This window comes from Amycolatopsis sp. CA-128772, assembly GCF_002904295.1.
Taxonomy (GTDB): Bacteria; Actinomycetota; Actinomycetes; order Mycobacteriales; family Pseudonocardiaceae; genus Amycolatopsis.
This window is the reverse complement of the sequence record NZ_PPHG01000096.1, coordinates 55,403-110,504: the sequence shown is the minus strand read 5'-3', so window position 1 is coordinate 110,504 and position 55,102 is coordinate 55,403. Positions and strand designations below refer to the sequence as shown.

Here is a 55,102-nt window from a genome sequence, read left to right as displayed (position 1 = left end):
CCGACGCGGCCGCGAAGATCGCGAAGGAGGGCGCGGACCCGGTGGCCCAGACCAAGACGGCGGTCGAGGTGGCTCGCGCCGAGCTGAAGCGCCTTTTCGGATGAAACGGCGCGATGCGCGCGCGTTCTGGCTGTTCGTCGGGCCGTTCCTGATCGGGCTGGCGATCTTCGCGTACCTGCCGATCGGCTGGAGCGCGTACCTGTCGTTCTTCGACGCGCGCAACACGGTGACGCCGACCGAGTTCGTCGGGCTGGACAACTACGCGCACATGCTCACCGACGAGCCGTTCCTGTCGAGCCTGGGCACGTTCAGCGTGTTCGCGCTGTTCATCGTGCCGCTGACGTTCGTGCTGTCGCTGGCCCTGGCCCTCGGCGTCCACCAGCTGCGGTTCGCGCGGGCGTTCTTCCGGTCGGTGTTCTTCCTGCCGTTCGCGTGCTCGTACGTCGTGGCGTCGCTGGTCTGGAAGACGTCCCTGTTCTCGGGTGTCCGGTACGGCCTGGCGAACACCGTGCTGGGGTTGTTCGGCGCCGACCCGGTGGCCTGGACCGGAACCGTCGAGCCGCCGCTGTACTGGGTGGTCCTGGTGACCGCGCGGCTGTGGCTGCAGCTGGGGTTCTACATGATCCTGTTCATCGCGGCGCTGCAGCGGATCCCGGCCCAGCTGTACGAAGCGGCGTGGCTCGACGGCGCGAAGCCGGGCTGGCAGGTGTTCCGGTACATCACGCTGCCGCAGCTGCGCGCGACGGCCGTGGCGGTGCTGCTGCTGAACCTGATCAACGCATACCAGGCGTTCGACGAGTTCTACAACATCATGGGCGACGCACGCGGCTACCCGCCGTTCGCGCGGCCGCCGCTGGTGTACCTGTACTACACCTCGCTGGGTTCGGGTGGCCAGGACCTGGGCCGCGGCAGCGCGGGTGCGGTGATCCTGGCGTTGCTCATCGCGCTGGTGACTTTGCTGCAGGGCCGGGTGTTCCGCTTCGGACGTCCGTCGTGAAGGCGGTCCTGCGGTGGACGTGCCTGGTGGTGGCGGCGGTGGTGTTCCTGCTGCCGTTTTACCTGCTCGTGCGCAACGGCCTGGCGTCGCGGGCGGACATCACGTCTCCGGAGTGGACGTTCTTCCCGGCCACGCTGCACTGGGAGAACTTCTCGCGGCTGTTCTCCCTTTCGGACGTGCCGTTCGCGCGCAGCCTGCTGAACTCACTGGTGGTTTCGACGTTGCAGACTTCCGGGTTGCTGGTGGTCTGCTCGCTGGCCGGCTACGGCCTGGCCCGGATCCCGTACCGGCACTCGCGGTTCGTGTTCTACGCCGTGCTGGCGACGCTGATGATCCCGACGTCGGTGACGTTCGTGCCGAGTTTCGTGGTGGTCTCGTCGCTGGGCTGGCTGTCCGATTTTCGCGGGCTGGTGATCCCGGGGTTGTTCAGCGCGTTCAGCGTGTTCCTGTTCCGGCAGTACTTCCTCGACTTCCCGCGCGAGCTGGAGGAGGCCGGGCGGGTGGACGGGCTCGGCCGCTGGGGCGTGTTCTGGCGGATCGTGGTGCCGAACTCCCGCGGGTTCTTCGCGGCGATCGCGGTCATCACGGTGATCGGCAGCTGGAACGCGTTCCTGTGGCCGCTGATCATCGCGCAGTCCCCGGATTCGTGGACGGTCCAGGTGGCGCTGTCGGGGTTGCTGACGGCGCAGAACCCGCAGCTGAACCTGCTGTTCCTGGCGGCGGCGGTGTCGATCCTGCCGATCGTGCTGCTGTTCGCGTTCCTGCAGCGGTACCTGGTGCGCGGGGTGGCGGAGTCCGGGCTGAAGGGCTGAACCGCCACCAGAGCAGGGCGAGCGTGAGCACCAGTGCCCCGCCGTCGGTGATCACGGACGGCAGCAGGCCGGCCCAGCCGTACAGGTCCAGCGTGGCGCGCCAGACCGAGGACGGGATCGCGACCACGCCCGCCGCCTGGGTGGCGTTCACCGCCAGGACCAGCCAGACCACCCACGCCCGGCCGGTCAGCGCCAGCAGCCCCAGCAGGTTGCCGGCCAGGTAGACGTCGCCGACCAGGCGCAGGCCGGTCAGGAAGCCGCCGGACGCCGGCGTCCCGGCCAACGCGGCCGCGTGGGCGACCAGTTCGGCGTCGATCACCACGAAGTTCTGCAGTGCCGTGCCGATCGCGAAGACCAGCGAGCACCCCGCAATCCACCAGCGCATCCTCGCTCCCCCTATCAGTGATAGAGACCACTCTATCACTGATAGGGACGATCTCTCTATCACCGATAGAGGGCACCTCTCTATCAGCGATAGGGAAGCGCCTCTATCGCTGATAGAGTCCGCCGCGTGCCTCTCGATCGCCGTCAGATCACCGAAGCCGCCCTCGCGCTCCTCGACGAGGTCGGGCTCGCCGAGCTGAGCACCCGACGGCTCGCCGCGCGGCTCGGCGTCAGCTCGCCGACGCTCTACTGGCACGTCAAGGACAAGGCGCAGCTCCTCGACCTGCTCGCCGAAGCCGTCTGCGAAGACGCGTTCGAGATCGACGAGACCCAGGACTGGCGGCACCAGCTCGAACAGGGCCTGCACCAGTTCCGCGCCCTCCTGCTGAAGCACCGCGACGCCGCGACCCTGCTGCGGGAGCGCCCGCCCGGGCCGAACCGGCTCGCCCACATCGAGCGGACCGCGCGGATCCTGCTGGAAGCCGGCTTCACCCCGGAGGACACCGCAGGCATCGCCCGGCTGCTCGCCGCGCACGTCCTCGCGTCGGTCGAACGACCGGAGAAGCCGGACCCCGAAGCCGCGAAAGCCTTTTTGGAAAACCTGAAGGACTACCCGAACGCGCGCACCCTCGGGTTCACCGGGCTCTCCGCCGACGACCTCTTCGCCCTCGGCACCGAGGTGATCCTCGACGGCCTCTCGCAGCGGAGGAAATGACCACAACCTTCGGCGGTACACCCCACCCCGACCCCTGTGACAGGGTGAACTCAACTGTCACGGTGAATGTTTTTCACGTTCACCCCGCGTCCACCCGAAGCCGGCACTGTGCCGATCAGCCGAGAAGACTGGGGAGCGAACAACCATGGCCGAACTCACCCGGCGCGCCTTCACCACCGCGGGCGCCGCCGGTCTCGGGCTCCTGCTCTGCACGCCCGCCGCGAACGCCCTCGACCGCGCCCTGCGGCTCACGAGCACCCGCTCGCTCACCACGTCCGGCACCACCCTCGAACAGGTCGCCACCGGCGGCGGCACCGCGACCTACTCGCGCCTGTCCGCCGGCCCCGGGTGGCCGCTCGTCGTGCGCAGCGACCTCGCCACCCCGAAGAGCGGCCGCGACGACCGGCGCCGCGCGCTGAGCTCCTTCGTCCAGTTCACCGACCTGCACATCACCGACACCGAAAGCCCGGCGCGGTTCGAGTACCTGCACCCCTTCATCGGCTCGGCGCACCGGCCGCAGGAGGCGCTGGGCACCGTCGCGACCAGCGCACTCGTCGAACGCGTCAACAGCGTCCGGCAGGGTCCGTTCACCGGGCGGCCGTTCGACCTGATGGTCACCACCGGCGACAACACCGACAACCACGAGCTGATCGAGCTCGACTGGTTCCTCAAGGTCCTCAACGGCGGCAGCGTCACCCCCAACTCGGGCGACGCCGGCGCGTACGAAGGCGTCCAGAGCTCGGGCAACGACGAGTACTGGAACCCGTCGATCCCCGGCGTGGGCGACAAGTACTCGGCGAAGGGCTTTCCGCAGCTTCCCGGCCTGCTCGAAGCGGCCTTGAAGCCGTTCACCGCGCCCGGCCTGGACGTCCCGTGGTTCTGCACCTTCGGCAACCACGACGACAGCATCGTCGGCTCGCTGCCGGCGCAGATCCCGGGCATCGACGCCTGGTACACCGGGAAGTACAAGGTCATCGGCAAGGACGAGACCACGTCGAAGAAGCTCGCCGACGCGATCAAGAGCGGCTCCGGCGTCCCGGTCGCGGAACTGTTCGGCGGCAGCGGCACCATCCGCGAGGTCACGCCGGACGCGCGGCGCCGCCCGTTCAGCACCGGCGAGTTCGTCCGCGCCCACCTCGACGCCGCCAACACCGGCCCCGGCCCGGCCGGCCACGGCTTCACCAGCGCCAACGCCGACGGCCAGAACGTCTACTACACGTTCCGCATCGCCCCCGGCGTCACCGGCATCAGCCTCGACACGACCACCGACGCCGGCTTCGCCGACGGCTCGATCGGGCTGGCGCAGTACTCCTGGGTCGAGTCGACCCTGAAGCGCAACAGCTCGACGTACTACGACTTCTTCGGCCGCAAGGTCACCCACGCCGTCACCGACGAGCTGTTCATCCTGTTCAGCCACCACACCAGCGGCACGATGACCAACCTGCTGCCGGACTCCCGCCACCTGCTGGACCCCCGGCTGAACGGCGACGCGTTCGTCGCGCTGCTCAAGCGCTTCCCGAACGTCCTGGCCTGGGTCAACGGCCACACGCACCTCAACAAGATCACCCCGCACGCGGGCAACACGCCCCAGCAGGGCTTCTGGGAGATCAACACGGCGTCCCACGTCGACTTCCCCCAGCACGCCAGGATCGTCGAGGTAGCGGACAACGCCGACGGCACGTTGTCGCTGTTCACAACGTTGATCGAAGCCGAAGCCCCCTACGCGGCGGACTACGACAGCCGGACACCGCAAGCGCTTGCGTCGCTGTACCGGGAACTGTCCTACAACGACATCCACACCAACCTGGGCCGCGTCGGCGCGGCGGAGGACCACAACACCGAGCTGCTGCTGGTGAACCCGCTGAGCTGACCGCCTTCGCGGAGTGGTGGGCCGGCCCGAGCGGCCCGCCACTCCCGGTCCACTCGAACAACTGGGCAAAATGGTGCCTTGAAGTGGACACAAAGGCACCCGTTACGTTTCTTCTGCACACCGCAGGCTCCCTTCGCTAGATCGCCGGTGCGCGCAGGCTCACGAAGTTATCGAAATGATCAGGAGTGTCGTGCCACCGTCCACCAGGCCGTGGACTTCTTCCACCAGATGCCGGCCGCCTCGATCGTCGATGCCCTCTATGAAGAACGGTTTGCCGCGCGCGCCACGGATCAGCGGAACGAGGACATCGCCCACATCCTGTACGCCGGCCGAGCCCCGGATCACGAAGCGATTCCGCAAGACTCCCTGGCGGTGTACGTCCTTCGGCTTGCGGTGGCCAAGCGCCTGGCCGACTGCGACGTCCACATCCTCACCACCAACTACGACGACGTGCTCGAGCAGATCGCCAACCACGACGTGACGTTCAGCGATCTGCAACGGAACGGCATCGAGGTCTACACCAACTGGGACTCGGATGACGACGGTTTGGCGTCCGGGATACCCATATCCCACCTTCACGGGTTCATCCCGCGAACCGGATCCGCTCGGTCCGTGGTCTTTTCCGAGCGCGAGTACATCAAGTGGGACAGGGAAAGTCTCTGGCGGGACTACCTGACCTAACGAGTGACCGGAGGCGGGTTGACGCTCTTCGTCGGAGCGTCGTTGCGGGACTACAACATCGCCGCGATGATCCGCCGGTTCAGCAAGGGTGAGGTCTACGCCCTCCTGCCCGTGGAAGACGAGGTCGCGGACGCCCAATCGACAGGAAAGCAGTGGTCGTCCCGCAGCGCGCGGTACGCCGCGCTTCGTGGCCTCCACCTCGGCGTCAAGGTCCTGCGGCCGGACTTCTACCGGTCAGGTCTGCCAGTTCCTCGGCGAGGCGGCCATTCCGGCGGATGCCCGGATATTCGCCGCGCGCCAGGCCACCGAAGGCACGGTCGCGTACCGGACCGACGGCCGGTGGACCCACTTCCTGGCGGTGCCTGTCATCCTGCCCCGAGGCGCCGTATTACGAACTCCCGGTCGGAGTGGTGATCCTGCTCCTGCACGCACCGGACGTTCAGGACGACGTCTACTTCGGCGAAGCCGACAGTGACCTCTCGGTGCGGATGAAGACGCTGGGCCAGGAGTTCCTGCGACCGGTTACTTCGCCCTGACTCCGTACCGCTCCTTCAGCACCTCGCGAAGCCCGTCGGTGCCCACCCGAGGTGTTGCCACCTTGACGACCCGGACTCCGGGCCGCTCCTGGCTCCGCATGCGCACCCGGCTACCGGTCTCCGCCGACAGCACCGGGCGGTACTCGTATTCCTCGGCAGGTGCAGCGGCGTCGTCCATTCCGTTCACGCTCCATCCCGCAGCCGGTCCAAAACAGAAACTATCGACTCTACCGTACGGCAGCGCGTGACGAAACCATGGAGCCACGGCCGCACTCCATCGGCGTACTTCAACGGTGAACCCGCTGAGCTGACGTCCCTACCCCGGAGGTAATCGCCCGGCGGCGAGGCGTCGGGCAAGCTGCCGGGTATGACCGATCCCGAGGGTACGCAGCTGTTCCACCGTTCCATGCCGTTCTCCGAGCGGCTCGGCGTCGAGGTGCTGGCCCACGGGCGCGAGCTCGTCCGTAGCCGGCTCAAGTGGGATGAAAGCCTCTGCACGCTCGGTGGTGCGCTGCACGGGGGTGCGCTCATGGCGCTGGCCGACTCGACCGGTGCCGTGTGCGCGTTCCTCAACCTGCCCGAGGGCGGGCAGGGCACCACGACCGTCGAGTCGAAGACGAACTTCCTGCGTGCGGTGCGTTCGGGCTACGCCGTTGCGTCGTCCAGACCACTGCACGCGGGGCGCAAGTTCGTCGTGGTGGAGACCGAGATCCACGACGACGACGGCAGGTTGGTCGCGAAAGTGACACAGACGCAGGCCGTGCTCTAGGCAGGAGTTTACAGGTCCGCCCGGAAGAGCGAAAATCCCTGGCTACTGGGTGGGTCTATCAGGGAGCCGCGATGCGCGTACGCAAGTTGTTCACCTTATTGTCAGTGGTTGTGTTGTCCGTGGTCACCGTGCAGGTCGCCGAGGCCGGGCCCGTCCGGCCGCGCGACGACGAGGCGATCGACTACCACGAATGGACCGGCGGCCGCTTCCACGAAGGCAGCTTCGCGGGGGTCGGCCTGAGCCGGGACGGGCTGCGCATCACGCACCCGGCCGGCACGGTCCAGCACACCGAACCCGAGCTGGGCACGACGAGAACCTACGAATACGGCCAGTGGACGTCCCCTTCGTACCGGCAGGGCTTCGGCGCGACGCAGCTGGTCGCGTCGTGGAACGCGAAGACGCCCGCGAAGACCTGGCTGCAGGTCGAGGCGCAGGGCCGGACGTCGGCGGGCGCCGAAACCGCGTGGTACGTGATGGGCCGCTGGGCCAGCGGTGACGCCGACATCCTGCGGACCAGCGTCGACGGCCAGGACGACGCGAACGCGCTGGTGGACGTCGACACCCTGGTGATGAAGACCGGCGTCACGCTGAAGTCGTACAAGCTGCGGGTCAGCCTCTACCGCGAGGCCGGCTCGGGCGCGACGCCGTCGGTCAGCCTGCTCGGCGCGATGACGTCGGCCGTCCCGGACCGCTTCGACGTCCAGCCGACGAAGCCCGGGCGCGCCAGCGGGATCGAGCTGAAGGTGCCCGCGTACGCGCAGAACCTCCACAAGGGACAGTTCCCGCAGTACGGCGGGGGCGGGGAAGCCTGGTGCAGCCCGACGTCGACCGAGATGGTCGCCGAGTACTGGGGCAAGAAGCCGTCCGCCGAAGAGATGTCGTGGATCCCGGCGGGCTACGTCGACCCGCAGGTGGCGTTCGCGGCGCGGTACACCTACGACCACGCGTACGACGGCACTGGCAACTGGCCGTTCAACACCGCGTACGCGGCCTCGCGCGGGCTGCGCGGCCACATCACGCGGCTGCATTCGCTGAACGAGCTCGAGGAGTACATCGCGCGCGGCATCCCGGTGATCACGTCGCAGTCGTTCCTGTCGTCGGAGCTCGACGGCGCCGGCTACGGGACGGCGGGGCACATCATGGTCGTCGTCGGCTTCACGAAGGACGGCGACGTGATCGCGAACGACCCGGCGTCCAGCAGCAACGACCGGGTGCGGAACGTCTACCAGCGCGACCAGTTCGAGAAGATCTGGCAGCGGACCAAGCGCTACCGCGCGGACGGCACCGTGGCCGGCGGCCCCGGCGGCATCGCGTACATCATCACCCCGGCCTGACCGGGATCGGCGGGGCGCCGCGGCCGGCGCCCCGCCGCACTCACCAGGTCTTGCCGGCCTGCTCCCGGATCGCGCGGTTGATCCGGTTGAAGAAGCCGGTGAGCGCGATGTGCAGGACGATCGCCGAGAGCTGCGCCTCGTCGAAGTGCGCGGCGGCGGCCGCCCAGACCTCGTCGGTCACGCCCGGCTGGCCGTCCTGGATCCGCGTGGCGGCCTCGGTCAGCTCCAGCGCGGCCCGCTCGGGCTCGGTGAAGAACGGCGTCTCGCGCCAGGCGACGACGCTGTGCAGCCGGTCGTCGGTCTCGCCCTGCCGCTTCGCGGACTGGACGCCCGCGTAGGTGCACGGGGCGCAGCCGTTGATCTGGCTGGCCCGCAGGTGGACCAGCTCCAGCAGCAGCGGGTCGACGCCGGCGGCGTGCACCGCCTTGAACAGCTGCTGGACCGCTCCGGTCACCTCGGGGCTGCTGGTGCTCTTCAGCCGTGGTTCCATCGTTCCTCCATCGGTTACCTGTGCCCCTCCGGGCTCGTCACCACCACGACGGAGCAGGATCGAGGAAGGTAACGACATGACCGACACCGTGGCCGAGGCGTTCGAAGCCCGGCGCGACCGGTTGCGCGGGGTGGCGCACCGCCTGCTGGGCTCGCACGCGGACGCCGAAGACGTGGTCCAGGAGGCGTGGCTGCGCCTGGCCCGCCAGGACACGGCGGCGATCGAGAACCTGGACGGCTGGCTGACCACGGTGGTCGGCCGGATCAGCCTGGACGTCCTGCGTGCCCGCAAGTCCCGCCCCGAAGCGCCTTACGACGAGATCGTGGTGGCGGTCGACGACGGCCCGGAGGCGGACGCGGAGCTCGCCGACTCGGTGGGGCTGGCGCTGCTCGTGGTCCTGGAGTCGCTCGGCCCGGGCGAGCGGCTGGCGTTCGTGCTGCACGACCTGTTCGGGGTGCCGTTCGAGGAGATCGGCCGGATCCTGGGCAAATCGACGGCGGCGGCCAAGATGCTCGCCAGCCGCGCCCGCCGCAAGGTCCGCACCCCGGCGGCACCGGTGGCGGCGGGCCGGGAGCAGCGGGAGGTGGTCCAGGCTTTCCTGACGGCAGCCCGCGACGGCGACTTCGAGCAGCTCCTGCGCCTGCTCGACCCGGAGGTCCGCCTGACGGTCGACACCCCGGACGGCGTGGTGGTGGTCCTGGGCGCGACGAACGTCGCGGCGGGCGCCCGGATCGGCGCGGCGGCCGGCGGCAGCGCGGTGACCGTCGGCGGCCTGCCGGGCGTGGTGGCGTGGCGCGCGGACGGGACGCCGATGTCGGTGGTGGCGTTCACCGTGGCGGGCGGCCGGATCGTGGGCATCGCGTCGGTGGCGGACCCGGCGAAACTGGCGTCGATGGAGCTGCCGGAGCCACCGGAGACTGTCGGTGGGTCCCGGTAGCGTGGAATTCGGGGGCGGCTCAGTTGCGGAGAGCGCAACCTGTTGCGCACAATCACTCATGCGGATGTCGCCATGTCCGCGTGATCCGTGATTAGCTGCGGGCAGGACCAGCAGAGCCGGAAGGTGGATTCGCATGCCGTACGAGGTGCCGGGGGTCGTTTCGCGGGGTAAGGGCGAGCCCGTCTCGCTGGAGACCGTCCTCGTGCCCGATCCCGGTCCCGGTGAGGCCGTCGTGAACGTGCAGGCCTGCGGGGTCTGCCACACCGACCTGCACTACCGCGAAGGCGGGATCAACGACGACTTCCCGTTCCTGCTCGGCCACGAGGCCGCCGGCGTCGTCGAAGCCGTCGGCGAGGGCGTCACCGACCTGGCGCCGGGTGACTACGTCATCCTCAACTGGCGGGCCGTCTGCGGCACCTGCCGGGCCTGCCGGCGGGGCAAGCCGTGGTACTGCTTCTCGACCTTCAACGCCGCCCAGCCGATGACGCTGCAGGACGGCACCAAGCTCTCGCCCGCGCTCGGCATCGGTGCCTTCCTCGAGAAGACCCTTGTCCACAGCGGACAGTGCACGAAGGTGAACCGCGAGGCCGAACCCGCGGTCGCCGGGCTGCTCGGCTGCGGTGTGATGGCCGGGCTCGGTGCGGCCATCAACACCGGCGCCGTCACGCGCGGCGACTCCGTCGCGGTGATCGGCTGCGGTGGCGTCGGTGACGCCGCCATCGCCGGGGCGCAGCTGGCCGGCGCGACCACGATCGTCGCGATCGACACGGACGACCGGAAACTCGAGTGGGCCAAGGGCTTCGGCGCGACGCACACCGTCAACAGCAAGGGCCTCAGCGAAGCGCAGGTCGTCGAGGCCATGCAGGACGCCACCAGCGGGTTCGGCCCCGACGTCGTCATCGACGCCGTCGGCCGCCCCGAGACCTGGCGGCAGGCGTTCTACGGGCGGGACCTGGCCGGCACCGTCGTGCTGGTCGGCGTCCCGACGCCGGACATGCGGCTGAACGACCTGCCGCTGATCGACTTCTTCTCGCGCGGCGGCTCGCTGAAGTCGTCGTGGTACGGCGACTGCCTGCCCAGCCGGGACTTCCCCATGCTCGTCGACCTCTACCTGCAGGGCCGGCTGCCGCTCGACAAGTTCGTCACCGAACGGATCGGTGTCGACGGCGTCGAGCAGGCCTTCGAGCGCATGCACCACGGTGACGTGCTGCGCAGCGTGGTGACCTTCTGACTCTCTTCACTGACGACGAGTACCCGGCCGAGCCCTACCCCGGCACCCGGCCGGGCTACTCGTTCGTGCACGTCGACGGCGTTGGGCACCCGCTCGGCACCGCGCCCGGCGGCTGGCGCGACCGGATGGCCGTGCTCGCCTACGGCTCGAACGCGAACCCGTCGAAGATCACCTGGCTGCGGGCGCGGCTCGGGCTGGCGGGACCGGTCGTGGTGGCGCACGCGCGCTGCGCCGGGCTCGCCGCGGTGTGGGCCGCCGGTTTCCGCGTGGTCGACGACCAGCGACCGGCCACCCTCACCGCCATGGCCGGCGTCGAGGACCACGCCATCTGGTTCGTGACGCCGGACCAGCTGGCGGTCCTGGACCGCTGCGAAGGCCGCGGCACCCGCTACCACCTGGCCCGGCTCACCGATCCTGACGTCACGCTCGAAGACGGCACGCGGCTGACCGAGGTCCACACCTACGTCGGCGCCGCGCCGATCCGCTACCCGCTGCTGGTCGGCGGCGCTCCCGTGCGGACCGCCGACGTCCCCCAGGCCGAGGCGGCGAAGCTCGACGGCGTCGCCGCCGACGGCCACGGCGTGCCCTGCGAAGTTGTCACACCAGCTTTCCCGGGTTGAGGATCCCGGTCGGGTCCACCGCGGACTTGGCCGCCCGCAACACTTCCACGCCCAGCGAGCCGATTTCCGCGCTCAGATAGGGCGCGTGGTCGACGCCGACGGCGTGGTGGTGCGAAATCGTGCCCAGTCCCGTGATGGCCTCGGATGCTGCCGCCTTCGCGCGCTGCCACTGGCCGACCGGATCGTCCGCATCGCGGGCCGTCAACACCGTGAAGTACAGCGAGGCACCCGTTTCGTACGCGTGGGAGACGTGGCACATGACGATCGCCCGGCCCAGCGCGGCCGTCAACGCCGCCCGGACGTCGTCACGCAATTCATCCACATTGGACCAGTAGGCCGCCGTTTCGAGCGTCTCCACGCAGACCCCCTGGTCCAGCAGGACGTCCCGCTGCCGGGGTCCGGCGAACCGGCCGTGCCGCCACGATTCGCCGAGCGCCTTACCGACGCGCACGGCGCCCGCCGCCTTGAGCCGTCGCGTCGTCTCACGGCGGCGGCGCACCACGTCGTGCGCGGTGCCTTCCCAGCCGACGATGAGGAAACACGGCCGCCGGACGCCCCGCGCGGCCAGGTAGCGGCGCAGCGCCGCGGTCTTCACGCCGGCGTTCAACGCCAGCGAGACCTCGGTCTCGTCCACATCGGACAGCCGGGTGACATCGGCGAGCGCGTGGTGCTGTGCGAGGTCCCGCACCGCTCCGGCGCCGGCCGCCCAGCCCGGCAGCGCGTAGCCCTCGTACCGCCGGACCTCCGGCACCGGCCGCACCCGCAGCGAAACTTCGGTGATCACGCCGAGCGTGCCCTCGCTGCCGACGGCGAGCTGGCGCAGGTCCGGCCCGGCCGCCGACGCCGGCGCGACGCCGAGCTTCCACTCGCCGCGCGGGGTGGCCAGCCGCACGCCGGCCACCATGTCCTCGAACCGCCCGTAACCCGACGACGCCTGGCCCGCCGAGCGCGTCGCCGCGAAGCCGCCGATCGTGGCGCGCTCGAACGACTGCGGTACGTGCCCGAGCGTCAGGCCGTGCGCGGCGAGGAGCTCTTCCGCCGCGGGCCCGCGGACCCCGGCCTGCAGGACGGCGATGCGCGACTCGGCGTCCACCGACACCAGCGCGTCGAGCTTGACCAGGTCCAGCGCGATCACCGACGGCTTTTCGCCGCGCAGCGCCGCCACCCCGCCGACCACGGACGTCCCGCCGCCGAACGGCACCACGCCGACGTCGTGCTGGACGCAGACGTCGAGCACCGCCTGGACCTCGTCGGGATCGGCGGGGAGCACCACCGCGTCGGGCACCGGGAAGCCCGCCGACGGCGAACGGCGCCGCAGCAGGTCGAGGTAGGACAGGCCGGTCGCCCGCGCGAGCCGCGCCGGGTCGTCGACCAGCACGTTTTCCGCGCCGACCACCTTCGCCAGCGCGTCCTCAGCAGACTTCGCCAGTTTCGGTGACGGTATTTCCACCGGCAGATCGCGCGCTGGGGCGGCACCGGGGGCGACCGGACCGATACGCTGGTCGAGCCACTTGGCCGCCCGCGCGGGCAGCGGGGCGGCGTCGGCGGCTTCGTCGGTCCAGGACCGGCGGAGGCGGTGGTCAATGAGCGGGTTCACGACTACAGTGTGACATATGGACGTGAAACGTCACACCACCCAGACCGCGGGTTCGTCTGCGCTCGCGGACACCCGCAACCGCCAGACGGCGACGCGCGTGGCCGATGACGTGCTGCTCGACGCCGCACGTTCGTGCGTGCTGGCCGTCGGTGTGCGCCGCACCACACTCGCCGAGATCGCCCGCACCGCGCGCGTCAGCCGGATGACGGTCTACCGCCGGTTCCCCGACGTCCGCAGCGTGCTCGCGGCCCTGATGACCCGCGAGTTCAGCGGGCTGCTGCGCACGGCGAGCGAACGCGGCGCCGACGCGGCGCACAGCCGCGACCGGCTCGTGCTCATCGCGGCGGCCGGCGTCCGCGCGCTGTCGAGCGATCCACTGTTCCGCACCCTGCTCGACGTCGATCCCGAGCTCGTCCTCCCGTACATCGTGGAGCGGCTCGGCGCGACGCAGAAGTTCGCCGAACAGGCGTTGCACCAGCTGCTGGAAGCCGGCCACCAGGACGGCTCGATCCGGCGGGCACCGGTCGCCGTGCAGTCCCGGTCGGTGCTGCTGGTGGTCCAGTCGTTCGCGTTCTCGCTGCGGCCGGCCACGGCGGACCTGCCCGAGGCGGCGTTGATGACGGAGTTCACCCACGTGCTCGACGCGGCGCTGAAGCCGTGACGTCCGGCTCGCTCAACGCGCGGCGCCGCGAACGTGAGCTCGCGGAGCTGGCGGCGGGTGAGCGCGTCGACGTCGCCGTGGTCGGCGGCGGCGTCACCGGCACGGGCATCGCGCTGGACGCGGCTTCCCGTGGCCTGTCGGTGGCGCTGGTCGAGGCGTACGACCTCGCGTTCGGGACGTCGCGCTGGTCGTCGAAGCTGGTGCACGGCGGCCTGCGCTACCTGGCCCACGGCGAACTCGGGCTGGCGCACGAGAGCGCGGTCGAGCGCGGGATCATGATGACCCGCACGGCACCGCACCTCACGCGCGCGATGCCGCAGCTGTTCCCGTGGTACCCCAGCACTTCCCGCGTACAGGAGCGGATGGTGACGGCCGGTGTGCTCGCCGGGGACCTGCTGCGGCGGGCGGCGCGCACGCCGTCGTCGGTGCTGCCGCGGCCGCGCTCGATCCCCCCGGCGCTCGCCTTGGCCCTGGCGCCCGGGCTTTCGGCCGGCTCGCTGCGCGGCGCCTTGCTGGCCTACGACGGCGCTTTGGTCGACGACGCGCGGCTGGTGGTCACCCTCGCCCGCACGGCGGCATCGTTCGGCGCCCGGATCCTCACGCGCTTGTCCGCTTCGTCGCTGACCGCGGACCGGATCACGGCCGTAGACGGCGTTTCGGGCGACACAGTGGACATCCACGCGCGTCAGGTGATCAACGCGACGGGCGTGTGGGCGGGCACGCTGACGGGCGCGGTGCGGCTGCGCCCGTCGCTCGGCTCGCACCTGGTGCTGGCGCCCGGGACGGTCCTGATGGGGACGACGTCGGTGAACATCGGCGTGCCCGGGGAGACCAACCGGTTCGTGTTCCTGCTCCCCCAGCCGGACGGTCGTGTCTACCTGGGACTGACGGACGAGCCGGTGTCCGGCCCGATCCCGCCGGTGCCGGCGGTGCCGGCGTCCGATGCGGACTTCCTGTTGTCGCTGGCCTCGTCGGTGCTGGCCCGGCCGCTGACCCGGGCGGACGTCGCCGGCTCGTACGCGGGCTTGCGGCCGCTGGTGGAGGGCGGCGGCCGGTCGGCGGACCTGTCGCGCAGGCACGCGGTCCTGGCGGGCTCGGACGGCTTGCTGACGGTGGTGGGCGGCAAGCTGACGACGTACCGCCGGATGGCCGAAGACGCGGTCGACGCGGCGGTCCGCTTGGCGGGGTTCACGGTCGCCCCGTCCCGGACGGCGCGGTTGCCGTTGCTGGGGGCGGCTCCGCGGGCCGAGTTGTCCCTTGTGGACGCGCCGCCGCGGCTGGTGGGCCGGTACGGCACGGAGGCGCCTCGGGTGGCGGCGTTGGGCGAGCTGGACGCGGAGTTCGCCGCACCGGTCGCGCCGGGAACGGAGATCACGGCGGCGGAGGTCGTGTGGGCGGTCCGGAACGAGGGCGCGCTGGACGTTTCGGACGTACTCGAACGCCGGACGCGGTTGTCGTTGATCCCCTCGGACGCCGAGGCCGCGGCGGCGCGGGTGGCGGAGCTTGTCGACAAGTCGCTGGCCGGCCTCGGCTGAACCGGGTGCGTCAACCGGACTTGATGTTCTCTTGATTTGACGTGTCGTTGGGTTTTTGCAACAGTTGGCCCCATGAGCCCGGTCAGACGCGGCAAAGAGCTGCCGATCTACAACCGGCTTGCCGTGCTCCGGGCCGAGCGCGGCATGAGCCGGGCCGCGCTCGCGACCGCCGTCGAGGTCAACCCGCAGACCATCGGGGCGCTCGAGCGCGGCGACCACTATCCGAGCCTGGACCTGGCCTTCCGGATCTGCGCCGTGTTCGACCTGCCGGTCGAAGCCGTGTTCGGGCGGGAACCGTTCGCGCCACTGTCCACCCAGGTCTACCGCGAGGGGGGAGCATGACCGAACCACCAGGCCGGCTCGCGGCCTACTGGGATCGTCAGCTCGACAAGCTGGACGAAAAAGAACGCCTGCGCGCCCACCAGCTGCCCGGGTGGCGCAACCGGCGGCACCGGCGGCCCCTGGTGGCCGTGCTGGCGGTCGCCGACCTGGCGCTGATCGCCGGCGCCGCCACCTTCGCCGTCGGGCACAAGTGGGTCTTCCCCACGCTGTGGCTGAGCGGGCTGGTCGCCGGCGGGTTCGCCTTCGTGCTGCTGCGGATCCTGACCGGGCGGATGAGCGGCGGGTTCTCCCGCCTGCTCGACGAACGCGAGCGCGAGTGGCGCCACCGCGTCACCTACACCGGGTACCAGATCCTCAGCTACCTGATGGTGATCGCGCTGCTGTACAGCCTGCTCATCGCCCCCACCGAGGAGGGTGGCGCGCGCGGCGCGATGATGCTGTCCGCGCTGCTCGTCACCGGGACCACCGTCCCGTCGATGCTCCTCGGCTGGGCGCTGCCGGACGACGACCCCGAGGATTTCGAGGAGGGGATGGGGAATGCCTGAGGGGACACTGGAGATCGACCGGATCTCCAAGCGCTACGGCGCCAAGGTCGCGCTGGACGGCGTCTCGTTCGACGTCCGCGCCGGCGAGCTGTTCGGCTTCGTCGGCAGCAACGGCGCCGGCAAGACCACCACCATGCGGATCGCGCTGGGTGTGCTGGCCGCCGACGGCGGTGAGGTGCGGTTCGGCGGGGAAAAGGTCACCCACGAGACCCGCACGCACATCGGCTACATGCCGGAGGAACGCGGGCTGTACCCGAAGATGAAGGTGGTCGACCAGCTCGTCTACCTGGCCGAGCTGCACGGGCTGAACGCGAACGAAGCCCACCGCAACGCGGAGAACTGGATCACCCGGCTCGGGCTGGCCGACCGCCGCAAGGACGAGGTGCAGAAGCTCAGCCTCGGCAACCAGCAACGCGTCCAGCTCGCCGCGGCGCTGGTGCACGACCCCGCGGTGCTCGTGCTCGACGAACCGTTCTCCGGCCTCGACCCGCTCGCCGTCGACGTGATGAGCGGCGTCCTGCGGGAAAAGGCCGCGGCGGGGGTGCCGGTCGTGTTCTCCAGCCACCAGCTCGACCTGGTCGAGCGGCTGTGCGACCGGGTCGGGATCATCCGCGGCGGCCGGATGGTCGCGGTCGGGACGGTCGCCGAACTGACCGCGGGCGCACGCAGCAAGCTGGTCGTGACGGCGCCGGCCGCGCACCCCGGCTGGGCCGCGGGCCTGCCCGGCGTGCGGGTGCTGGAGCAGCAGGGCCCGACCACGGTGCTCGACCTCGAACCGAGCGCGGACGACCAAGCCGTGCTCGCCGCGGCGCTGGCGACCGGGCCGGTCACCGAGTTCAGCCGCCGTCGCCGCTCGCTGACCGAGCTCTTCCGCGACGCCGTCTCCGACGGCGCCGGGTCCCCAGGGGAGGAACCACGATGAGGACGCTGAGTGGCCGCCGGGCGGTCTGGCTCGTGCTGAAGCGCGAACTGAACACGCGGCTGCGCACGCGGTCGTTCGTGGTCGGCACCGCGGTGCTGCTCCTGCTGCTGCTGGGTTACGTCGTCTTCCAGACGTCGCTGGCCGGTTCGTCGGGCAAGAGCACGGTCGGGCTGACCGGCCAGGCGACCGGGATCGCCCGCCAGCTGGAGACCGAAGCCGCGCTTTCGGGCCGGGACATCACCACCGTCGTCGTCACCGATCCGGCGGAGGGCAGGCAGAAGGTCGGGAACGGCGACTTCGACGCGCTCGTCTCGGGCAGCGCGGCGCAGCTGACCGCCACCTACAAGTCCTTTTTGGACGATCAGCTGCGCCGCGTGCTCGACCAGGTCGCGCAGCAGCAGGTGCTCGACGGCGTGCTGTCGTCGGCGCAGCTCGAGCCGGGCGAGGTGATGGCCAGGGTCAACGGCACCCACGTGCGGGACGACGCCCTCTCGCCGCAGCCCGCGGACCACGACCAGCGGCTGGTCGTCGGCCTGGTCGTGGCGTTCCTGCTGTACATGAGCATCATCACCTACGGAATGATGGTCGCCCAGGGCGTCGTCGAGGAGAAGTCGAGCCGGGTGGTGGAGATCCTGCTCGCCAGCGTGCGGCCGTGGCAGCTGCTGCTGGGCAAGGTGATCGGCCTCGGCCTGGTCGGCCTGACGCAGCTGGTGATCCTCGCCGTGGTCGGCCTCGGCGCGGCGACGGTGACCGGCGTGTTCACCCTGTCGGGCTTCGCGGCGGGCGCGGTGCTGTGGGGGCTGCTCTGGTACCTGCTCGGCTTCCTGTTGTACGCCACGATCTACGGCGCGCTGGGGTCGCTGGTGTCGCGCCAGGAGGACACGCAGTCGGTGGTCGGGCCGCTCAACATCATCCTGGTGGTCGGGTTCATCGCCGGGTTCAACCTGCTGGTCCAGAACCCCGCCGGCTCGGCGACGAAGATCGTTTCCCTGATCCCCCTGCTGTCCCCGATCCTCATGCCGGCCCGCATCGCCACGGGCGCGGCGGCGGGCTGGGAGATCGGGCTGTCGCTCACGCTGACCGTGCTGTTCGTCGCGCTGCTGACCTGGCTGGGCGGGAAGATCTACGGCAACAGCGTGCTGCGCATCGGCAGCCGGATCAAGCTGTCCGAGGCCCTGCGTGGCTGAGGTGCGGCGGTGCTGATCAGCGGGACGTGATCTTCCCGTACCGCTCCAGGGACACCTGCCGCTCGTGGGCGTGGTCGACCATCGGTTCCGGGTACTCCTCCGGGCGGTCCTTCAGCTGGTGGACCGCCTTGCCCGGGACCGAGCGCAGCTCCGGTACGTACTTCCGCACGTAAGCGCCGTCCGGGTCGAACTTCTCGCCCTGGGTGGTCGGGTTGAAGACGCGGAAGTACGGGGCCGCGTCCGTGCCGCAGCCCGCCACCCACTGCCAGTTCAGCTGGTTGGACGCGAGGTCGCCGTCCACCAGGTGCCGCATGAAGTGGCGGGCGCCCAGCCACCACGGCAGGTGCAGGTCCTTCACCAGGAAGCTCGCGACCACCATCCGCACCCGGTTGTGCATCCAGCCCTCGGCCAGCAGCTGCCGCATGCCGGCGTCCACGATCGGGTAGCCCGTCGTGCCCGCGCACCACCGCTCGAACGCCTCGCGGTCGTCGTCGTGCTCCATGCCGTCGAAGCGCTTGTCGTAGTTCTTGCGGGCCGTTTCCGGGCGGTGCCACAGGACGTCCGCGTGGAACTCGCGCCAGCAGATCTCGCTGCGCAGCGACTTCGCGCCGGCGCGGTCGTCGCCGTCCAGGTCGGCCAGGATGGTCCGCGGGTGGATGTTCCCCCAGCGCAGGTACGGCGAAAGCCGGGTCGTGCCGTCGCGGTCCGGGCGGTCGCGGTCGACGTCGTAGGTGTCGATGCCGCCGGCGAGGAACGCGTGCCAGACATCGAGCGCGGCCTGCTCGCCCGGCTCGGGCAGCGTCGCGGAAACCTTGGGCGGACGCGGCACCTTCAGCGACTTCGGCGGCTCGACCCAGTCCACAAGAGACGGTCCGGTGTCGGCCGGCGAGTGCCAGCCGTGGGCGGTCCAGGCGCGGTAGAACGGCGTGAAGACGCGGTACGGCTCGCCGTCCGGCTTGGTGACGCGCCCGGGCGTCACCGCGTACGGCGAACCCGTCTCGACCCAGTCGATGTTGTTCTCCGCCAACGCTTTCGCGACCTCGGCGTCCCGGCGGCGGCCGTACGGGCCGGTGTCGGCGCTGACGTGCACCGCGGCCGCGCCGATCGCGCGGGCCACGCGGACCACCTCGGCCGCCGGTTCGCCGCGCACCAGCATGAGCCGCCCGCCGAGCTGCTCGTTCAGCTTCTCCAGGCAGCCGTACATGAAGGCTTCGCGCGGGGCACCGCCGGGGGCCAGCAGGTGCTCGTCGAGGACGTAGAGCGCGAGCACGTGCTTGCTGTGCTTCGACGCCTCCAGCAGCGCGGCGTGGTCACCCAGCCGCAGGTCACGGCGGAACCACAGGACAACCGGCGCTTCTTTGGTCACGACGGACAACGATAAACGCCCCGCCGTGCGGGTGCACGACGGGGCGTTTCCGGCGGAAAACTCAGCGCTCGGTGATCGGGGTGTAGTCCCGCGACGCGTGGCCGGTGTAGATCTGCCGCGGGCGGCCGATCTTGGTGGCCGGGTCGTTGATCATCTCGCGCCAGTGCGCGATCCAGCCCGGGAGCCGGCCCAGCGCGAACAGCACCGTGAAGAACTTCGTCGGGAAGCCCAGCGCCCGATAGATCAGACCGGTGTAGAAGTCCACGTTCGGGTACAGCTTCCGCTCGATGAAGTAATCGTCGGAAAGCGCCGTCTCTTCGAGCTTCTTGGCGATGTCGAGCAGCTGGTCGCCGCCCTTCAGCTTGCCGAGGATCTCGTCCGCGGTGCTCTTGATGATCTTCGCGCGCGGGTCGTAGTTCTTGTAGACCCGGTGCCCGAAGCCCATCAGCTTCACACCCTTTTCCTTGTTCTTCACCCGCTCGACGAACTTGGCGACGTCGCCGCCGTCGGCCTGGATGCCCTCGAGCATGTCCAGGACCGCCGCGTTCGCGCCGCCGTGCAGCGGGCCGAAGAGGGCGTTGATGCCGGCCGAAATCGACGCGAACAGGTTCGCCTCGGACGAGCCGACCAGGCGCACGGTCGAGGTCGAGCAGTTCTGCTCGTGGTCGGCGTGCAGGATGAACAGCAGGTCGAGCGCCTTGACGACGTCCGGGTCGACGTCGTAGGGCTCGGCCGGGAAGCCGAACGTCATCCGCAGGAAGTTCTCGACCAGGCCGAGCGAGTTGTCCGGGTACAGCAGCGGCTGGCCCACGGACTTCTTGTACGCGTACGCAGCCAGGGTCGGGACCTTGGCCAGCAGGCGGATGGTCGACAGCTCCACGTTCGGCTCGTCGAACGGGTCGAGCGAGTCCTGGTAGAAGGTCGACAGGGCCGAGACCGCGCTGGACAGCACCGGCATCGGGTGCGCGTCGCGCGGGAAGCCGCTGAAGAACGCCTTCAGGTCCTCGTGCAGCAGGGTGTGGCGCTGGATCTTCTCGGTGAAGTCGGCCAGCTGGGTCTCGGTCGGCAGTTCGCCGTAGATCAGCAGGTAGGAGACCTCGACGAAGGTCGACTTCTCCGCCAGCTGCTCGATCGGGTAACCGCGGTAGCGGAGGATGCCGGCGTCACCGTCGATGTAGGCGATGGCGGACGACGCGGCGCCGGTGTTGACGAAACCGGGGTCGTAGGTGATGTACCCCGTCTGCGCCAGCAGCTTCCCCAGTTCGATCCCGGGCGCGCCCTCGACCGGGTGCACGAGCTTGAACTCGTGCTCGCCATTCGGCAGGGTCAGCTTCGCGGTTCCGCCGGACTGCCCCGCAGTCGTCGCGTCGGACATGCAAGTCCCTCTCACGTTCGGGCACGGGCCGGCGGCGCCTGTACGTTTCACAGGTAGCCACGTGTTCACGCGAGGAAACGCTGGCGCCTCGCTGCACACCGCCCCGCTGGGGTATGAAGAATGCCCCACCACGCTAGTCGAGAAACCCGCTTTCGCGCAGCGGTGACGTTGCTCCTGGGCCCCCCTTTGGGACCAGGTTCACACGGCGGACGCCAGATCGGCCGAAGTCGGCGGCTCCGCGCCGCTGCGGGACACCGTGATCGACGCCGCTTTCGCGGCGAACGCCAGCGCCTCGCGCCACGCGTCCGCGTCGAGGGAGGCCAGGTCCGCGGCCTGATGGGTGTGCAGCCAGGCCAGTAGCGCCCCCTGGACGGTGTCGCCCGCGCCGATCGTGTCGACGACGGTGACCTTCCGCGAGGGCACGTGGGCCAGCTCACCTGCGGCGGTGATCACCGAGAGCCCGTCGGCGCCCCGGGTGAGCACGACGGCGTCCACACCGGACTCGACCCACGTCTTCGCGGCGGCGACCGGGTCGGCGCCGCCGGTGAGCCACGCGGTGTCGTCGTCGGAGATCTTGAGCAGCCGGACGTCCGGCAGCCAGGACGCGAACCGCGCCCGGTAGGCGGCCGGGTCGGTGATCAGCGCCTCGCGGATGTTGGGGTCGAGGGCGGTCAGGACGCCGCGGGCCGCCTCGCGCCGCAGCATCGCCTCGTAGGCCGACGCGCCGGGCTCGAGGACCATGCCGAGGGTGCCGAGGGAGAGCGCGGTCACGTTCTCCGGCAGCGGACCCGGGTCGGCGACGAGCCGGTCGGCGGTGCCTTCGACGTAGAAGGAGTACCGGGCGGCGCCCTTCGCGTCGAGCGCCACGACGGCGAGCGTCGTCGGTTCGTCGCCGCGCTGCAGCAGCGAGGTGTCGACGGCGGAGGCGTGCAGCCGCTCGACCATCGCTTCGCCGAAACGGTCGGTGGAGACGCGCGACAGGAACGCCGCCGGCACGCCGAGCCGGCCGGCGGCCAGCGCGACGTTGTACGGGCCGCCGCCGAGCCGCGGCAGCAGCGCGCGCAGCCCTCCGTCCACAGTGGAATCCAGGGGGTCGCCGGGAACCAGGTCGACCAGAGCTTCTCCGCCTACGACGATCACGCGGGCAGTTTAATTGACCCGGGGCTGACAATTCCTGTCCGCTATTTGTCGAGCCCTCCGAGCAGCAGTTCCCCCAAAGCGGTGAACGCGTCGGCGTCGGAGACGTCGGTCCGGCGGCCGAGCACGCCGGTCTGGATGCCTTCGATGATCAGCCCGGTCATCTCGGCGACCAGCCGGGCGTGGACGTCCCGGAAGACGCCTTCGGCGACGCCCTGGTCGATGAACTGCCGGAGCCGTTTCGCGGCGAACCGGCTGTTCAGCTGGTAGGCGTCGCGCGTGGGCCCGAACCCGGCGAGGTCGCGCATGAAGGCGGCGGACGCCCGGTTGAGGTGCTCGGAGACGCCGGCCAGGTACTCGGCGATGAGCTTGCGGGCGTCGTCGATGCCGGCGACGCGCTCCTCGATCCGCTCGGCGGCGCCCCGGAAGAACTGGGTGACGACCTTGACGGCGAGCTGCTCCTTGCTGGGCGCGAGCGCGTAGAGCGTCGACTTCGAGCAGCGGAGGCGGCCGGCGAGGTCGTCGAGGGTGAAGTCCGCGAAGCCCTCGGCCAGGAAGAGCGCCTCCAGGTCGGCGAGCAGAGCGCGCTGCCGAGCGGTCGGCCGGCGGCGGGGTTCGGGGCGCATCGGCTCACTATCTCCTACGTCTTCCGGCCACCCCAGTCCCGTCGTACTGTACTCTGATCGAGCCCACAGTACTGTTTTCAGTACCGCTTTGGAGGACAACGATGCCCGCCGAACGCCTGCTGCCCTCTCCGGAGGCTGAGGACCTGGTCGCCTTGACCAGGGAAATCGCGCGCGACGAACTCGCCCCGCGGGCGGCAGCGGCGGAGGAAGCCGAGCAGTTCCCCCGCGAGCAGTTCCGGCTGCTGGGCAAGTCCGGCCTGCTGGGCCTGCCGTACGCCGAGCGCTGGGGTGGCGGGGCGGTGCCGTACGAGGTGTACCTGCAGGTCCTGGAGGAGATCGCGGCGGCGTGGATGACGGTCGGCGTCGGCCTGTCGGTGCACACGATGTCCTGCTACGCGCTGTCGGAGTACGGCACCGACGAGCAGCGCGACCAGTGGCTGCCGGACATGCTCGAAGGCTCGCTGCTGGGTGCGTACGCGCTGTCGGAGACGCAGGCGGGCTCGGACGCGGCGGCGCTCTCGACCCGCGCGCGCCTGGACGGCCCGGACTACGTCGTCAACGGCACGAAGGCGTGGATCACCCACGCGGGGGTGGCGGACTTCTACACGACGATGGTCCGCACGGGCGATGCGGAGATCTCGACCCTGCTGGTGCCGGGCGCGACCGAAGGCCTCTCGGCGGCCCCGCGCGAACGGAAGATGGGGCTCACCGGGTCCCCGACCGCCCAGATGATCTTCTCCGACGCCCGGGTCCCGGCCTCGCGGCGGCTGGGAGAACCGGGCGCCGGGCTCCGCATCGCGCTGGCGTCCCTGAGCTCGGGCCGGCTCGGGATCGCGGCGTGCGCGGTGGGCCTGGCGCAGGCGGCCCTGGACGAAGCGGTGGCGTACGCGAAGGGCCGCACGCAGTTCGGCCGCCCGATCGCGGACTTCCAGGGGGTCGAGTTCCTCCTGGCGGACATGGCGGCGACGGTGGAGTCATCCCGCGCGATGTACCTCGACGCGGCCCGCCGCCGCGACCGCGGCCTGCCGTTCCAGCGGCAGGCATCGATCGCGAAACTGGTGGCCACGGACGGCGCGATGAAGGTGACGACGGACGCGGTCCAGGTGCTCGGCGGGGCCGGCTACACGCGGGACTTCCCGGTGGAGCGGTACATGCGCGAGGCGAAGGTGCCGCAGATCTTCGAGGGGACGAACCAGATCCAGCGGGTGGTCATCGCGCGGGAACTGAAGAAGGCTTAGCCGGTCGAGGGAACGGTGTCACACGCTCGGTACAGATACGGTTACTCGTGATTGCACCTGAGCCCCCTGCTCATCGTCGAGAGAGCGGGGATTGCCCGGATTCGTCGGGACGGCGCCATGCTTCGAGCCGAGGAAGTCGCCGTCGTCATCGAGGTCGCCTCCCCCGGCTCGAAGCGCACCGACTACCAGGTCAAGCACGACGAATACGCCGACGCCGGCATCCCGCACCACTGGATCGTCGACACGAGCGAGGCCATCTCGCTGCTCGCGTGTCACCACGCGGGCGAGTTCGGGTACCTGGACGCTTCCGCGGTCACCGGCACCTTCACCACCGACGTCCCGTTCCCGGTCAAGCTCGACCTCGACGCCCTTCTCGACTGATCGGGCGGCACGCCGGAACCGCCCGGTTACCGGCGTGCCGCCCGAAACTCAGCGAGGCTCGCGGTAGCGGCGGTCCTTCGACACGCCCTCGCCCAGCGACTCGTCGAAGTGGTACACCTCGTCGCCGCGGACGAACACGCGCAGGGCGCGGTTCATCACGTCCAGCGGGTCGCCCGACCACAGCACCACGTCCGCGTCCAGGCCCGGCTTGAGCGAGCCGATCTGCCCGTCCAGGCCCAGCATCGACGCCGGGTTGATCGTCAGCGACCGCAGGGCCGTGGCCGGGTCGAGGCCGTCCTTCACAGCCAGGGCCGCCTGGTACACCAGGAAGTTGATCGGGATCACCGGGTGGTCCGTCGTGATCGCGATCTTCACCCCCGCCCGCGCCAGGATGCCCGCCGAGCGCAGCGTGCGGTTGCGCAGTTCGACCTTGGACTTCGTCGTGAACAGCGGCCCGAGGATGACCGGCACGTCCCGCGAAGCCAGCAGGTCCGCGATCAGGTGGCCCTCGGTGCCGTGGTTGATCACCAGCTTGTAGCCGAATTCGTCCGCCAGGCGCAGCGCCGTCACGATGTCGTCCGCGCGGTGGACGTGCTGGTCCCAGTACAGCTCGCCGTCGAGGACCTTCGACAGCGTCTCCAGCGTCAGGTCGACCTCGTGCGGCTTGCCCTCGGACTCCGCGTGCGCGCGCTTGGCCTGGTAGTTGCGGGCCTTGGTGAACGCCTCGCGCAGGATCGCCGCGACACCCAGCCGCGTCGACGGCGTCTGCTTCTTGTCGCCGTACACCCGCTTCGGGTTCTCGCCGAGCGCGCTCTTCACGCTGACGTGCTCCGCGAACGTCATGTCCAGGATGCTGCGGCCCCACGTCTTGACGCCGATCGTCTGGCCGCCGATCGGGTTGCCCGAGCCGGGCTTGATGACGACGCTGGTCACGCCGCCCGCCAGCGCGTCGTCGAAGCCGGGCTCGTACGGGTCGATGCCGTCGACGGCGCGGAAGCGGGCGCCGTTCGGGTCGGTCATCTCGTTCGTGTCGTTGCCCGCCCAGCCCTCGCCGTCCTCGTGCACGCCGAGGTGGGCGTGGGCGTCGAAGAAGCCGGGCAGCACCCAGGTGCCGGCCGCGTCGACCAGTTCGGCGTCCTCCGGGATGTCGACTTCGGCCTCGGTGCCGACCGCGACGATCCGGCCGCCGTCGATCAGGACCGTGCCGCCCTCGATGGGATCACCGTCGATGGGGACGACATAGCCCCCGACAATTGCCTTCGCCATAGTTCGCCACGCTAACGAACTCACCCCGGTGCGCGCACGCGGGCCTTCTCCAAGTGCACCAGTTCGTGGTTGTGTTCGGGCGTCCGGTGCGTCTCCCGGTAGCCGTGCTTGGCGTACAGGTGCCGCGGCCCGGTGCTCTCCGAGCCCGTGAACAGCCGGAACAGCGTCACCTCCGGCGGCGCCGCCGACTCCGCGAACCGCAGCAGCCCGCCACCCAGCCCGGCCCCCTGCCGATCCGGCGCCACGACCAAGCGGCCGATCACGCCGACCGCACCCGACACCGTCAGCCGCACCGACGCCACCAGGCGGCCCGACTCGCGGATCCCCCAGGACAGGCCGGACAGGGCCACCCGCGTCTCGTCGAGCGTCTCCAGCAGGGGCGGCAGGTCGAGGTCGCCGTGCGCGCGGGCCTCGGTGACGTACGCGGCGCGTTGCAGCGTCAGCACTTCGCCCGCGTCGGCGACGCTCAGGCGAAGCGGCTTCACGGGACCCGGATGCCCCAGCTGCCCGACCACGACGCCGCCGGTTCCAGCTCGATCAGGTCGGTGCCCGTGTTGAGCGCGTCGGCCGGGCAGGTCATCGGCTCGATGGCGACCGCGCGGCCGCGGCCGACCAGGTCGTCCGGGGTGAACACCTGCGCCCAGCGGAAGTCGGGGCCGGTCCAGACCAGCAGCTGCTGCTCGTCGTGGGCCAGGACGATGTGGTGCCGGCCGTCCTCGGCGGCGCTCAGCCCGCCGAACGCCGTGTCCAGGTCGACGCCCGCCAGGAGCCGGCCGCCGCGGAAGTCGTAGTCCGTGCCCTCGACGTCCTGCTCCTCGGCGTAGGGCAGCTGCTCGTCGGGCAGCGACGGCCGGACGCGGCTCGCCGGCAGCGTCAGGGTCACCTCGTCGGTCGGGACGTCGCCGAGGCGGAAGTACGGGTGCGTGCCGACGCCGACACCGATCGGCTGCTCGCCTTCGTTGCGGAGTTCGTGGGTGACGACCAGTTCGCGCGGGGTCACCTCGTAGGTCACGCTCGCCCGCAGCGGCACCGGCCAGCCGGGCTGCACCGCGACGTCGACGGCCAGGGTGATCGACGACTCGGCGTGCTCCACCAGCTCCCACTCGAGGTGGCGGGTCAGGCCGTGGATGGCGTTGCCGCGCGCCTCCTCGGTGATCTCCAGCTGCTGCGGCTCACCCTGGAAGGTCCACCGGCCGCCCTTGGTCCGGTTCGGCCACGGCAGCAGGATCTGCCCGGCGGCCTTCGGCGGGTGCGCGTCTTCGGGGAACTCCTCGACGTACGGGACGCCGCCGACTTCGAACGCGCGCAGCCCGGCGCCGATTTCGGTGACGACGGCGCGCGCGTTGCCGCGGGTGATCTCGAACTGCTGACCGGTCGGGTTGCCCATGCGCAGCACCTTACCGATCCGCGAAGTAACTAGACCGGTCGTCATAGTTTGCGCTACGGTCGGGTCATGGTTCGCCGCACCGACACGCGGCAGCGGATGCTCGACACCGCCGCCGACCTGTTCCACACGCAGGGCTACCACGCCACCGGCCTCACCCAGCTGACGACGGCCGGTGGCGCGCCGAAGGGGTCGCTCTACTTCCACTTCCCCGGCGGCAAGGAACAGCTGGCCGCCGAAGCCGTCCGGTTGTCGAGCGAACGCACCGGCGCCCTCCTCGAAGCCATCCTGGCCGACGCGCCCGATCCCGCGACGGCGATCGGCCGGGCCGTCGACGCGCTCGCGGCCTTCCTGACCGGATCGGACTTCCAGCGCGGCTGTCCACTCGCGACGGTCGCCCTGGACGCCGCCGCGACGAGCGAGCCCATCCGGGAAGCCTGCGCGGACGGCTACGCGTCCTGGCACGGCGTCCTCAGTGGATACCTGGCCGGCCGAGGGCTCTCGGCCGAGCGCGCGGACGAGCTCGCCACCATCGTGCTCGCCGCGATCGAAGGCGGGCTGCTGCTGGCCCGCACCCGCCGCGACCTCGCGCCAATGCATGCCGTCGCCACCCACCTGCACACGACCCTCGACCGGGAGTTCTCCTGATGCGTGTCCACCACCTGAACTGCGGCACCATGCGCCCGCCCGGCGGCCGGCTGATCGACGGCCGGCCCGGCCTGTTCCGGCGCGCCACCATGGTCTGCCACTGCCTGCTGCTGGAGACGGACACCGGTCTCGTGCTCGTCGAAACCGGCATGGGCACGCCCGCCGCGGTCGACCGGAACGCCTGGCTGGGCGCAGGCTTCGTCCGCCGGTCGAACCCGGTCGAAGATCCCGCGCAGACCGCGATCGCACAGATCCGCGCGCTCGGCTTCGACCCGGCCGACGTCCGCGACATCGTGCTGACCCACCTCGACCTGGACCACGCGGGCGGGCTGATCGACTTCCCGTGGGCGCGGGTGCACGTGTACGCCGAGGAGCTGCGGGCGTTCCGGCAGCCGCGTGACGCCGCCGAACGCGGACGGTACCGCCGGATCCAGTTCGCGCACGGTCCACAGTGGACGTCCTATGCGGACACCGGCGAGCCGTGGTTCGGCTTCGGCGCCGTCCGGCCGCTCGACGGCGTGGGCCCGGAGGTCCTGCTGGTCCCGCTGGCCGGGCACACCCGCGGGCACGCCGGGGTCGCCGTCGACACCGGCCACGGCTGGCTGTTCAACGCCGGCGACTCGTACTTCTTCCACGGCCAGCTCTCGGCCGACCCGCACTGCCCGCCCGGCCTGAAGTGGTTCGAGGGCCGTATGGAGACGGTGCCGCGCGCCCGGCTGGACAATCACCGCCGCCTGCGCCAGCTTGTTCAAGAGCACGGCGACGAGGTGACCGTCTTCGCCGCGCACGACGAGACCGAGTTCCTCCGGCTGAGCACCAGGAGCAGCGTATGAAGGTGCACCACCTCAACTGCGGGACCATGCGGCCGGCCGGCGGCAAGCTCCTCGACGGGCGGCCCGGCCTGCTGCGGCGGGCGGAGCTGGTCGCCCACTGCCTGCTGGTCGAGACCGGCGACGGCCTGGTCCTGGTCGACACCGGCTTCGGCACCCAGGCCGTGGCCCGCCCCGGCGAGTGGCTGGGCCGGCCGTTCATGGCGCTGGTCGGGGCCCGCGTCGAGGCGGCGGAGACGGCCGTCGCTCAGATCAAGGCCCTCGGCCTGGACCCGGCCGACGTCCGGCACGTCATCGCGACGCACCTGGACGTCGACCACGCGGGCGGGCTGGCGGACTTCCCGAACGCCGTGGTGCACGTCCGCGCGGAGGAGCACCGGGCGGCAACGGCCCCGGCGAACGCGGCCGAGAAGAACCGCTACCGCGCGGCGCAGTTCGCCCACCGCCCGCTGTGGAGCACCTACGACGAGACCGGCGAGCCGTGGTTCGGCTTCGAGGCGGTCCGCTCGCTGAAGGGCCTGCCGGAAGAGATCCTCCTGGTCCCGCTGACCGGCCACACGCGCGGCCACACGGGCGTGGCGATCGACAAGGGCGACGGCTGGCTCCTGCACGCGGGCGACGCGTACTTCTTCCACGGCCAGCTGGACCCGGTGGCCCCGCACTGCCCGCCGGGTTTGACGGCGTTCCAGAACATCGTCCAGACCCTGCGCGGGCCGAGGCTGGAGAACCTGGCGAGGCTGCACGAGCTGGCGCGGGAGCACCAGGACGAGGTGACGGTGTTCTCGGCGCACAGCCCGGTGGAGCTCGCCGCCCTGCGGCGGTGACGCCCGACGAGCGCGCGATCCGGCTGAACGAGCTCGCCCAGGGCCTGCGGTCACTCGACGACGAGACCCGCTGGTTCGAGCGCCAGGACCCGGCGGTCCGCCGGGCCATCCTGGCCGAGCTGGCTTTTTACGCGTGGCAGGCGAGAGCCGCCGAGCAGGACCGCGACGCGGCGATCCGCCGCGCCGGCATCAAGCCCGGCGACACGGCGGCGGTCCTGCTGCGGGCCGGCGTGCCGCACGTGCAGCTGCGGAAGATCTGCGCGCTGCCGGACTACCAGCAGGTGCCCGCGTTCCGCCTGCTGGCGGCCCTGTTCGGCGTGGCGGACGACCGGCGGCGCGCGCAGTGCGCCGGGCAGTGCACACACCCGTGGCACCAGCTCAGCTCGCGGCGAGGGCCTGCTTGACGAGCGGGGCGAGCTGCTCCGCCGTCATCTTCGCCGGGCCGGTGTAGTTGATCAGCACCGGCGTGCCCGACACGAGCTCGGCCGAGGCGAGGGTCGCCGTTTTCTGCTCGTCCACGTAGTACACCGCGCCGTCCGGGAAGCCCGGGACGTCCGTTGCGCCCGGCTTCGCCTTTTTGATCGATGCCAGCATCTCGGCCGGCTTGCCCTGCTTGCCCTCGTAGCGCGTCACCGCGAGCGCGCCCGCGGCCTTGCCGTCGTGCTGGTACTCGCAGCTGCGGGCCTTGCCGCCGTTGGCCGCGCTGTCCTGCACCGGGCCCGGGACCGCCTTCAGGTTGTCGAGGAACAGCGCCTTCGACACGGCCTCGGCGGGCAGCAGCTTGCACGGGTCCAGCGCCGCCGCGGCGGCGTTCGAGCTGGGTGCAGGCTTGGGGGCCGGCTTCGGGGCGGCGGACGACGAGGGGGCCGGCTGGTCTCCCGACGAGCAGGCGGTCAAAGCGGCGAATGCGACAAAAGCGACGACCAAGGTACGCATGTCCGCACCCTAGCCCGGATAGTTCACGCCGTGGGCGCCCGGTAGCGCCAGAACGCCGGGAGCAGCAGCATCGACGCGCAGACCAGCACGATGACCAGCAAGCCGCCACCGGTGGCGGCCACCGTGGTGCCGAACGCGGCCGCGCCCCAGCCGTGGGTCAGGTCGGCGATCCGGGGACCGCCCGCGACCACCACCGTGAACACGCCCTGGAGCCGGCCGCGCATCTCGTCGGTCGTCGCGACCTGCAGGATCGCCATCCGGTAGACCGCGCTGACCATGTCCGCGGCGCCGGCCAGCGCCATGAAGACGACGGCGAGCCACAGCGAGTGCGCCAGCCCGAACGCGGCGACCGCCGCGCCCCACGCACAGATCGACACGACGACCGCGACGCCCTGGCGGTGGATGCGCGTCAGCCAGCCGGAGAAAAGCCCGATCAGCATCGCGCCCAGCGGCAGGGCGGCGTAGAGCCAGCCGAGCGCGGGGCCGCCGCCCGGCGGGTCGCCGAACGTCCGCTCGGCCATCTCCGGGATCAGCGCCCGCGGCATGCCGAAGACCATCGCGATGATGTCGACGACGAACGAGGCCAGCAGCACCTTCTGGCCGGACAGGTACCGGAAGCCGTCGACGACGTCGCCGAGGCCGGCGCGGCGCGGGGGGCCGTTCAGCGGCGGGATCGACGGCAGCCGCCAGACGGCGAACAGCGTGATCGTCAGGGCGACGACGTCGACCAGGTAGAGCGTGGAGAGCCCGAGCACGGGGATCAGCGCGCCGGCGAGCAGCGGCCCGAAGACGGCGCCGAAGGTGGACATGGTGGTGTTGAGCGCGTTCGCGGACGGCAGCAGTTCGGCGGGCACGAGCCGGGCGACGACGGCGCCACGCGTGGGCATGTTGATCGCGAAGAACGCCTGGTTGACGGCGAGCAGGCCGAGGACGAGCCAGACGGAACCGAAGTTCGCGAAGGCCTGCAGCCACAGCAGCGCGGAGGTGATGGCGACGCCGACGTTGGTGACGAACAGCAGCTTCCGCCGGTCGACGGCATCGGCGACGGCGCCGCCCCAGAGCCCGAAGATCAGCAGCGGCACGAGCGCGACGAGCCCGGTGAGCCCGACGTAGGCGGACGACCCGGTGAGGTCGAAGACCTGCTTGGGCACGGCGACGGCGGTCAGCTGCGTCCCGACGGCGGTGACCACAGTGGACAGCCAGAGCCGCCGGAAGGCCACGATCTTCAGCGGCCGCGTGTCGACGACGATGCGGCCGAGGAGCTTGCGGACACCCGAGCGGGGCGGCACGGTCCCCGGTTCACCAGTCACGACAGATCAGCTTAGCGGGGCTAACTATCTCCGCGCAGGTGATTTACCTCGCCCGGGGCCGCCGGTCCTACGGGGCGACGCGCTCGATGTTCCAGCCGTCGTCGTTGCGGACGTACCGCAGCCGGTCGTGCATGCGGTCCTCGCGGCCCTGCCAGAACTCGACCAGGTCCGGGCGGATCCGCCAGCCACCCCAGTGCGGCGGGGCCGGGATGCGCTCGACGTCGGCGAACCGGCGCTCGATGCCGTGCAGCGCGTTGTCCAGCGCCCGGCGGCCGTCCACCACACGCGACTGCGGCGAAGCCCACGCGCCCAGCTGAGACCCGCGCGGGCGCTGGGCCCAGTACTCCGCCGTCTCCTTGACGCCGACCTTCTCGACCTCGCCGCGGACGTGGACCTGGCGGTGGAGCGCGTACCAGGGGAACGTCACCGACGCGTAGCGGGTCGCCGTCAGGTCGTGGCTCTTCGAAGACGTGTAGTTCGTGTAGAAGACCACGCCGCGGTCGTCGAGGCCCTTGCACAGGACCGTGCGGGAGGAGGGGCGGCCTTCGGCGTCGGCCGTCGCCAGGACCATCGCGTTCGGCTCCGCGACACCCGCCGCGACCGCCTGGTTCAGCCAGCCCTGCAGCTGATCGGTCCAGGTGGCGGCGAGCGCGGATTCGTCGAACGCCGCGCCGTCGTAGGCCACGCGCATTCCGGGAAGGCGTACTACGGCGTCTTCCACCTGGTCCTCGATTTCCGGCATCATCGCCAAACCTCCACGCCCGGTCGGGGCATCAGTCGACTTCGGCTCTAGGCACGTTAGGGCTTCGCGACCGGCAGCGGAACCCACCTAACGGTGACACCCGACACCCGCTCCCCGCCATCCGGCCGTAACCGCAGGACAACAAGCCGTAACCCCTGCGTTACCTGCCGGACCAGGATCGATACAGGAAAGACCTACCTTCGGCGCGTTCCCCACCACCCCGGAGGCAGGCATGACCGAGACCCTGTCCAGCGCAGAAAAGAACGCCCCGCCGAAACGCCGGTACGCCCCGCTCGCGGCGAACGAAAACCGCGAGGACTACTCACTCCGCTTCGCCGCGCATTCGTTCCGGAAATGGTCCCCGTTCGTGGTCGCGACGACCGCGCTGGGCGGCATCGCCTACCTCGCCGACTTCGCGATCGGCGCCAGCATCGTCCTCTCCTACGGCTTCACCTCCGGGGTCCTGGCGATCCTCGCCGCGGCCGTCGTCATCTTCGTGACCGGCGTGCCCATCGCGGCCGCCTGCGCGAAGTCCGGAGTGGACATGGACCTGCTGACCCGGGGAGCCGGCTTCGGCTACTTCGGGTCGACGCTGACGTCGCTCGTGTACGCGAGCTTCACCGTCATCTTCTTCTCGCTCGAAGGCTCGATCATGGGCCAGGCGTTCGAGCTCGCCCTCGGCATCCCGCTGCCGATCGGCTACCTGCTCGCCACGCTCATCGTGCTGCCCTTCGCCCTCTACGGCATGGGCGCGGTGGCGAAGATGCAGACCTGGACGCAGCCACTGTGGATCGCCGGGCTGGTCCTGCCGTTCGTCGTCGTGCTGGTCCGCGAACCCGGCAAGTTCGCCGAGTTCGCGCGCTTCGGCGGTACCGAGGGCACCGGCTCCGGGTTCTCCGCGATCGGGTTCGGCCTCGGCATGGGCGTCGCGCTGTCGCTGATCGGGCAGATCGGCGAGCAGGCCGACTACCTGCGGTTCATGCCGGAGAAGACGGCGGAAAACAAGCGGTCGTGGTGGGCCGCGGTGCTCGCCGCCGGGCCCGGCTGGGTCATCCTCGGCGCCGCGAAGCAGATCGGCGGCGCGCTGCTGGCGTTCCTCGCACTCGGCGTCGTCGGCAAGGCGCACGCGCTGGAGCCGATCGCGCCGTACCTCGAAGCGGTGAAGCCGGCGCTCGGTCCGGTCGCGCTGACGTTCGCCGCGCTGTTCGTCGTCGTCTCGCAGATCAAGATCAACACGACGAACGCCTACTCCGGCTCGCTCTCGTTCGCGAACTTCTTCTCCCGCGTGCTGCACAAGCACCCCGGCCGGGTCTGGTACGTGCTGGTCAACTGCGGGATCGCGCTCGCGCTGATGGAGTTCGGCGCGTTCGGCTTCCTGAACAAGATCCTCGGCTTCTACTCGAACGTCGCCATCGCGTGGATCGGCGCGGTGTGCGCCGACCTCGTGATCGCGAAGCCGCTGGGCCTCTCGCCGCGGTACATCGAGTTCAAGCGGGCCTACCTGCACAAGATCAACCCGGTCGGGTTCGGCTCGATGGTGGTCGCGTCGGCGGTGTCGATCGTGGCGTACTTCGGCGCGTTCGGGCCGTTCCTGGCCGCGTTCAGCCCGCTGCTCGCGCTGGTCATCGCCATCGCGGGCGTCCCGACGCTCGCCGTGCTGACCCGCGGCCGGTACTACCTGGCGCGGCCGAACACGGTCGCCGGTCCGGACGTCGACGTCGACCTGCGGGCGACGCACACCTGCTCGGTGTGCGGCGACCCGTACGAACTGCCGGACGTCGCCGACTGCGCCAAGCAGGACGGCCCGATCTGCTCGCTGTGCTGCACGCTGGACAACACCTGCCACGACGTGTGCCGGACCACCGGCCCGGTCTCGCTGGGCCTGCCGGCGGTCCGGACCCCGTAACGTCCGTGAGGACCCTTTCCCGGCGTCCGCTGCCGGGAAAGGGCCCTCACGCGAGCCGGCCTCCCCCCGGGTCCCCCTCCCGGCTCTACTCCTTCACGTCCGAGGGCCCGCCGCGGTTGCCCGGGAATTCCAAGATTTTTTCCGGCCGCATGATGGCCGCCAGCATCAGCGCGCGCAGCTCCGCGCCGACGTCCTCGACCGGCAGCGGCGGCTCGTGCGCCTGCCACTCGCGCAGCAGCCCGGTGGCCGCGCCGACCAGGGCGATCGCCGTCAGCCGGTAGTCGCGGTCGGGCGCGGCGCCGTGCTCGGCCGCGCGGCGCGCCTCCGTCTCGATGAAGGTCGCCCAGCGGTCGACCCACAGCTGGTGCTGTTCTTCCAGCTCCGCGTTGACGCCGACCGCCTCGACGTAGTTGAGCCGGGGCAGCCGGGGGTCGACGGTGACCGTGTCGATGAAGACGTCGAGCAGGGTGGCGATGCGGGTCATGGCGTCGGCCTCGGCGACCTTGTCGAGCGCGGCGGTGACGTGCTCCAGCGCGAGGCTGTTGATCCGGTCGTGGAGCGTGCGCAGCACGTCTTCCTTGCCGGTGAACTCCTCGTAGAAGTTCCGCGTGGACACCCCGGCGCGGGCGCACACCTCGGTGATCTTCGTGTGCCGGAAGCCGGCGGAGGTGAACAGCTCGAGCCCTGCGGTGAGCAGCCGCTCGCGGCGGTCGGCCCGGCGCTGCTCGGGCGGGACGCCGCCGTACGTGCGAGCCAACGGTTGTCTCCTCCTTCTGAGGGATTGCCGGATCCTACCGGCCTGGCTAAATTGTGAAAACCTCGATTACCACACAACCGGAGGCAACGATGCTTCGTCGGTTATTGGTCGCCGTCGCGCTCCTGTTCGTGACAGCCGCCCCCGCGGCCCAGGCCGAACCGGGTGTCCTGCTGGAACAGCAGCCGACGACGGTGTTCGCCGGTCCTTTCCCGGCCCCGGTCAAGGCCTGGCACCTCTTGTACCGTTCGACGTCGGCGACCGGCGCGCCGAACGCGGTCTCCGGCACGCTGCTGGTACCGCAGGCACCTTGGCTGCGCGGCGGCCCGCGTCCCCTGATCACGTACGCGGTCGGCACGCACGGCCTGGGCGACCAGTGCGCACCCTCGAACCTCCTCGCGCACGGCATCGAGAACGAAAGCGCCCTGCTGGCCCAGGCGCTGACCCAGGGCTGGGCGGTCGTCGTCACGGACTACGAAGGACTCGGCACGCCGGGCACGCACACGTACGCGGTCGGCCGGTCCGAAGGCCACGCGGTGCTCGACGCGGCGCGCGCGGCATCCCGGGTCACCGGCGCGGGGCTGTCCCCGTCCGGCCCGGTGGGCGTGTTCGGCTATTCGCAGGGCGGCCAGGCGGCGGCGTGGGCGGCGGAGCTGCAGGCGACGTACGCGCCATCGGTGAACGTGGTCGGAGTGGCGGCGGGCGGCGTCCCGGCGGACCTGAACGCGGTGTTCGCATCGAACGACGGCGGCGCGGCGTTCGGCCTCGTCCTCGGCGCGGCAACGGGTTTCGCGGCGGCGTACCCGGACGTCCCGTTCACCTCGATCCTGAACGACCGCGGCCGCGAGGCGGTGAACCGGGTGACCCTGGCGTGCACGCTGGAACTGGGCGCGGCGGCACCGTTCGCGCACCTGCAGGACTTCGTGACGACCCCGGACCCGATCCACGACCCGCGCTGGCAGGCCCGGCTGACGGAGAACTACCTGGGGACGGTGGCCCCGAAGGCGCCGGTGTACCTGTACCACGGGACGCTGGACGAGCTGATCCCGTTCAGCGTGGGAGCGGGGCTGCGAGACCGCTGGAAGGCGCTCGGGGCACGGGTGACGTGGCAGGAGTTCCCGCTGCTGGAGCACATCGCCGGGGTGTCGATCGGCGGCCCGGCGGCGATGACCTGGCTGGGCACGAAGTTCTGAGGGGCCCGCCGGCCGGGGAGGTCGCAGGGGGCCTCCCCGGCCAGCGGCGCGGGCCGGGGAGGATCGGGCCGCCGGCAATCGAGTCTCCCGGAACTGTCGGTGGCCCCCGGTAGCGTGGAAACCGGGGGCTGCTCAGAACGCCTCGGCCAGCCCCTTCATCGCCGTCACGGCATCCGGTGCCAGCGAAGTCACCAACGTTCCGCCCGCGGCGAGCGGGCTCCGCGACCACCATTCCCCCGACGCCGCCGGGAGCTCCGGGCCGCCGACCACCAAGTCCGTGGCCAGCACCCGGCGGCCCGCCAGCACCGCCAAGCTTCCGTCCAAACCCGCATCACCCACCGAAAGCGTCTGGCGCAGCACCGGCACCGAACCCCGCGCGACCGACAACGAAGTCACCAACGAACCGGGTTTCTCCTCAGCCCGCCCCAGCACCAGCACCTCCCGCGTGTGCAGATACGCGTCCGAAGCCAGCGAAGCACGGAAGACCGCGTTGTGCCGCGCCCGGGCGGTCACCACCGTCGGCTCCGGCAGGTACTCCAACGACCCGCCGTCCTCCACTACCACGTCCACAGTAGACAACGAAGACTCGCCGTGGAGGCCGGGCAGGGCGAGGGTCGCCGCGACACCGGAAAGCCGCAGGGAAGCCCCCGGACCGACATGGACGGACAACAACAGATCGTCCCCGCCCAACGGCGATGTCGCCGAGTTGACCAGGTGCACCACCGCCGTCGGGCCGGGACGCCGTCGCGGGAACAACGTCAACGGCGCCATCGAGCGCAGCTCGCGCAACACCGTGCGCGAGCCGTCGAAGCACGCCGTCAGGCGGGCGTGGGCCTTCACAGCAGGGAACGGACCCAGCCCGCCACCGCCGGGGCGTCCGGGGTGTCCACAAGGGACTGGGTGATCACCGGGAGCGAACCGCGCATCCGGTGCGCGTCCGACGTCATCACCTCCATGTCCGCGCCGACCAGGTGGGCGATGTCGGTCTTGTTGATCACCAGCAGGTCCGCCGTCGTCACGCCCGGGCCGCCCTTGCGCGGTACCTTGTCGCCGCCGGCCACGTCGACCACGAAGATCTGGCTGTCCGCCAGGCCGCGGCTGAACACCGCCGTCAAGTTGTCGCCGCCGCTCTCGATGATCACCAGGTCGAGGCCGGGGAACTTCTCCTCCAGGCGCTCGACCGCGTCGAGGTTCGCGGTGATGTCGTCGCGGATCGCCGTGTGCGGGCACGCACCCGTCTGCACCGCCTCGATCCGCTCCGGGTCGAGCACGCCCGCGCGGCGCAGGAAGTCCGCGTCCTCGGTCGTGTAGATGTCGTTCGTGACGACGGCGAGGTTGACCTCGTCGCCCAACGCGCGACACAGCGCCGCGGTCAGCGCCGTCTTGCCCGAGCCGACCGGGCCGCCGATGCCGATCCGGTACGCGCGGCCCGCGGCCGGCGCCGGGTCGTAGTGGTCCGGTTCGCTGACCGTCGGGTCGAAGCTGACCGCGTGAAAGTGGCCATGGCCTTCAGCTGGCAAAGAGACGCACCTCTTCCTGGTGATGCCGGGCGTGGGCCTCGGCGAACAGATCCAACGCGGGCGAACCCGGCGACGGCAGCGACGCCGGGTCGTCGCCCGCCACGGCGGCGGCGGACGAACAGACGGCCGCGAGGTCCAGCCGCGCGACCACGGCGTTGACGGCAAAGGGATCCAGCCCGAGCAGCCGCACGGCCGCGCTCGCCGGCCCGCTCACCGACAGGTACGCGGCCGCCATCGCCGCGTCGTGGGGCGAGCCACCCGCGATCCCGACCAGCGCACCCAGCACAATCGGGTGATGCGGCCGCGGAGTTTCGGCCAGCAGCCCCTCCAGAACCGGCGAAGGCCACGCGATCCGCCCGGCCCGCGCGGTCCCGCGGCCCTGCGCCCGGGACGCCTCGCGCTGCGCGAGTGACGGAGTGCGTGCATCCAGCTCACTGTCCAAAAGCGACCAGTTTCCGCCGGCGACGGCCGCATGCCCCGAAGCAGCGGCGAAAACCGCCGCCAGGAACCCCGCCGTCCGCAACCGTCCGGAAAGGAAGCCCGGCAGGTCGCGCACGGAAGTCACCAGCTTGCGCGCGACGACCTCCTCCAACCCGCCACTGTGGACATGGCCACCGCCGGGGAAGCGGGAGTCCGCGAGAATCAGCGCCGAAAGGTCCATCAGAACAAGAAATACCTTTGCGCCATCGGCAGTTCCGTCACCGGCTGCGGCTCGATCAGCTCGCCGTCGACGTGCACCGCGAAGCTGTCCGGCTCGACGCGCACATCCGGCGTGACGTCGTTGAGCACCATGTCGGCCTTGGTCCGCGCCCGCATGTTCGACACCGCGACCAGCGGCCGCGTGATACCGAACCGCTCGCGCAGGTCACTGTCCAAAGCGGACGGCGCGACGAAGTGCAGGCTCAGCGCCGCCCCGATGTTCGCCCCGAACATGGGGCGAGCCATGACCGGCTGCGGCGTCGGGATGGACGCGTTCGCGTCACCCATCGCCGCCCACGCCGGGAAGCCGCCCTTCAGCACCACGTGCGGGCGGACGCCGAAGAACTTCGGCTCCCACAGCACGAGGTCCGCGAGCTTGCCGACCTCGACCGAGCCGATCTCGGTCTCCATGCCGTGCGCGATGGCCGGGTTGATCGTGTACTTGGCGACGTAGCGACGCGCGCGCAGGTTGTCGGCCGCGCCGTCGCCGGGCAGGGCGCCGCGACGGCGTTTCATCACGTGCGCGGTCTGCCACGTCCGGATGATCACCTCGCCGATCCGGCCCATCGCCTGCGAGTCCGAGCTCATCATCGAGATCGCGCCCATGTCGTGCAGCACGTCCTCGGCGGCGATCGTGGTCGGCCGGATCCGGCTCTCGGCGAAGGCGAGGTCCTCGGGCACCGACGGGTTGAGGTGGTGGCAGACCACCAGCATGTCGAGGTGCTCGTCGAGGGTGTTGGCCGTGTGCGGGCGGGTCGGGTTGGTCGACGACGGCAGCACGTTCGGCAGCGAGACGACCTGGATGATGTCCGGCGCGTGGCCGCCGCCGGCGCCTTCGGTGTGGTACGCGTTGATCGAGCGCCCGCCAATGGCATCCACAGTGGACTCCAGGAAGCCGGCCTCGTTCAGCGTGTCCGTGTGGATGGCCACCTGGACACCGGCTTCGTCGGCCACGGTCAGGCAGGCGTCGATGGCGGCCGGCGTGGTACCCCAGTCCTCGTGCAGCTTGAACCCGCCCGCGCCCGCCGCCAGCTGCTCGCGCAGCGCCTCGTGCCGGACCGTGTTCCCCTTGCCCAGCAACAGCACGTTGACCGGGTAACCGTCCATGGCGGACAGCATCCGGCCGAGGTTCCACGCGCCGGGCGTGACGGTGGTGGCCTTCGTGCCCTCGTTGGGGCCGGTGCCGCCACCGACCAAAGTGGTCAGCCCGGCGGCCAGCGCCGTGTCGACGAGCTGCGGGCAGATGAAGTGGACGTGGCAGTCGATGCCGCCGGCGGTGAGGATCTTTCCGTTGCCGGACAGCACTTCGGTCGACGGCCCGATGACCAGGGCCGGGTCGACGCCGTCCATCGTGTCCGGGTTGCCCGCCTTGCCGATGCCGACGATCCGGCCGTCACGGACGCCGACGTCGGCCTTGACGACACCCCAGTGGTCGAGGATCACCGCGCCGGTGATGATCAGGTCCGGCGCGCCCTCGGCCCGGGTCGCCGTGCCCTGGCCCATGGACTCGCGGATGACCTTGCCGCCGCCGAAGAGCACCTCGTCGCCGGAGCCGCCGGGGCCCATCGAACGGTCCTCGGTGACCTCGATCAGCAGGTCGGTGTCGGCGAGCCGGATCCGGTCGCCGGTGGTCGGGCCGAACAGCTCGGCGTAGCGCTCGCGGTCGATCTGCGGCATCAGAAGTCTCCCGCGAACTCGGACCGCAGCCCCGGCACCCGCCGCGCGCCGGCCAGGGGAACGAGGTCGACTTCCCGCTCGACGCCCGGCTCGAACCGCACCGACGTCCCGGCCGGCACGTCGAGCCGGTGGCCGCGGGCGGCGTCCCGGTCGAATTCGAGGCCCGGGTTCACGGCCGCGAAGTGGTAGTGCGAGCCGACCTGCACCGGCCGGTCGCCGAGGTTGCGCACCAGCAGCCGGACGCGCGCGCGGCCGGGGTTCAGCTCGACCGGTTCGGCACCGGGAATGATCTCGCCTGGGCGCACGCTGCTCCTCACACGATCGGGTCATGCACGGTGACGAGCTTCGTGCCGTCCGGGAAAGTGGCTTCGACCTGCACGGAGTCGACCATTTCGGGCACGCCGTCGAGCACCTGCGCCCGGGCGAGCACGGTCCGGCCGCTGGCCACCAGCTCGCTGACCGTGCGGCCGTCGCGGGCGCCCTCGAGGACGTGGTCGGTGATCAGCGCGACCGCCTCGGGGTAGTTGAGCCGGACACCGCGGTCCAGCCGCTTCCGCGCGACGTCCGCCGCCACGTGGATGAGCAGCTTGTCGCGCTCCTGCGGGCTGAGGTGCATCCGCTAGGTCTATCACCCGTAACCCGGCACCGCCCGGTTCGGAAACACAGGATTTACCTGGGCCTCGTCACACTGAGTGGTGAAAATTCTCCGGTCTGACCGGACGTGTGACTGAATCGTTCTCGTAATCGTGACCGAAACCACCGCTTCTTTCGATTGCCAGTGGCCGGTCAAGAGAGCAAGGTCTATCCATCCGTGCGATGTGGCGCGCGTTCAGTGCGCTCTGTCCCAACCGCGCGACCAGCAACAACCAGCCGGGGAAAAGCGCACCGAAAGGTTTCGCGAAACAGTGACTACCTCCACGATCAGCAAGCCACAGCCGTCCGGCCAACCCGACGACGGCTTCCGACCGGGTCTGGAGGGCGTCGTCGCCTTCCACACCGAAATCGCCGAACCCGACCGGGACGGCGGTGCCCTGCGCTACCGCGGCGTCGACATCGAGGACCTCGCCGGCAAGGTGACCTTCGGCGACGTCTGGGGCCTCCTCGTGGACGGCCGGTTCGGTCACGGCCTCCCGCCCGCCGAGCCGTTCCCGCTGCCGGTGCACACCGGCGACGTCCGGGTGGACGTCCAGGCCGCGCTGGCCATGCTCGCCCCGATCTGGGGGTACCGCCCGCTGCTCGACATCACCGACGAAGAGGCCCGCGAGCAGCTGGCCCGCGCCTCGGTGATGGCGCTGTCCTACGTCGCCCAGTCGGCGCGCGGCATCGGCCAGCCCGCGGTCCCGCAGGCCCGCGTCGACGAGGCCCACTCGATCACCGAGCGGTTCCTGATCCGCTGGCGCGGCGAGCCGGACCCGGCGCACGTCAAGGCGCTGGACGCGTACTGGGTGTCGGCCGCCGAACACGGCCTCAACGCCTCGACCTTCACCGCCCGCGTCATCGCCTCCACCGGGGCGGACGTCGCGGCGGCCATGTCCGGCGCCATCGGCGCGATGTCCGGCCCGCTGCACGGCGGCGCCCCGGCGCGCGTGCTGCCGATGATCGAAGAAGTCGAACGCACCGGCGACCCCGAGGGCCTGGTCAAGGGCATCCTCGACCGCAAGGAACGCCTGATGGGCTTCGGCCACCGCGTCTACCGCGCCGAGGACCCGCGGGCGCGCGTGCTGCGCCGGACCTGCCGGGAGCTCGACGCGACCCGCTACGAGGCGGCCGCCGCGCTGGAGCAGGCCGCGCTGAAGGAGCTGCGTGAGCGGCGCCCGGATCACCCGATCGAGACCAACGTCGAGTTCTGGGCCGCGGTCATCCTGGACTTCGCGCAGGTTCCGCCGCACATGATGCCCGCGATGTTCAGCTCGGCGCGCACCGCCGGCTGGGCCGCGCACATCCTGGAGCAGAAGCGCACCGGACGTCTCGTGCGGCCCTCGGCCAAGTACGTCGGCCCGGCGCCGCGCACCCCCGAGGACGTCGAGGGCTGGGAACTGGTCACCAAGCACTGACCCGCGCCCGAACCGGCACTTTCACGTGAAAGTGCCGGTTCGTTCGTGGGTGGCGGTGGTGGCGAGCATGGCCGTGAGCTGGTCGACGAGCCAGGTGTCCAGGGATTCGCGCGGCACCGTGCGTTCTTGGAGCCAGCTCAGGAGGGCCCCCTCGACGACGGCCGTCCAGCAGCGCAGGGTGAGCGAGAGCAGCGGTGAGGGGTCGGTGACGCCGAGGGCGTCCAGGATCAGGGCCACCGCGCGGTGGCGGACCTCGTCGATCGCCGCGTCCGTGTCCGACGTCGCGATCACCGAACCGCTGCGCAGCAGGGCGATGTAGCCCGCGCGGTAGTGGTCGGCGACGTCGATCAGGCCGCGGACGGCCGCGCGCAGCCGCACCTCCGGCGCACCCTCCTCGAGCCCGGCCAGGCCGTCGATCAGCCCGTCGGTGACCGTGCGCAGCGCCTCGACCTGCAGCTCGCGCAGGCTGGAGAAGTACCGGTAGAACAACGGCCGAGACACCTCGGCGCGCGCGACGATGTCGTCCACCGTGACCAGTTCCGGCGCCCGCGAGCCGAAGAGGTCGAGCGCGGCCCGGATCAGGTCGTCGCGGCGGGCCTGCGGCGACATCCGCCGCGGCCGGCGTTCGGTCACCGCGTCCCGGCCTTGCGGAGCACGCCGGGCGTCAGTCGCGAAAGGACCAACACGGCCTTCGCTTCCGAAGTGGACGGTGCGATCGCGATGTCCTTTTCCACGGCCCGAAGGACATCCCGGGCGAGACCCCCGGAGCCGTTCCGCACCTTCCCCGGGCACACCGCGGTGACGCCGATGCGGTCGGCCGCCAGCTCGGCCCGCAGGAAGACACTCAGCGTCAGCACGGCCGCCTTCGTCGTGGCGTAGGCGGAGCGGACCTTCGAGGGCAACTCGGCCGTGGCCGGGGCGAGGTTGACGATCTGGCCGCCTTCGGCGCGCTCGGCGAGCATCGGCGCGAACGCGCGGCAGCCGTGGATCACGCCCCAGAGGTTCACGTCGATAACGCGTTCCCAGTCCTCGACGGAGGTGTCGAGGAACGGGCCGGACATCCCGACGCCGGCGTTGTTGACCACGATGTCCGGGACGCCGTGCTCGGCGCGGACCCGCTCGGCGAAGGCGGGCACGGCCTCGCCATCCGAAGAGTCCACTGTGTACTCACCGAGGCCGTGGCCGCCCAGCAGCTTCAGCGTTTCCGCGGCGGCCGCCGGGTCGATGTCGGTGATGACGACGTCGGCGCCCTCGGCGGCGAAGGCGAGCGCGGTCGCCCGCCCGATCCCGCCGCCGGCGCCGGTGACGACGACCAGCTTGTGCTCGAACGGCCCGGCGTCGACGCGGGCCCGGCGCAGCCCGCGGCTTTCCGAGCCGGTTTCGGCGTATTCGATCAGCTCGGCGGCCGCGGTGGCGACCACCTCCGGCCGCGCCCGCGTCACCCAGTGCGTCCCGACGATCCGGCGGATCCGCAGGTCCGGCACCCAGCGGGCGACCTCGGTCTGCAGCGGGGTCGTGACGTAGGCGTCCTCGGTCGGGGCCAGCACCTGCACCGGGACGTCGGCGGGCCGGGGCGCCGGCCGCGACAGCCGGGTGAACATGTTGGCGCGGTAGAGCTCGAGCCCGTGCCGGCCGTCGGACTTCTCCGGCGGCGCCGCGTCCGGCTCCATCCGCTGGATCTGCCGGCCCAGCAAGCCCGTGCGCCACAGCAGGTCCGGAACGAGCGGGACCTGGAACGCGAGGATGTACCACGAGTGCAGGAACTGGCTCAGCGCGTTCTTGAGCCGCTTCGGCGTGGGGCGGCGCAGCTGGGCGCGGAACCACGCGCCGGCGTGGTCGAGGCTCGGGCCCGACAGCGACGTGTAGGAGGCGACCCGCCCGCGCAGGCCCTCGCCGGTGACGGCGTGCCAGGTCTGGATCGAGCCCCAGTCGTGGGCGACCAGGTGCACCCGGCCGGTCGGCTGCACCGCCTCGACGACCGCCCGCAGGTCGTCGGCCAGCTGGTCCAGCCGGTAGGACGCGCGTCCCGACGGCTTGTCCGACTGTCCCGCACCCCGGACGTCGTAGGTGACGACCCGGTGTTTCACCCGCAGTGACGCGGCTACCCCGGCCCACATCGAGCTGTTGTCCGGGTAGCCGTGCACGAGCACGACCGTGGGGCCGTCACTCCGGCCGTCGATGGTGACGGAGAGGCGGACACCGTCGCTGGCGGTCACCCACTTGTGAGACATTCTGTCATGTTAGACAACCTGTCAACAGTGTGGTTCACCCACGCGGCGGTGTCGCGGCCGCGGATGGTCCGGTTTTTGCTTGTATGACAGCGTTTTCGTGGTTCCACGGGAAACCAGGCCGCCGGTGTCCGTCGAACGGTGGACAGCCGGTTCAGCCGCCCGTTGGTGGGATCCCGCCCCCACACGCGCCAGGCTTGGGCCATGACCACCGCAGTGAACGTGCGCGGCCTGCGCAAGCAGTACCCCGGTCACCTCGCCGTGGCCGGACTGGACCTGGACATCGCCCAGGGCGAGGTGTTCTCCCTGCTCGGCCCGAACGGCGCCGGCAAGACCACCACCGTCGAGATCCTCGAAGGCCACCGGCAGCGGACGTCCGGCGAGGTCGCCGTGCTCGGCGAAGACCCCGGCAAGGCCGGGCGCGCGTGGCGGTCGCGGCTCGGCATCGTCCTGCAGACGGCGACCGACGCCGCCGAGCTGAGCGTCGCCGAGACCGTCCGGCACTTCGCGAAGTACTACCCCGACCCGCGCGACCCCGACGAGGTGATCGACAAGGTCGGGCTCACCGAGAAGGCGAAGGCGCGGGTCAAGTCGCTCTCCGGCGGCCAGCGCCGCCGCGTCGACGTCGCGCTCGGCATCATCGGCCGGCCCGAGCTGCTCTTCCTCGACGAACCGACCACCGGCTTCGACCCCGAGGCGCGGCGGCAGTTCTGGGCGCTGATCAGCGACCTCGCCGCCGAGGGCACCACGATCCTGCTGACCACGCACTACCTCGACGAAGCCGAGGCGCTCGCCGACCGGGTCGCGGTCATCGCCCGCGGCGAGATCGTCGCCCAGGACACCCCGCAGAACCTGGGCGGCCGGGCCGCCGCCGAGGCCACCGTGCGCTGGACCGACGAACGCGGCGAGCACGTCGAGCGGACCGCGTACCCGACCAAGCTCGTCACCGAGCTCTCGGCTGGGGGCCGGGAGCTCGCCGGGCTGACGGTGACCAGGCCGAGCCTGGAGGACATCTACCTGGACCTGATCGGAGACAGAGCATGACCGCTGCGACATCCGGGGCTTCGCCCCGGGCCGGGGGCTCCGCCGCCCGGAATCCCCGAAAAGCCCCTGTCGCGCTACCCGGCCCGCTGTCGCTCGGCCTGGCCCGCGGCGGCACCGAGCTGCGGCAGTTCTTCCGGCACAAGGAACAGGTGGTCTTCACCTTCTCCCTGCCCGCGGTGCTGATGATTCTGCTCGGGTCCATCCTGGACGGTCCGACGGCGCTCGACGGAGTCACGTCCGGGCAGCTGCTGGCGGCCGGGATGATCGGCTCCGGCATCGTGTCGACGTCGTTCAACAGCATCGCGACCGGCGTCTCGGCCGACCGCGAGACCGGCGCGCTCAAGCGCCTGCGCGGCACGCCGATGCCGCCGGCGTCCTACTTCGTCGGCAAGATGGTGCTGGTCGCGGTGTCGAGCCTGGCCCAGACCGTGCTGATGGCCGGCGTCGCCGTGCTGCTGTTCGGGCTGCGGCTGCCGGCCGACCCGGCGAAGTGGCTGACGCTGCTGTGGGTGTTCGCGCTCGGCATCGTCTCGTGCACGCTGCTCGGCATCGCGATCAGCTCGCTCGCGAAGTCCACCAACGGCGCGGTCGCCATCGTGCAGATGCTGTACCTGGTGCTGCAGTTCATCTCCGGCGTGTTCGTCTCGCCGATCACCCACCTGCCGAAAGTTATGGTGGACATCGCGTCGTTCTTCCCGCTGAAGTGGATCTGCCAGGGGTTCCGGTCGGTGTTCCTGCCGGACGGCGCGGTGAGGATGGAGATGGCCGGGACATGGGAACTTCCGCGGGTGGCGCTGGTGCTGGGGATCTGGTGCGTGGCGGGCGCGGTGCTGGCGCGGCTGACCTTCCGGTGGACCGACACGAAGTGACCGACGCCTGGGACCGGTTCAACTGGCTCTGGGAGATCCTCTTCGCGGTGGCCTACCTGGCCACGACCACGCTCGTGCTCCTCGACGGGGCCGAGCCGGCGCGGACGGCCGCCGCGGCCGGGGCGCTCACCGCGCTGGCGCTGAGCTACCTGCTGTGGGGCCGCCGGCTCGTCCGGGACGACGACTCCGCCCTCGGGCAGCGATGGGCGTTCGCCTGCGTGGTCCTGGGTCTGATCGGGGTGGCCATGGTCGCCGAGGGGACGTCCGGCTTCATCCTCTTCATGGCGTGCCCGCTGCTGTTCTCGACGCTCGAGTTCCGGCCGGCGGCGGTGCTCACCACCATCGCCATCCTGATCAACCCCGCGGCGGCCATCGTCAACCACGGCCTCAACGGGCCGACGCTGCACATCATGCTGCCGATGACGGCCATCCTGGTCGTCTTCGGCGTGCTGTGCGGCAAGTTCATCGGGCACGTCATCGAGGAGAGCCGGGGCCGCGCGGACCTGATCGCGAAGCTCGAAGCGAGCCAGGCCGAGGTCGCCCGCCTCTCCCGGGAGGCGGGCACCGCGGCCGAGCGCGAACGGCTCGCCCGGGAGATCCACGACACCCTGGCCCAGGGGTTCACCAGCATCGTCACCCTCGCCCAGGCCATCGAGTCCGAACTGGACACCGACCCGGCCGCCGCGCGGCGGCACGCGGAGCTGGCCGCCCGCACCGCCCGGGACAACCTCACCGAGGCGCGCGCGATGGTCGCCGCGCTGGCCCCGGCGGACCTCGCGGCCGGTTCGCTCGTCGACGCCGTCCGGCGGCAGGCCGACCGGCTCGCCGACGAGACGGGCGTCGGCGTCCGGTACGAAGTGGACAGTGCGCTCCCGCCGATCGGCATGGCGGGCGAGGTGGTTCTGCTGCGGGGCGCGCAGGAAGCGCTCAACAACGTCCGCCGGCACGCGGCCGCGTCGGTAGTGTCGGTGCGCTTGTCCGTTGTGGACGGTGCGGTCCGGCTGTCCGTGCGGGACGACGGCACCGGCTTCGATCCCGGGCACACCACCGGGTTCGGGCTGCGCGGGATGCGGTCCCGCGCCGAGCAGGTCGGTGGCACACTGAGCGTCCGGAGTGGCCCCAGCGGCACCGAACTCACCCTGGAGGTGCCGGCTTGATCCGCGTCATGCTCGTCGACGACCACCCCGTCGTCCGCGAAGGGCTCCGCGGCATGCTCGAAGCCGAGGCGGACCTGACGGTCGTCGGCGAAGCGGGCTCCGGCGACGAGGCCGTCGCGCTCGACCGGGTCGCCGAGCCCGACGTCGTCCTGATGGACCTGCGGATGCCCGGCCTCGACGGCGTCGGCGCCACCAAGCGGATCCTGCGCGCGCAGCCCGGCCGCCGGATCGTCGTGCTGACGACGTACGAGACGGACGCCGACATCCTGCGCGCGGTCGAAGCCGGCGCGTCGGGCTACCTGCTCAAGGACGCGTCCCGGGCCGAGCTGGCGAACGCGATCCGCGCGGCGGCCCGCGGGGAGACGGTGCTCGCGCCGTCGGTGGCCGGGAAGCTGGTCAACCGGGTCCGCAACCCCGAGCCGCAGCCGCTGTCGGCCCGCGAGGTCGAGGTGCTGCGGCTGGTGGCGAAGGGCGGCACGAACGCCGACATCGGCCGCGCGCTGCACATCAGCGAAGCGACGGTGAAGACCCACCTGCTGCGGGTGTTCGGCAAGCTCGGCGTCTCGGACCGGACGGCGGCGGTGACGACGGCCATGGCGCGGAACCTGCTCGGCTGAGGACCAGGGCCTGCTCCGCCCGCCGCCGCGCGGCAGAATGCCCCCATGCTTGCCTCGACCGAACACGCCCTGCTCCGCCGGATCGCCCATGAGCAGGCCTCCTGCCGGGCTCCGTCGCTGGTCGCCGCCGTGGTGCGCGACGGCGGGATCGTCTGGTCCGGCGGCCGGGGACGGGTCGGCGAGGAACAACCCGGCACCGACACCCAGTACCGGCTCGGCTCGATCACCAAGACCCTCGTCGCCACCGCCGTCATGCGCCTGCGCGACGAAGGCCTGCTCGACCTCAACGACCCCCTGGAAAAGCACGTCCCGGGCACGCCCTTCGGCGCCGCCACCGTCGCCCAGCTGCTGTCCCACACCGCCGGCCTGACGTCCGAATCGCCCGGCCGGTGGTGGGAACGCACCCCGGGCGCCGACTGGGACGCCCTGGTCGGCAGCCTCGCCGAAGGCGCGACCAAGCACCGGCCCGGCGCGCGGTTCCACTACTCGAACGTCGGCTACGGCGTCCTCGGCGAGCTCCTCGCCCGCCACCGCGGCAAGGGCTGGCTTGCCGTGCTCGACGAGGAGGTCCTCGGCCCGCTCGGGATGACCCGCACCACGCCGCACCCGGTGGGCGCGCACGCCGAGGGCTTCGCCGTCCACCCCTTCGCCGACGTCCTGCTGCCGGAGCCGAGCCCGGACGCCGGCGCGATGGCCCCCGCCGGGCAGCTGTGGTCGACCGCGCAGGACCTCGGCCGCTGGACGGCGTTCCTCGGCGGCGACACCGGTGACGTGCTCGCGCCGGAGACCGTCGCCGAGATGCGGACCATGGTCACCGTCGACGACACCGACGTCTGGACGACCGGGTTCGGGCTCGGCCTGATGCTCGTGCGCTACCAGGGCCGCCGGTTCGCCGGGCACACCGGCTCGATGCCCGGGTTCCTCGCCGTGACGCTGGTCGACCCGGCGGCGCAGACCGGCGCGCTGGTGCTCGCCAACTCGACCGCCGGCGTCGGCATCACCCAGCTCTGCCTCGACCTGATCACGATGACCGACGAGCTCGAGCCGCGGGTGCCCGCCGAGTGGCTGCCGTCCACCGCCGACCCGGAGCTGCTGGCGCTGACCGGCCTCTGGCACTGGGGCCCGACGCCGTACCACCTGCGCCTGCAGGCCGACGGCCTGCTGCTGCTCGCGCCGGCCGAAGGCGCCGGGCGCAGCTCACGCTTCCGCCCGGTCGGCAAGGACACCTACGTCGGCCTCGACGCCTACTACGCCGGGGAGACGCTCGAAGTCGGCCGGAACGCCGAGGGCGTCGCCACGCACCTCGACCTGGCGACGTTCATCTTCACGCGCACGCCGTACGACCCGGCCGCGCCGGTCCCGGGCGGCGTCGAGGGCTGGCGGTGAGTTGACGGGCCCCGCTCACACCCCCAGGGTGGTGAGCGGGGCCTTCACAACGGGGTGAAGCTACCGGGGCGGGACGGGCGCGGAAACCGTGTTTTTACCCCCACGCCGCCCGCGCCGATGCCCCCGTCCGGCCCAACGTTCCACATACCGGACGCGAAAGATCCCCCTTCACCAGCCGTATCCCGACCTGAGAGACTGGCCACATGACCGACGCTGAGTTGACCATCCCCGCAGACCTCAAGCCGGCCGACGGCCGCTTCGGCTGCGGACCGTCGAAGGTCCGCGCCGAGCAGCTGAGTGCGCTGGCGGAGTCCGGCTCCACCTACCTCGGCACGTCGCACCGGCAGAAGCCGGTCAAGTCCCTCGTCGGACGCGTCCGTGCGGGCCTGGCCGAGCTGTTCTCCCTGCCCGAGGGCTACGAGGTGATCCTCGGCAACGGCGGCACCACCGCGTTCTGGGACGCGGCCGCCTTCGGCCTGGTCCGCGAGCGCGCGCAGCACTTCACCTACGGCGAGTTCTCGTCGAAGTTCGCCACCGTGACCAAGGGCGCGCCGTTCCTGGCCGACCCGATCGTGGTCAAGGCCGAGCCGGGCAGCGCGCCCGACATCGCCTACGAAGCCGGTGCGGACCTGGTCGGCTGGGCGCACAACGAGACGTCGACCGGGGTGGCCGTGCCGGTCCGCCGCCCCGAAAACCTCACAGCCAGCGACGAAGCCCTGGTGGCGATCGACGCCACCTCCGGCGCCGGCGGCCTCCCGGTCAAGGCCGAGGACTTCGACGTCTACTACTTCGCGCCGCAGAAGTCCTTCGCCGCCGACGGCGGGCTCTGGATCGCGCTGGCCTCCCCGGCCGCGGTCGAGCGGATCGGCGAAATCGGCGGCGGCGACCGCTGGATTCCCGAGTTCCTGTCGCTGACCACCGCGCTGGACAACTCCCGCAAGGACCAGACGTACAACACCCCGGCCGTGGCCACGCTGTTCCTGCTCGCCGAGCAGATCGAGTGGATGAACGGCCAGGGCGGCCTCGCCTGGACGACCTCGCGCACGAAGGACTCCTCGTCGCGGCTGTACGAGTGGGCCGAGAAGACGAGCTACACCACGCCGTTCGTAAAGGACCCGGACCTGCGCTCGCAGGTCGTCGGCACGGTCGACTTCACCGACGACGTCGACGCTGCCGCGGTGGCGAAGGTGCTGCGCGCCAACGGGATCGTCGACACCGAGCCGTACCGCAAGCTGGGCCGCAACCAGCTGCGCGTCGGCCTGTTCCCGGCCATCGACCCGGACGACGTCACCAAGCTGACGCAGGCCATCGAGTACGTGGTCGAGCGGCTCAGCTGACCTGAGGCTCCTTGGAGGGGACCTCCGCCGCTTCCGCGGCAGGGGTCCCCTTCTTCGTGCCCAGGCGACGGGCGCCGAACGCGGCGAGCACCAGCAGGACCAGGACGAAGAGCTCGTAGGACTCGGTCGCCAGCCACCAGCCGAAGGACGGCGCCGGGCGCGGGGCGAACCACATCGGGCCGGCGATGAACAACGCCAGTCCCGCGACGACGACCGCGGCCGCCACCCACCGGACGGCCCGGTCGAAGCGCCACGCGTACCACCCGGCGAGGACCAGGAGCGGCACGCACCACGTCCAGTGGTGCGTCCACGAGATCGGCGACACCAGCAGCCCGCCGAGCGCGCAGGCGGTGAGCCCGAGCACCGGCTCGGCGGCGCGCACGATGATCACCGCGACCAGCGCCATCACGCCCAGCGCGGCCAGCACCCAGGCGAACTCCGGCAGGCCGGCGCGCACGGTCAGGCCGTGCAGCGACTGGTTGCCGACGTAGTCGACACCGCCGATGCGGCCCGCGTCGAAGACCAGCTTCGTCCAGTAGGTGAACGAGGCCGAGGGCCGGATCAGCCACAGCAGCGCCCCGGCCACGACGAAGCCCGCGACCACCCGCGCGACCGACCGGAAGTCGCGGCGGACCAGGAAGTAGACGACGAACACGGCCGGGGTCAGCTTGATCGCCGCGGCCACGCCGATCAGCAGGCCCTTCGTCCGCTTCCGCTCGCCGGGCAGCAGCACGTCGAGCACCACCAGCACCATCAGCAGCGCGTTGATCTGCCCGAAGCCCAGCGTCGAACGCACCGGTTCGAGCAGCGCGCCGGCGAGCTGGGCGCCGATGGCGACCAGCGCGGCGACCGTCCGGCCGCGGACCTTCGAGGCGTCGGTGAGCGAGCCGTTGAGCGTGGCGACGTAGAGGTAGGCCACCACGCCGGTCGCGAGGATCGACGCGATGCTGACCAGCTTCATCGTCACCGCGAAGGGCAGCAGCGTGCCGGGCAGGAACACCGCGGCGGCGAACGGCGTGTAGGTGAACGGCAGCAGGATTTGGTGGGTGGTCGGCACCCAGGCGTCGTACGGCGAGCCCTGCTCGGCCAGGGCTTTCGCGCCGCCCAGGTAGACCTCGAGGTCGAGGCCGTCGAAGCGCTTGAGCACGAGCACCAGGACGACGGCGGCGATCTCGAGCACCGCGAGCGACCAAGCCACTTTGCGCCCAGTCAACTGTGCCCCCCTCGAACCCGGTCTTCGACCGGCCGAGATTACCCGGGGCTCAGCAGCAGCCGTGCACCGGCAACCGCACTGACCTGGCGTTCGCCGCGGTGACCGGGCGGCTCGCCGCGGCTTCGGCGCCGGCCAGCAGCTGGTCGAGCTTCGCCCGCCCGAGCACCCGGCCGGCGGTGACGACCGTGTCGACCCGGCGGACCGCGCCGATGTCGGCGAGCGGGTCGGCGTCGAGCAGCACCAGGTCGGCTTCCTTGCCGGGGGTGATCGTCCCGGCGGTGTGCGCCCGGCCGAGGAACGCGGCCGCGTCGCGGGTCACCGCCTGCAGCGCCCGCCGCGGGCTCAGCCCGGCCCGGACCAGGTAGCCGAGCTCGTCGTGCAGGCTGAACCCCGGGAAGACGTACGGGTTCTGGCAGTCGGTCCCGCCGAGGATCCCGACGCCCGCGCGGTGGGCCTCCCCGACGAGCTGCAGCTGCGCCTCGAAATACGCCTCCTGCTGGGCGGCCTGGGCGGCGGTGACCGGGGTGAACAGCGGCAGCCGGTCGGCCCAGAGGTCGCGGATGTCCTGCGAGACGTACTTGAGCCGGGGGTCGTGCGCGTAGGCGTCGGCGGGCCGCGAGATCACCCGGTTGACCGTGAACGTCGGGCTGAGCCGGCTGCCGTAGGCGTTGAGCCCCGCGAAGTGCTCGGCCGCGGCGGCCGGGTCGTACGCCTGCGCGGCCTCCCGGTCCAGTTCGCGGGCCAGGTTGAAGAAGTCGCGCGGGGCCTTCGGGTCGAACGGCGTCACGTCGAGCCGGGCGAGGAACTCGTCCCGGCGGCTCGACGTGGCGATCGGCAGCCCGAAGAGGTGCTCGAAACTGCGTTGCCCGGCCTTGGCCGCCTCGAGCAGCCGGAGCCGGTAGGGCCAGTGCCCGGCGAACGGCAGGCCGTGGCGCCGGCATTCGTCGGCGATCGCGGCGAACGCGTCCTTCGGCAGGTAGAAGTACACCTTGACGAAGTCCGAACGCTGGGCGACGGCGGTCCGGACCGCGGCCCGCGCCTCGGCGGCGCCGTCGACCTTGACGGCCGGCGGGCCGAGCAGCGACACCGGCCCGTCGATGATCGCGCTGGCCAGCGCGACCCGCGGGCCGAGCAGCTCGCCGCGGGCGATCTTGTCGCGGGTGACGCGGTTTTCGTCGTACCCCTGCATCTCGCGGATGCCGGTGACGCCGTTGGCCAGGAACAGCGGTGGCCAGAGGTCTTCGTAGTCGATGCCGTGGGCGTGCATGTCCCAGAGGCCGGGCACGAGGTAGCGGCCGCGGCCGTCGATGACGCGGGCGCTGCCGCACGCCGGTACCTCGGCCGCCGGGCCGACCCAGGCGATCCGGTCCCCGACCAGCACGACCGCGGAGTTCGGCCGGGCCGGGCCGTCGGTGCCGTCGATGACGGTCGCGCCGGTCACCACCACCACGCCGGTGCCGGCGGCCGCGGCTTCCTGCGCGAACACGGCGGGCGCGACTCCGGCGGCGGCCAGGCCCGCTCCCGCCGTCGCCAGCCACCGCAGGAAATCGCGCCGGTTCGCCTCGACTCGCAACACAGCCGTCCCGCCCTTCGATCGGCCCCCTCCCGCCAGCTCATCCAACACCCGGCCGATTGCGTCGGAAATCTTCCAACGTGCTGAATGCCGGGTGGCGCGTAACGCCACCCGGCCTTCGTGCACCTTCAGGCCAGCGCGCGCGTGGGCGCCAGCCGCGCCGCCCGCACCGCCGGGTAGGCCCCCGCCACCGCCCCGACCAGCGCCGCGACCCCGACCCCGCCGGCCAGCGCCGCCGACGGCAGCACCGCCGGCCAGCCCTGGCTCAGCGCGTACCCCGCCGTCACCAGCACCCCGGCCAGCACCCCCGCCAGCCCGCCGAAGCCGGACAGCAGCACCGATTCGGCCAGGAACTGCCCGCGGATCTGCCGTTTCGTCGCCCCGAGCGCCCGGCGCAGGCCGATCTCGCGCCGCCGCTCCAGCACGGAGATGACCATCGTGTTCGCCACCCCGACCCCGCCGACGAGCAGGGCGACGCCGCCGAGCCCGAGGAACAACGCGCTGTAGGTGGTGTCGGTGAGCTTCTGCGCCGCCAGCGCGTCCGACGGGCGGCGCACCTCGACCTCGTTCGGCGCCTGCGGGTTCAGCGTCGCGGCCAGCACGGACCGGACGGCGTCCACAGAGGACTCCTCGGCGCGGACGTACACAGTGGACGGATGGCCGTCGAACTCCAGCAGCCGCTTTGCGACGTCCCAGCCGACCAGCGCCGAGCGCTCGATCTCCGGCGCCAGCGGCATCGGCGCGAGGATGCCGGCCACGGTGAACCACTGCGTCCCGATCAGCACCTGCGGCGGCCGGGCGGGATCACAGCTGCTTTTCGGGGGTTCCGGGTGGCGGAGTCCCCGGCCCGGGACGAAGCCCCGGATGTCACAGTGGTCGATGCCGAGCCGGGCTGCGGCCTGGGCACCGAGCACCGTCACCGGGTAGTCCTGGTTCCCCGCGGCCAGGAAGGCCCCCGCGCGCACTTTGCCGCCCAGCACGGCGAGCAGGTCCGGCTTGGCCGCGTACACGGCCAGCCCGGAGGTGTCGTCCGAGGCGATCTTGTCGCTGCGCCGGACGCTCGCCGACGTCGTCCCGGTGCCGGCGGCCGCCCGGACCGGGCCGACGCGCTTGGCCATCGGGACGGCGTCGTCGGGCAGCACCGCGTTCTTCCCGAACAGCGTCTGCCCCGGCCCGGCGGTGAGCAGGTTCGTGCCGAGCGCGGCCAGCCGGTCGTGCAGGGCCTGCGCGCCGGACGCCGGGATGGCCAGCACCGCCACCATCGCGGCGACGCCGATGGCGATGCCCAGCGCGGACAGCACCGCGCGCACCGGCCGCGTCCGCATGCCGTGCGCGCCGAGCGCGATGACGTCCGGTGGCTTGAGCCGGGCCGGTTCCGGCAGTTTCACCAGGGTCATCGCGCACCCACCAGGCCGGTGTCCAGCCGCAGGCGCCCGTCGAGCAGCTCGATCCGGCGCGGCATGCCCGCGGCGATCTCGCGGTCGTGGGTGATCACGACGATCGTGGTGCCGTCGGCGGACAGCTCGCCCAGCAGGGCGAGCACCGACGCGCCGGTGCCGGTGTCGAGGTTGCCGGTCGGCTCGTCGGCCAGCAGGATCGCCGGGTCGTTGACGACCGCCCGGGCGATCGCGACGCGCTGGCGTTCGC

General features: G+C 71.3%; 60 protein-coding genes (2 of these 60 cut by a window edge). 34 read left to right on the top strand and 26 right to left on the bottom strand.

The window, feature by feature from the left end:
• From C2L59_RS43280 to C2L59_RS49990, 8 genes are all read left to right on the top strand, one after another.
• Positions 1-104: the 3' portion of an ABC transporter substrate-binding protein gene (locus C2L59_RS43280; RefSeq protein ID WP_103355386.1), read on the top strand. 1,186 nt of this gene lie to the left of the window's left edge; 104 of the gene's 1,290 nt are visible here — the last part of the coding sequence; its start codon lies beyond the left edge, outside the window; its stop codon occupies positions 102-104.
• Complete coding sequence (locus C2L59_RS43275; protein ID WP_103355385.1) at positions 101-997, top strand: carbohydrate ABC transporter permease; 897 nt, start codon at positions 101-103, stop codon at positions 995-997. Before C2L59_RS43280 ends, C2L59_RS43275 begins: the two co-directional genes overlap by 4 nt.
• A gap of 29 nt (positions 998-1,026) precedes the next feature.
• Positions 1,027-1,809 carry a carbohydrate ABC transporter permease gene (locus C2L59_RS43270; RefSeq protein WP_103355466.1) on the top strand — a complete coding sequence of 261 codons (783 nt, stop codon included), beginning with the start codon at positions 1,027-1,029 and terminating at the stop codon, positions 1,807-1,809.
• Between the two features lie 23 nt (positions 1,810-1,832).
• Positions 1,833-2,033, top strand: a complete 201-nt coding sequence (locus C2L59_RS47265; protein WP_146060512.1) for a hypothetical protein — start codon at positions 1,833-1,835, stop codon at positions 2,031-2,033.
• Between the two features lie 287 nt (positions 2,034-2,320).
• Positions 2,321-2,908, top strand: coding sequence for a TetR/AcrR family transcriptional regulator C-terminal domain-containing protein (locus C2L59_RS43260; protein ID WP_103355384.1), 588 nt, complete (start codon positions 2,321-2,323; stop codon positions 2,906-2,908).
• A 145-nt stretch (positions 2,909-3,053) separates the two neighbouring features.
• On the top strand, positions 3,054-4,778 hold the full coding sequence (locus C2L59_RS43255) for a TIGR03767 family metallophosphoesterase (protein ID WP_103355383.1): 1,725 nt from the start codon (positions 3,054-3,056) through the stop codon (positions 4,776-4,778).
• Positions 4,779-4,988: 210 nt separating this feature from the next.
• Positions 4,989-5,459 (top strand): SIR2 family protein, encoded by a 471-nt coding sequence (locus C2L59_RS43250; RefSeq protein WP_103355382.1) that lies wholly within the window; start codon positions 4,989-4,991, stop codon positions 5,457-5,459.
• A gap of 410 nt (positions 5,460-5,869) precedes the next feature.
• Positions 5,870-5,995, top strand: coding sequence for a hypothetical protein (locus C2L59_RS49990; protein ID WP_255410360.1), 126 nt, complete (start codon positions 5,870-5,872; stop codon positions 5,993-5,995).
• Here C2L59_RS49990 and C2L59_RS43245 read toward each other — a convergent pair.
• Positions 5,982-6,173 carry a hypothetical protein gene (locus C2L59_RS43245; protein ID WP_103355381.1) on the bottom strand — a complete coding sequence of 64 codons (192 nt, stop codon included), beginning with the start codon at positions 6,171-6,173 and terminating at the stop codon, positions 5,982-5,984. The two genes, C2L59_RS49990 and C2L59_RS43245, sit on opposite strands and share 14 nt — an antisense overlap.
• 189 nt (positions 6,174-6,362) lie before the next feature.
• On the opposite strand from C2L59_RS43245, the gene C2L59_RS43240 reads away from it, so the two are divergent.
• Both C2L59_RS43240 and C2L59_RS43235 read left to right on the top strand, forming a co-directional pair.
• On the top strand, positions 6,363-6,764 hold the full coding sequence (locus tag C2L59_RS43240) for a PaaI family thioesterase (protein ID WP_103355380.1): 402 nt from the start codon (positions 6,363-6,365) through the stop codon (positions 6,762-6,764).
• A gap of 71 nt (positions 6,765-6,835) precedes the next feature.
• Positions 6,836-8,098: a peptidase C39 family protein gene (locus C2L59_RS43235; protein ID WP_199199680.1), complete on the top strand. Its 1,263-nt coding sequence runs from the start codon at positions 6,836-6,838 to the stop codon at positions 8,096-8,098.
• Positions 8,099-8,138: 40 nt separating this feature from the next.
• Here C2L59_RS43235 and C2L59_RS43230 read toward each other — a convergent pair whose 3' ends face one another.
• Positions 8,139-8,588 carry a carboxymuconolactone decarboxylase family protein gene (locus C2L59_RS43230; RefSeq protein ID WP_103355378.1) on the bottom strand — a complete coding sequence of 150 codons (450 nt, stop codon included), beginning with the start codon at positions 8,586-8,588 and terminating at the stop codon, positions 8,139-8,141.
• A gap of 76 nt (positions 8,589-8,664) precedes the next feature.
• On the opposite strand from C2L59_RS43230, the gene C2L59_RS43225 reads away from it, so the two are divergent.
• The 3 genes from C2L59_RS43225 (at position 8,665) to C2L59_RS43215 (ending at position 11,376) form a co-directional block, all read left to right on the top strand.
• Positions 8,665-9,525, top strand: coding sequence for a sigma-70 family RNA polymerase sigma factor (locus C2L59_RS43225; protein ID WP_103355377.1), 861 nt, complete (start codon positions 8,665-8,667; stop codon positions 9,523-9,525).
• A 133-nt stretch (positions 9,526-9,658) separates the two neighbouring features.
• On the top strand, positions 9,659-10,756 hold the full coding sequence (locus tag C2L59_RS43220; protein WP_103355376.1) for an S-(hydroxymethyl)mycothiol dehydrogenase: 1,098 nt from the start codon (positions 9,659-9,661) through the stop codon (positions 10,754-10,756).
• A 65-nt stretch (positions 10,757-10,821) separates the two neighbouring features.
• On the top strand, positions 10,822-11,376 hold the full coding sequence (locus C2L59_RS43215) for a gamma-glutamylcyclotransferase family protein (protein WP_103355375.1): 555 nt from the start codon (positions 10,822-10,824) through the stop codon (positions 11,374-11,376).
• Here C2L59_RS43215 and C2L59_RS43210 read toward each other — a convergent pair.
• Positions 11,354-12,973: an FAD-binding oxidoreductase gene (locus tag C2L59_RS43210; RefSeq protein WP_370444832.1), complete on the bottom strand. Its 1,620-nt coding sequence runs from the start codon at positions 12,971-12,973 to the stop codon at positions 11,354-11,356. The two genes, C2L59_RS43215 and C2L59_RS43210, sit on opposite strands and share 23 nt — an antisense overlap.
• A gap of 97 nt (positions 12,974-13,070) precedes the next feature.
• On the opposite strand from C2L59_RS43210, the gene C2L59_RS43205 reads away from it, so the two are divergent.
• The 6 genes from C2L59_RS43205 (at position 13,071) to C2L59_RS43180 (ending at position 18,165) form a co-directional block, all read left to right on the top strand.
• Positions 13,071-13,634, top strand: a complete 564-nt coding sequence (locus C2L59_RS43205; RefSeq protein ID WP_103355464.1) for a TetR/AcrR family transcriptional regulator — start codon at positions 13,071-13,073, stop codon at positions 13,632-13,634.
• Positions 13,631-15,169: a glycerol-3-phosphate dehydrogenase/oxidase gene (locus C2L59_RS43200; RefSeq protein ID WP_103355374.1), complete on the top strand. Its 1,539-nt coding sequence runs from the start codon at positions 13,631-13,633 to the stop codon at positions 15,167-15,169. The genes C2L59_RS43205 and C2L59_RS43200 overlap by 4 nt, the downstream gene beginning before the upstream one ends.
• 72 nt (positions 15,170-15,241) lie before the next feature.
• Positions 15,242-15,511: a helix-turn-helix transcriptional regulator gene (locus C2L59_RS43195; protein ID WP_103355373.1), complete on the top strand. Its 270-nt coding sequence runs from the start codon at positions 15,242-15,244 to the stop codon at positions 15,509-15,511.
• A complete protein-coding gene (locus C2L59_RS43190; RefSeq protein ID WP_103355372.1) occupies positions 15,508-16,056 on the top strand; it encodes a hypothetical protein in 549 nt (182 codons plus the stop codon). The genes C2L59_RS43195 and C2L59_RS43190 overlap by 4 nt, the downstream gene beginning before the upstream one ends.
• Positions 16,049-16,978: an ABC transporter ATP-binding protein gene (locus tag C2L59_RS43185; RefSeq protein ID WP_103355371.1), complete on the top strand. Its 930-nt coding sequence runs from the start codon at positions 16,049-16,051 to the stop codon at positions 16,976-16,978. The genes C2L59_RS43190 and C2L59_RS43185 overlap by 8 nt, the downstream gene beginning before the upstream one ends.
• The gene (locus C2L59_RS43180; RefSeq protein WP_103355370.1) at positions 16,975-18,165 is read left to right on the top strand and encodes an ABC transporter permease; all 1,191 of its coding nucleotides are present in this window, start codon (positions 16,975-16,977) and stop codon (positions 18,163-18,165) included. Before C2L59_RS43185 ends, C2L59_RS43180 begins: the two co-directional genes overlap by 4 nt.
• A 16-nt stretch (positions 18,166-18,181) precedes the next feature.
• Here the strand turns inward: C2L59_RS43180 and C2L59_RS43175 are convergent, their stop codons facing one another.
• The 4 genes from C2L59_RS43175 to C2L59_RS43160 all read right to left on the bottom strand — a co-directional run bounded on the left by C2L59_RS43175 (position 18,182) and on the right by C2L59_RS43160 (position 22,669).
• Positions 18,182-19,531 (bottom strand): deoxyribodipyrimidine photo-lyase, encoded by a 1,350-nt coding sequence (locus tag C2L59_RS43175; protein WP_103355369.1) that lies wholly within the window; start codon positions 19,529-19,531, stop codon positions 18,182-18,184.
• Positions 19,532-19,592: 61 nt separating this feature from the next.
• Positions 19,593-20,906, bottom strand: coding sequence for a citrate synthase (locus tag C2L59_RS43170; RefSeq protein ID WP_103355368.1), 1,314 nt, complete (start codon positions 20,904-20,906; stop codon positions 19,593-19,595).
• A gap of 198 nt (positions 20,907-21,104) precedes the next feature.
• The gene (locus C2L59_RS43165; protein WP_103355367.1) at positions 21,105-22,046 is read right to left on the bottom strand and encodes a carbohydrate kinase; all 942 of its coding nucleotides are present in this window, start codon (positions 22,044-22,046) and stop codon (positions 21,105-21,107) included.
• A 41-nt stretch (positions 22,047-22,087) separates the two neighbouring features.
• On the bottom strand, positions 22,088-22,669 hold the full coding sequence (locus C2L59_RS43160) for a TetR/AcrR family transcriptional regulator (RefSeq protein ID WP_103355366.1): 582 nt from the start codon (positions 22,667-22,669) through the stop codon (positions 22,088-22,090).
• A gap of 101 nt (positions 22,670-22,770) precedes the next feature.
• Between C2L59_RS43160 and C2L59_RS43155 the strand changes: the two genes are divergently transcribed.
• Both C2L59_RS43155 and C2L59_RS43150 read left to right on the top strand, forming a co-directional pair.
• On the top strand, positions 22,771-23,907 hold the full coding sequence (locus C2L59_RS43155) for an acyl-CoA dehydrogenase family protein (RefSeq protein WP_103355365.1): 1,137 nt from the start codon (positions 22,771-22,773) through the stop codon (positions 23,905-23,907).
• 117 nt (positions 23,908-24,024) lie between these two features.
• Positions 24,025-24,288: a Uma2 family endonuclease gene (locus tag C2L59_RS43150; protein WP_103355364.1), complete on the top strand. Its 264-nt coding sequence runs from the start codon at positions 24,025-24,027 to the stop codon at positions 24,286-24,288.
• 48 nt (positions 24,289-24,336) lie between these two features.
• Here the strand turns inward: C2L59_RS43150 and C2L59_RS43145 are convergent, their stop codons facing one another.
• Genes C2L59_RS43145 through C2L59_RS43135 form a run of 3 tightly spaced genes read right to left on the bottom strand, consistent with a single transcriptional unit; the run spans position 24,337 to position 26,941 of the window.
• Positions 24,337-25,554: an amidohydrolase gene (locus tag C2L59_RS43145; RefSeq protein WP_103355363.1), complete on the bottom strand. Its 1,218-nt coding sequence runs from the start codon at positions 25,552-25,554 to the stop codon at positions 24,337-24,339.
• 20 nt (positions 25,555-25,574) lie between these two features.
• Positions 25,575-26,069, bottom strand: a complete 495-nt coding sequence (locus C2L59_RS43140; RefSeq protein WP_103355362.1) for a GNAT family N-acetyltransferase — start codon at positions 26,067-26,069, stop codon at positions 25,575-25,577.
• Complete coding sequence (locus C2L59_RS43135) at positions 26,036-26,941, bottom strand: aldose 1-epimerase family protein (RefSeq protein ID WP_103355361.1); 906 nt, start codon at positions 26,939-26,941, stop codon at positions 26,036-26,038. Before C2L59_RS43135 ends, C2L59_RS43140 begins: the two co-directional genes overlap by 34 nt.
• 66 nt (positions 26,942-27,007) lie before the next feature.
• Between C2L59_RS43135 and C2L59_RS43130 the strand changes: the two genes are divergently transcribed.
• The 4 genes from C2L59_RS43130 to C2L59_RS43115 are packed head-to-tail and all read left to right on the top strand — an operon-like array spanning position 27,008 to position 29,644.
• Positions 27,008-27,586: a TetR/AcrR family transcriptional regulator gene (locus C2L59_RS43130; protein ID WP_199199678.1), complete on the top strand. Its 579-nt coding sequence runs from the start codon at positions 27,008-27,010 to the stop codon at positions 27,584-27,586.
• Positions 27,586-28,419, top strand: a complete 834-nt coding sequence (locus C2L59_RS43125) for an MBL fold metallo-hydrolase (RefSeq protein WP_103355359.1) — start codon at positions 27,586-27,588, stop codon at positions 28,417-28,419. The genes C2L59_RS43130 and C2L59_RS43125 overlap by 1 nt, the downstream gene beginning before the upstream one ends.
• Positions 28,416-29,240 (top strand): MBL fold metallo-hydrolase, encoded by an 825-nt coding sequence (locus C2L59_RS43120; protein WP_103355358.1) that lies wholly within the window; start codon positions 28,416-28,418, stop codon positions 29,238-29,240. The genes C2L59_RS43125 and C2L59_RS43120 overlap by 4 nt, the downstream gene beginning before the upstream one ends.
• Complete coding sequence (locus C2L59_RS43115) at positions 29,237-29,644, top strand: DUF5958 family protein (RefSeq protein ID WP_103355357.1); 408 nt, start codon at positions 29,237-29,239, stop codon at positions 29,642-29,644. Before C2L59_RS43120 ends, C2L59_RS43115 begins: the two co-directional genes overlap by 4 nt.
• On the opposite strand, the gene C2L59_RS43110 is transcribed toward C2L59_RS43115, so the two are convergent.
• From C2L59_RS43110 to pdxH, 3 genes are all read right to left on the bottom strand, one after another.
• Positions 29,619-30,176, bottom strand: a complete 558-nt coding sequence (locus C2L59_RS43110) for a DUF3558 family protein (RefSeq protein ID WP_103355356.1) — start codon at positions 30,174-30,176, stop codon at positions 29,619-29,621. The two genes, C2L59_RS43115 and C2L59_RS43110, sit on opposite strands and share 26 nt — an antisense overlap.
• A gap of 23 nt (positions 30,177-30,199) precedes the next feature.
• Positions 30,200-31,465 carry an MFS transporter gene (locus tag C2L59_RS43105; RefSeq protein ID WP_370444833.1) on the bottom strand — a complete coding sequence of 422 codons (1,266 nt, stop codon included), beginning with the start codon at positions 31,463-31,465 and terminating at the stop codon, positions 30,200-30,202.
• 88 nt (positions 31,466-31,553) lie between these two features.
• Positions 31,554-32,231 carry a pyridoxamine 5'-phosphate oxidase gene (pdxH, locus tag C2L59_RS43100; RefSeq protein WP_103355354.1) on the bottom strand — a complete coding sequence of 226 codons (678 nt, stop codon included), beginning with the start codon at positions 32,229-32,231 and terminating at the stop codon, positions 31,554-31,556.
• Positions 32,232-32,460: 229 nt separating this feature from the next.
• Between pdxH and C2L59_RS43095 the strand changes: the two genes are divergently transcribed.
• On the top strand, positions 32,461-34,134 hold the full coding sequence (locus C2L59_RS43095; RefSeq protein WP_103355353.1) for a cytosine permease: 1,674 nt from the start codon (positions 32,461-32,463) through the stop codon (positions 34,132-34,134).
• 85 nt (positions 34,135-34,219) lie between these two features.
• On the opposite strand, the gene C2L59_RS43090 is transcribed toward C2L59_RS43095, so the two are convergent.
• Positions 34,220-34,891, bottom strand: a complete 672-nt coding sequence (locus C2L59_RS43090) for a TetR/AcrR family transcriptional regulator (RefSeq protein WP_103355352.1) — start codon at positions 34,889-34,891, stop codon at positions 34,220-34,222.
• 89 nt (positions 34,892-34,980) lie between these two features.
• Here C2L59_RS43090 and C2L59_RS43085 point away from each other — a divergent pair, with 89 nt between their 5' ends.
• Complete coding sequence (locus C2L59_RS43085; RefSeq protein ID WP_103355351.1) at positions 34,981-36,081, top strand: lipase family protein; 1,101 nt, start codon at positions 34,981-34,983, stop codon at positions 36,079-36,081.
• A 132-nt stretch (positions 36,082-36,213) separates the two neighbouring features.
• Here C2L59_RS43085 and C2L59_RS43080 read toward each other — a convergent pair whose 3' ends face one another.
• From C2L59_RS43080 to C2L59_RS43055, 6 genes are read right to left on the bottom strand one after another with little or no spacing between them, the layout of a single operon-like run.
• Positions 36,214-36,921 (bottom strand): urease accessory protein UreD, encoded by a 708-nt coding sequence (locus C2L59_RS43080; protein WP_103355350.1) that lies wholly within the window; start codon positions 36,919-36,921, stop codon positions 36,214-36,216.
• Complete coding sequence (gene ureG, locus C2L59_RS43075) at positions 36,918-37,601, bottom strand: urease accessory protein UreG (RefSeq protein ID WP_103355349.1); 684 nt, start codon at positions 37,599-37,601, stop codon at positions 36,918-36,920. The genes C2L59_RS43080 and ureG overlap by 4 nt, the downstream gene beginning before the upstream one ends.
• On the bottom strand, positions 37,591-38,262 hold the full coding sequence (locus C2L59_RS43070) for an urease accessory protein UreF (protein ID WP_103355348.1): 672 nt from the start codon (positions 38,260-38,262) through the stop codon (positions 37,591-37,593). Before C2L59_RS43070 ends, ureG begins: the two co-directional genes overlap by 11 nt.
• Complete coding sequence (locus tag C2L59_RS43065; RefSeq protein WP_103355347.1) at positions 38,262-39,977, bottom strand: urease subunit alpha; 1,716 nt, start codon at positions 39,975-39,977, stop codon at positions 38,262-38,264. Before C2L59_RS43065 ends, C2L59_RS43070 begins: the two co-directional genes overlap by 1 nt.
• Positions 39,977-40,282, bottom strand: coding sequence for an urease subunit beta (locus tag C2L59_RS43060; RefSeq protein ID WP_103355346.1), 306 nt, complete (start codon positions 40,280-40,282; stop codon positions 39,977-39,979). Before C2L59_RS43060 ends, C2L59_RS43065 begins: the two co-directional genes overlap by 1 nt.
• 8 nt (positions 40,283-40,290) lie before the next feature.
• Entirely contained in the window at positions 40,291-40,593 is a 303-nt protein-coding gene (locus C2L59_RS43055) for an urease subunit gamma (RefSeq protein ID WP_103355345.1), read from the bottom strand.
• A gap of 289 nt (positions 40,594-40,882) precedes the next feature.
• Between C2L59_RS43055 and C2L59_RS43050 the strand changes: the two genes are divergently transcribed.
• Positions 40,883-42,031 (top strand): citrate synthase 2, encoded by a 1,149-nt coding sequence (locus C2L59_RS43050; RefSeq protein WP_103355344.1) that lies wholly within the window; start codon positions 40,883-40,885, stop codon positions 42,029-42,031.
• A 21-nt stretch (positions 42,032-42,052) separates the two neighbouring features.
• Here the strand turns inward: C2L59_RS43050 and C2L59_RS43045 are convergent, their stop codons facing one another.
• Complete coding sequence (locus C2L59_RS43045; protein ID WP_103355463.1) at positions 42,053-42,640, bottom strand: TetR/AcrR family transcriptional regulator; 588 nt, start codon at positions 42,638-42,640, stop codon at positions 42,053-42,055.
• Positions 42,641-42,660: 20 nt separating this feature from the next.
• The gene (locus C2L59_RS43040; protein ID WP_103355343.1) at positions 42,661-44,247 is read right to left on the bottom strand and encodes an SDR family oxidoreductase; all 1,587 of its coding nucleotides are present in this window, start codon (positions 44,245-44,247) and stop codon (positions 42,661-42,663) included.
• A 216-nt stretch (positions 44,248-44,463) separates the two neighbouring features.
• Here C2L59_RS43040 and C2L59_RS43035 point away from each other — a divergent pair, with 216 nt between their 5' ends.
• The 6 genes from C2L59_RS43035 to serC all read left to right on the top strand — a co-directional run bounded on the left by C2L59_RS43035 (position 44,464) and on the right by serC (position 50,669).
• Positions 44,464-45,303 (top strand): ABC transporter ATP-binding protein, encoded by an 840-nt coding sequence (locus C2L59_RS43035; RefSeq protein ID WP_103355342.1) that lies wholly within the window; start codon positions 44,464-44,466, stop codon positions 45,301-45,303.
• A complete protein-coding gene (locus C2L59_RS43030; RefSeq protein ID WP_233224009.1) occupies positions 45,300-46,172 on the top strand; it encodes an ABC transporter permease in 873 nt (290 codons plus the stop codon). The genes C2L59_RS43035 and C2L59_RS43030 overlap by 4 nt, the downstream gene beginning before the upstream one ends.
• Complete coding sequence (locus C2L59_RS43025; protein WP_103355341.1) at positions 46,169-47,329, top strand: sensor histidine kinase; 1,161 nt, start codon at positions 46,169-46,171, stop codon at positions 47,327-47,329. Before C2L59_RS43030 ends, C2L59_RS43025 begins: the two co-directional genes overlap by 4 nt.
• Entirely contained in the window at positions 47,326-47,946 is a 621-nt protein-coding gene (locus tag C2L59_RS43020; RefSeq protein WP_103355340.1) for a response regulator transcription factor, read from the top strand. Before C2L59_RS43025 ends, C2L59_RS43020 begins: the two co-directional genes overlap by 4 nt.
• A gap of 45 nt (positions 47,947-47,991) precedes the next feature.
• Complete coding sequence (locus tag C2L59_RS43015; protein WP_103355339.1) at positions 47,992-49,332, top strand: serine hydrolase; 1,341 nt, start codon at positions 47,992-47,994, stop codon at positions 49,330-49,332.
• A 203-nt stretch (positions 49,333-49,535) separates the two neighbouring features.
• Entirely contained in the window at positions 49,536-50,669 is a 1,134-nt protein-coding gene (gene serC, locus C2L59_RS43010) for a phosphoserine transaminase (protein ID WP_103355338.1), read from the top strand.
• Here serC and C2L59_RS43005 read toward each other — a convergent pair.
• From C2L59_RS43005 to C2L59_RS42990, 4 genes are all read right to left on the bottom strand, one after another.
• A complete protein-coding gene (locus tag C2L59_RS43005; RefSeq protein ID WP_233224008.1) occupies positions 50,662-51,882 on the bottom strand; it encodes a glycosyltransferase 87 family protein in 1,221 nt (406 codons plus the stop codon). The two genes, serC and C2L59_RS43005, sit on opposite strands and share 8 nt — an antisense overlap.
• A gap of 49 nt (positions 51,883-51,931) precedes the next feature.
• Entirely contained in the window at positions 51,932-53,458 is a 1,527-nt protein-coding gene (locus C2L59_RS43000; RefSeq protein WP_233224007.1) for an amidohydrolase family protein, read from the bottom strand.
• A 125-nt stretch (positions 53,459-53,583) separates the two neighbouring features.
• Positions 53,584-54,852 (bottom strand): ABC transporter permease, encoded by a 1,269-nt coding sequence (locus C2L59_RS42995; protein WP_103355337.1) that lies wholly within the window; start codon positions 54,850-54,852, stop codon positions 53,584-53,586.
• On the bottom strand, positions 54,849-55,102 hold the 3' end of the coding sequence (locus C2L59_RS42990; protein ID WP_103355336.1) for an ABC transporter ATP-binding protein. Its footprint extends 433 nt past the window's final position; the window shows 254 of its 687 coding nt (coding positions 434-687); its start codon lies beyond the right edge, outside the window; the stop codon is at positions 54,849-54,851. The genes C2L59_RS42995 and C2L59_RS42990 overlap by 4 nt, the downstream gene beginning before the upstream one ends.

Excerpts from the sequence above, each read along its gene's own strand:
- C2L59_RS43275 (WP_103355385.1), top strand. The coding sequence starts at position 101 with ATGAAACGGCGCGATGCGCGCGCGTTCTGGCTGTTCGTCGGGCCGTTC.
- C2L59_RS43255 (WP_103355383.1), top strand. The coding sequence starts at position 3,054 with ATGGCCGAACTCACCCGGCGCGCCTTCACCACCGCGGGCGCCGCCGGT.
- C2L59_RS43245 (WP_103355381.1), bottom strand. The coding sequence starts at position 6,173 with ATGGACGACGCCGCTGCACCTGCCGAGGAATACGAGTACCGCCCGGTG.
- C2L59_RS43240 (WP_103355380.1), top strand. The coding sequence starts at position 6,363 with ATGACCGATCCCGAGGGTACGCAGCTGTTCCACCGTTCCATGCCGTTC.
- C2L59_RS43235 (WP_199199680.1), top strand. The coding sequence starts at position 6,836 with ATGCGCGTACGCAAGTTGTTCACCTTATTGTCAGTGGTTGTGTTGTCC.
- C2L59_RS43230 (WP_103355378.1), bottom strand. The coding sequence starts at position 8,588 with ATGGAACCACGGCTGAAGAGCACCAGCAGCCCCGAGGTGACCGGAGCG.
- C2L59_RS43225 (WP_103355377.1), top strand. The coding sequence starts at position 8,665 with ATGACCGACACCGTGGCCGAGGCGTTCGAAGCCCGGCGCGACCGGTTG.
- C2L59_RS43220 (WP_103355376.1), top strand. The coding sequence starts at position 9,659 with ATGCCGTACGAGGTGCCGGGGGTCGTTTCGCGGGGTAAGGGCGAGCCC.
- C2L59_RS43195 (WP_103355373.1), top strand. The coding sequence starts at position 15,242 with ATGAGCCCGGTCAGACGCGGCAAAGAGCTGCCGATCTACAACCGGCTT.
- C2L59_RS43190 (WP_103355372.1), top strand. The coding sequence starts at position 15,508 with ATGACCGAACCACCAGGCCGGCTCGCGGCCTACTGGGATCGTCAGCTC.
- C2L59_RS43185 (WP_103355371.1), top strand. The coding sequence starts at position 16,049 with ATGCCTGAGGGGACACTGGAGATCGACCGGATCTCCAAGCGCTACGGC.
- C2L59_RS43180 (WP_103355370.1), top strand. The coding sequence starts at position 16,975 with ATGAGGACGCTGAGTGGCCGCCGGGCGGTCTGGCTCGTGCTGAAGCGC.
- C2L59_RS43170 (WP_103355368.1), bottom strand. The coding sequence starts at position 20,906 with ATGTCCGACGCGACGACTGCGGGGCAGTCCGGCGGAACCGCGAAGCTG.
- C2L59_RS43160 (WP_103355366.1), bottom strand. The coding sequence starts at position 22,669 with ATGCGCCCCGAACCCCGCCGCCGGCCGACCGCTCGGCAGCGCGCTCTG.
- C2L59_RS43155 (WP_103355365.1), top strand. The coding sequence starts at position 22,771 with ATGCCCGCCGAACGCCTGCTGCCCTCTCCGGAGGCTGAGGACCTGGTC.
- C2L59_RS43150 (WP_103355364.1), top strand. The coding sequence starts at position 24,025 with ATGCTTCGAGCCGAGGAAGTCGCCGTCGTCATCGAGGTCGCCTCCCCC.
- C2L59_RS43145 (WP_103355363.1), bottom strand. The coding sequence starts at position 25,554 with ATGGCGAAGGCAATTGTCGGGGGCTATGTCGTCCCCATCGACGGTGAT.
- C2L59_RS43135 (WP_103355361.1), bottom strand. The coding sequence starts at position 26,941 with ATGGGCAACCCGACCGGTCAGCAGTTCGAGATCACCCGCGGCAACGCG.
- C2L59_RS43130 (WP_199199678.1), top strand. The coding sequence starts at position 27,008 with ATGGTTCGCCGCACCGACACGCGGCAGCGGATGCTCGACACCGCCGCC.
- C2L59_RS43125 (WP_103355359.1), top strand. The coding sequence starts at position 27,586 with ATGCGTGTCCACCACCTGAACTGCGGCACCATGCGCCCGCCCGGCGGC.
- C2L59_RS43120 (WP_103355358.1), top strand. The coding sequence starts at position 28,416 with ATGAAGGTGCACCACCTCAACTGCGGGACCATGCGGCCGGCCGGCGGC.
- C2L59_RS43110 (WP_103355356.1), bottom strand. The coding sequence starts at position 30,176 with ATGCGTACCTTGGTCGTCGCTTTTGTCGCATTCGCCGCTTTGACCGCC.
- pdxH (WP_103355354.1), bottom strand. The coding sequence starts at position 32,231 with ATGATGCCGGAAATCGAGGACCAGGTGGAAGACGCCGTAGTACGCCTT.
- C2L59_RS43095 (WP_103355353.1), top strand. The coding sequence starts at position 32,461 with ATGACCGAGACCCTGTCCAGCGCAGAAAAGAACGCCCCGCCGAAACGC.
- C2L59_RS43085 (WP_103355351.1), top strand. The coding sequence starts at position 34,981 with ATGCTTCGTCGGTTATTGGTCGCCGTCGCGCTCCTGTTCGTGACAGCC.
- C2L59_RS43070 (WP_103355348.1), bottom strand. The coding sequence starts at position 38,262 with ATGGACCTTTCGGCGCTGATTCTCGCGGACTCCCGCTTCCCCGGCGGT.
- C2L59_RS43065 (WP_103355347.1), bottom strand. The coding sequence starts at position 39,977 with ATGCCGCAGATCGACCGCGAGCGCTACGCCGAGCTGTTCGGCCCGACC.
- C2L59_RS43055 (WP_103355345.1), bottom strand. The coding sequence starts at position 40,593 with ATGCACCTCAGCCCGCAGGAGCGCGACAAGCTGCTCATCCACGTGGCG.
- C2L59_RS43045 (WP_103355463.1), bottom strand. The coding sequence starts at position 42,640 with ATGTCGCCGCAGGCCCGCCGCGACGACCTGATCCGGGCCGCGCTCGAC.
- C2L59_RS43035 (WP_103355342.1), top strand. The coding sequence starts at position 44,464 with ATGACCACCGCAGTGAACGTGCGCGGCCTGCGCAAGCAGTACCCCGGT.
- C2L59_RS43030 (WP_233224009.1), top strand. The coding sequence starts at position 45,300 with ATGACCGCTGCGACATCCGGGGCTTCGCCCCGGGCCGGGGGCTCCGCC.
- C2L59_RS43015 (WP_103355339.1), top strand. The coding sequence starts at position 47,992 with ATGCTTGCCTCGACCGAACACGCCCTGCTCCGCCGGATCGCCCATGAG.
- serC (WP_103355338.1), top strand. The coding sequence starts at position 49,536 with ATGACCGACGCTGAGTTGACCATCCCCGCAGACCTCAAGCCGGCCGAC.
- C2L59_RS42995 (WP_103355337.1), bottom strand. The coding sequence starts at position 54,852 with ATGACCCTGGTGAAACTGCCGGAACCGGCCCGGCTCAAGCCACCGGAC.